At 54.2% G+C, this 57,225-nt stretch carries 55 protein-coding genes and 1 pseudogene (2 of these 56 running past the window's edge); 24 read left to right on the top strand and 32 right to left on the bottom strand.

The features are described 5' to 3' along the window. Nucleotides 1–187 carry the end of a transketolase gene (locus OGW13_RS20530; RefSeq protein WP_043001471.1) on the top strand. It extends 644 nt beyond the left edge of the window, so the window shows 187 of its 831 coding nt (coding positions 645–831); its start codon lies off the left edge, out of view; its stop codon occupies nt 185–187. Then, complete coding sequence (locus OGW13_RS20525; RefSeq protein WP_044256645.1) at nt 180–1,115, top strand: transketolase family protein; 936 nt, start codon at nt 180–182, stop codon at nt 1,113–1,115. The genes OGW13_RS20530 and OGW13_RS20525 overlap by 8 nt, the downstream gene beginning before the upstream one ends. Before the next feature lie 3 nt (nt 1,116–1,118). Here the strand turns inward: OGW13_RS20525 and entD are convergent, their stop codons facing one another. Then, entirely contained in the window at nt 1,119–1,742 is a 624-nt protein-coding gene (gene entD / locus OGW13_RS20520) for an enterobactin synthase subunit EntD (protein WP_044256643.1), read from the bottom strand. A gap of 51 nt (nt 1,743–1,793) precedes the next feature. Further along, nucleotides 1,794–4,067 carry a TonB-dependent siderophore receptor gene (locus OGW13_RS20515; RefSeq protein ID WP_287116421.1) on the bottom strand — a complete coding sequence of 758 codons (2,274 nt, stop codon included), beginning with the start codon at nt 4,065–4,067 and terminating at the stop codon, nt 1,794–1,796. A gap of 234 nt (nt 4,068–4,301) precedes the next feature. Between OGW13_RS20515 and fes the strand changes: the two are divergent. From fes to wzz(fepE), 4 genes and pseudogenes are all read left to right on the top strand, one after another. Beyond that, nucleotides 4,302–5,513: pseudogene (fes, locus tag OGW13_RS20510) on the top strand (enterochelin esterase); the annotation flags it as partial. 30 nt (nt 5,514–5,543) lie between these two features. Then, nucleotides 5,544–5,762: an MbtH family protein gene (locus tag OGW13_RS20505; RefSeq protein ID WP_043001467.1), complete on the top strand. Its 219-nt coding sequence runs from the start codon at nt 5,544–5,546 to the stop codon at nt 5,760–5,762. After that, nucleotides 5,759–9,655, top strand: a complete 3,897-nt coding sequence (entF, locus tag OGW13_RS20500) for an enterobactin non-ribosomal peptide synthetase EntF (protein ID WP_287116420.1) — start codon at nt 5,759–5,761, stop codon at nt 9,653–9,655. The genes OGW13_RS20505 and entF overlap by 4 nt, the downstream gene beginning before the upstream one ends. 212 nt (nt 9,656–9,867) lie before the next feature. Then, nucleotides 9,868–11,001 carry an LPS O-antigen length regulator Wzz(fepE) gene (gene wzz(fepE) / locus OGW13_RS20495; RefSeq protein WP_043001465.1) on the top strand — a complete coding sequence of 378 codons (1,134 nt, stop codon included), beginning with the start codon at nt 9,868–9,870 and terminating at the stop codon, nt 10,999–11,001. Between the two features lie 37 nt (nt 11,002–11,038). Here the strand turns inward: wzz(fepE) and fepC are convergent, their stop codons facing one another. From fepC to fepD, 3 genes are read right to left on the bottom strand one after another with little or no spacing between them, the layout of a single operon-like run. Further along, nucleotides 11,039–11,833, bottom strand: a complete 795-nt coding sequence (fepC, locus tag OGW13_RS20490) for an iron-enterobactin ABC transporter ATP-binding protein (RefSeq protein ID WP_043001464.1) — start codon at nt 11,831–11,833, stop codon at nt 11,039–11,041. Then, nucleotides 11,830–12,822, bottom strand: coding sequence for an iron-enterobactin ABC transporter permease (fepG, locus tag OGW13_RS20485; RefSeq protein WP_187250826.1), 993 nt, complete (start codon nt 12,820–12,822; stop codon nt 11,830–11,832). Before fepG ends, fepC begins: the two co-directional genes overlap by 4 nt. After that, nucleotides 12,819–13,823 carry a Fe(3+)-siderophore ABC transporter permease gene (gene fepD / locus OGW13_RS20480; RefSeq protein WP_044256630.1) on the bottom strand — a complete coding sequence of 335 codons (1,005 nt, stop codon included), beginning with the start codon at nt 13,821–13,823 and terminating at the stop codon, nt 12,819–12,821. Before fepD ends, fepG begins: the two co-directional genes overlap by 4 nt. 111 nt (nt 13,824–13,934) lie before the next feature. Between fepD and entS the strand changes: the two genes are divergently transcribed. Continuing rightward, on the top strand, nt 13,935–15,173 hold the full coding sequence (gene entS, locus OGW13_RS20475; RefSeq protein WP_287116419.1) for an enterobactin transporter EntS: 1,239 nt from the start codon (nt 13,935–13,937) through the stop codon (nt 15,171–15,173). Nucleotides 15,174–15,222: 49 nt separating this feature from the next. Here the strand turns inward: entS and fepB are convergent, their stop codons facing one another. Continuing rightward, nucleotides 15,223–16,161, bottom strand: coding sequence for a Fe2+-enterobactin ABC transporter substrate-binding protein (fepB, locus tag OGW13_RS20470; protein ID WP_043001460.1), 939 nt, complete (start codon nt 16,159–16,161; stop codon nt 15,223–15,225). A gap of 184 nt (nt 16,162–16,345) precedes the next feature. Between fepB and entC the strand changes: the two genes are divergently transcribed. The 7 genes from entC (at nt 16,346) to OGW13_RS20435 (ending at nt 23,726) form a co-directional block, all read left to right on the top strand. Next, a complete protein-coding gene (gene entC / locus OGW13_RS20465) occupies nt 16,346–17,521 on the top strand; it encodes an isochorismate synthase EntC (protein WP_130097965.1) in 1,176 nt (391 codons plus the stop codon). A gap of 9 nt (nt 17,522–17,530) precedes the next feature. Beyond that, the gene (gene entE, locus OGW13_RS20460; RefSeq protein WP_109739991.1) at nt 17,531–19,138 is read left to right on the top strand and encodes a (2,3-dihydroxybenzoyl)adenylate synthase EntE; all 1,608 of its coding nucleotides are present in this window, start codon (nt 17,531–17,533) and stop codon (nt 19,136–19,138) included. Nucleotides 19,139–19,151: 13 nt separating this feature from the next. Next, the gene (locus OGW13_RS20455) at nt 19,152–20,009 is read left to right on the top strand and encodes an isochorismatase (RefSeq protein WP_287116418.1); all 858 of its coding nucleotides are present in this window, start codon (nt 19,152–19,154) and stop codon (nt 20,007–20,009) included. After that, the gene (entA, locus tag OGW13_RS20450; RefSeq protein ID WP_287116417.1) at nt 20,009–20,764 is read left to right on the top strand and encodes a 2,3-dihydro-2,3-dihydroxybenzoate dehydrogenase EntA; all 756 of its coding nucleotides are present in this window, start codon (nt 20,009–20,011) and stop codon (nt 20,762–20,764) included. The genes OGW13_RS20455 and entA overlap by 1 nt, the downstream gene beginning before the upstream one ends. A gap of 2 nt (nt 20,765–20,766) precedes the next feature. Next, nucleotides 20,767–21,180, top strand: a complete 414-nt coding sequence (entH, locus tag OGW13_RS20445) for a proofreading thioesterase EntH (RefSeq protein ID WP_043001455.1) — start codon at nt 20,767–20,769, stop codon at nt 21,178–21,180. Between the two features lie 185 nt (nt 21,181–21,365). After that, the gene (gene cstA, locus OGW13_RS20440) at nt 21,366–23,471 is read left to right on the top strand and encodes a pyruvate/proton symporter CstA (protein ID WP_043001454.1); all 2,106 of its coding nucleotides are present in this window, start codon (nt 21,366–21,368) and stop codon (nt 23,469–23,471) included. A 57-nt stretch (nt 23,472–23,528) separates the two neighbouring features. Then, nucleotides 23,529–23,726, top strand: a complete 198-nt coding sequence (locus tag OGW13_RS20435; protein ID WP_043001453.1) for a YbdD/YjiX family protein — start codon at nt 23,529–23,531, stop codon at nt 23,724–23,726. Nucleotides 23,727–23,774: 48 nt separating this feature from the next. Here the strand turns inward: OGW13_RS20435 and OGW13_RS20430 are convergent, their stop codons facing one another. From OGW13_RS20430 to dsbG, 3 genes are all read right to left on the bottom strand, one after another. Then, nucleotides 23,775–24,392 (bottom strand): IbrB-like domain-containing protein, encoded by a 618-nt coding sequence (locus tag OGW13_RS20430; RefSeq protein ID WP_043001452.1) that lies wholly within the window; start codon nt 24,390–24,392, stop codon nt 23,775–23,777. Next, complete coding sequence (locus tag OGW13_RS20425) at nt 24,377–25,600, bottom strand: phosphoadenosine phosphosulfate reductase (protein ID WP_043001451.1); 1,224 nt, start codon at nt 25,598–25,600, stop codon at nt 24,377–24,379. Before OGW13_RS20425 ends, OGW13_RS20430 begins: the two co-directional genes overlap by 16 nt. A 331-nt stretch (nt 25,601–25,931) precedes the next feature. Then, nucleotides 25,932–26,678 carry a thiol:disulfide interchange protein DsbG gene (dsbG, locus tag OGW13_RS20420; RefSeq protein ID WP_043001450.1) on the bottom strand — a complete coding sequence of 249 codons (747 nt, stop codon included), beginning with the start codon at nt 26,676–26,678 and terminating at the stop codon, nt 25,932–25,934. Nucleotides 26,679–27,054: 376 nt separating this feature from the next. Here dsbG and ahpC point away from each other — a divergent pair, with 376 nt between their 5' ends. Together ahpC and ahpF are read left to right on the top strand one after the other, a co-directional pair. Then, the gene (ahpC, locus tag OGW13_RS20415; protein ID WP_004859485.1) at nt 27,055–27,618 is read left to right on the top strand and encodes an alkyl hydroperoxide reductase subunit C; all 564 of its coding nucleotides are present in this window, start codon (nt 27,055–27,057) and stop codon (nt 27,616–27,618) included. Nucleotides 27,619–27,861: 243 nt separating this feature from the next. Further along, nucleotides 27,862–29,427 carry an alkyl hydroperoxide reductase subunit F gene (gene ahpF / locus OGW13_RS20410; RefSeq protein ID WP_044256621.1) on the top strand — a complete coding sequence of 522 codons (1,566 nt, stop codon included), beginning with the start codon at nt 27,862–27,864 and terminating at the stop codon, nt 29,425–29,427. A gap of 77 nt (nt 29,428–29,504) precedes the next feature. On the opposite strand, the gene uspG is transcribed toward ahpF, so the two are convergent. The 3 genes from uspG to rnk all read right to left on the bottom strand — a co-directional run bounded on the left by uspG (nt 29,505) and on the right by rnk (nt 30,691). Beyond that, nucleotides 29,505–29,933, bottom strand: coding sequence for a universal stress protein UspG (gene uspG, locus OGW13_RS20405; protein ID WP_043001448.1), 429 nt, complete (start codon nt 29,931–29,933; stop codon nt 29,505–29,507). Between the two features lie 110 nt (nt 29,934–30,043). After that, entirely contained in the window at nt 30,044–30,133 is a 90-nt protein-coding gene (yldA, locus tag OGW13_RS20400) for a small membrane protein YldA (RefSeq protein WP_272482625.1), read from the bottom strand. Between the two features lie 147 nt (nt 30,134–30,280). Continuing rightward, nucleotides 30,281–30,691, bottom strand: coding sequence for a nucleoside diphosphate kinase regulator (rnk, locus tag OGW13_RS20395; protein ID WP_043001447.1), 411 nt, complete (start codon nt 30,689–30,691; stop codon nt 30,281–30,283). Nucleotides 30,692–30,965: 274 nt separating this feature from the next. Between rnk and OGW13_RS20390 the strand changes: the two genes are divergently transcribed. Both OGW13_RS20390 and OGW13_RS20385 read left to right on the top strand, forming a co-directional pair. Continuing rightward, on the top strand, nt 30,966–31,802 hold the full coding sequence (locus OGW13_RS20390) for an alpha/beta fold hydrolase (protein WP_054176121.1): 837 nt from the start codon (nt 30,966–30,968) through the stop codon (nt 31,800–31,802). A 96-nt stretch (nt 31,803–31,898) separates the two neighbouring features. Beyond that, nucleotides 31,899–32,522, top strand: coding sequence for a flavin reductase family protein (locus OGW13_RS20385; protein WP_054176122.1), 624 nt, complete (start codon nt 31,899–31,901; stop codon nt 32,520–32,522). 38 nt (nt 32,523–32,560) lie between these two features. Here the strand turns inward: OGW13_RS20385 and rna are convergent, their stop codons facing one another. The 8 genes from rna to citC form a co-directional block, all read right to left on the bottom strand. Further along, nucleotides 32,561–33,367, bottom strand: coding sequence for a ribonuclease I (rna, locus tag OGW13_RS20380; RefSeq protein WP_044266403.1), 807 nt, complete (start codon nt 33,365–33,367; stop codon nt 32,561–32,563). A 111-nt stretch (nt 33,368–33,478) separates the two neighbouring features. Further along, nucleotides 33,479–34,942, bottom strand: a complete 1,464-nt coding sequence (gene citT, locus OGW13_RS20375) for a citrate/succinate antiporter CitT (RefSeq protein ID WP_043001443.1) — start codon at nt 34,940–34,942, stop codon at nt 33,479–33,481. A 25-nt stretch (nt 34,943–34,967) separates the two neighbouring features. Beyond that, nucleotides 34,968–35,876 carry a triphosphoribosyl-dephospho-CoA synthase CitG gene (gene citG, locus OGW13_RS20370; protein WP_090048753.1) on the bottom strand — a complete coding sequence of 303 codons (909 nt, stop codon included), beginning with the start codon at nt 35,874–35,876 and terminating at the stop codon, nt 34,968–34,970. After that, nucleotides 35,848–36,399 carry a citrate lyase holo-[acyl-carrier protein] synthase gene (gene citX, locus OGW13_RS20365; RefSeq protein ID WP_130097967.1) on the bottom strand — a complete coding sequence of 184 codons (552 nt, stop codon included), beginning with the start codon at nt 36,397–36,399 and terminating at the stop codon, nt 35,848–35,850. The genes citG and citX overlap by 29 nt, the downstream gene beginning before the upstream one ends. 3 nt (nt 36,400–36,402) lie before the next feature. Further along, nucleotides 36,403–37,935: a citrate lyase subunit alpha gene (citF, locus tag OGW13_RS20360; protein WP_287116416.1), complete on the bottom strand. Its 1,533-nt coding sequence runs from the start codon at nt 37,933–37,935 to the stop codon at nt 36,403–36,405. Between the two features lie 10 nt (nt 37,936–37,945). After that, nucleotides 37,946–38,854, bottom strand: a complete 909-nt coding sequence (citE, locus tag OGW13_RS20355; RefSeq protein ID WP_187250820.1) for a citrate (pro-3S)-lyase subunit beta — start codon at nt 38,852–38,854, stop codon at nt 37,946–37,948. Next, the gene (citD, locus tag OGW13_RS20350; protein ID WP_043001438.1) at nt 38,851–39,147 is read right to left on the bottom strand and encodes a citrate lyase acyl carrier protein; all 297 of its coding nucleotides are present in this window, start codon (nt 39,145–39,147) and stop codon (nt 38,851–38,853) included. Before citD ends, citE begins: the two co-directional genes overlap by 4 nt. Next, a complete protein-coding gene (citC, locus tag OGW13_RS20345) occupies nt 39,144–40,220 on the bottom strand; it encodes a [citrate (pro-3S)-lyase] ligase (RefSeq protein ID WP_058587783.1) in 1,077 nt (358 codons plus the stop codon). Before citC ends, citD begins: the two co-directional genes overlap by 4 nt. 389 nt (nt 40,221–40,609) lie before the next feature. On the opposite strand from citC, the gene dpiB reads away from it, so the two are divergent. Together dpiB and dpiA are read left to right on the top strand one after the other, a co-directional pair. After that, nucleotides 40,610–42,271: a sensor histidine kinase DpiB gene (gene dpiB / locus OGW13_RS20340; RefSeq protein WP_043001436.1), complete on the top strand. Its 1,662-nt coding sequence runs from the start codon at nt 40,610–40,612 to the stop codon at nt 42,269–42,271. After that, the gene (gene dpiA, locus OGW13_RS20335) at nt 42,240–42,917 is read left to right on the top strand and encodes a two-component response regulator DpiA (protein ID WP_043001435.1); all 678 of its coding nucleotides are present in this window, start codon (nt 42,240–42,242) and stop codon (nt 42,915–42,917) included. The genes dpiB and dpiA overlap by 32 nt, the downstream gene beginning before the upstream one ends. Nucleotides 42,918–42,973: 56 nt before the next feature. On the opposite strand, the gene dcuC is transcribed toward dpiA, so the two are convergent. After that, complete coding sequence (dcuC, locus tag OGW13_RS20330) at nt 42,974–44,359, bottom strand: anaerobic C4-dicarboxylate transporter DcuC (RefSeq protein WP_222167823.1); 1,386 nt, start codon at nt 44,357–44,359, stop codon at nt 42,974–42,976. 447 nt (nt 44,360–44,806) lie between these two features. Between dcuC and pagP the strand changes: the two genes are divergently transcribed. Then, nucleotides 44,807–45,385 carry a lipid IV(A) palmitoyltransferase PagP gene (gene pagP / locus OGW13_RS20325; protein ID WP_043001433.1) on the top strand — a complete coding sequence of 193 codons (579 nt, stop codon included), beginning with the start codon at nt 44,807–44,809 and terminating at the stop codon, nt 45,383–45,385. Nucleotides 45,386–45,558: 173 nt separating this feature from the next. Continuing rightward, entirely contained in the window at nt 45,559–45,768 is a 210-nt protein-coding gene (gene cspE, locus OGW13_RS20320) for a transcription antiterminator/RNA stability regulator CspE (RefSeq protein WP_000034826.1), read from the top strand. 53 nt (nt 45,769–45,821) lie between these two features. Here the strand turns inward: cspE and crcB are convergent, their stop codons facing one another. Continuing rightward, nucleotides 45,822–46,205, bottom strand: a complete 384-nt coding sequence (gene crcB / locus OGW13_RS20315; protein WP_043001432.1) for a fluoride efflux transporter CrcB — start codon at nt 46,203–46,205, stop codon at nt 45,822–45,824. A 90-nt stretch (nt 46,206–46,295) separates the two neighbouring features. Here crcB and OGW13_RS20310 point away from each other — a divergent pair, with 90 nt between their 5' ends. Then, complete coding sequence (locus OGW13_RS20310; protein WP_287116415.1) at nt 46,296–47,084, top strand: deaminated glutathione amidase; 789 nt, start codon at nt 46,296–46,298, stop codon at nt 47,082–47,084. A 129-nt stretch (nt 47,085–47,213) separates the two neighbouring features. Next, nucleotides 47,214–47,417 carry a twin-arginine translocase subunit TatE gene (gene tatE, locus OGW13_RS20305; protein WP_043001430.1) on the top strand — a complete coding sequence of 68 codons (204 nt, stop codon included), beginning with the start codon at nt 47,214–47,216 and terminating at the stop codon, nt 47,415–47,417. Nucleotides 47,418–47,514: 97 nt separating this feature from the next. On the opposite strand, the gene lipA is transcribed toward tatE, so the two are convergent. The 10 genes from lipA to rsfS form a co-directional block, all read right to left on the bottom strand. Then, entirely contained in the window at nt 47,515–48,480 is a 966-nt protein-coding gene (gene lipA / locus OGW13_RS20300) for a lipoyl synthase (protein ID WP_042320707.1), read from the bottom strand. A gap of 208 nt (nt 48,481–48,688) precedes the next feature. Further along, entirely contained in the window at nt 48,689–49,642 is a 954-nt protein-coding gene (locus OGW13_RS20295) for a YbeF family transcriptional regulator (protein ID WP_200050202.1), read from the bottom strand. A 299-nt stretch (nt 49,643–49,941) separates the two neighbouring features. Beyond that, nucleotides 49,942–50,583: a lipoyl(octanoyl) transferase LipB gene (gene lipB, locus OGW13_RS20290; RefSeq protein ID WP_090048726.1), complete on the bottom strand. Its 642-nt coding sequence runs from the start codon at nt 50,581–50,583 to the stop codon at nt 49,942–49,944. 102 nt (nt 50,584–50,685) lie between these two features. Next, complete coding sequence (gene ybeD, locus OGW13_RS20285; RefSeq protein ID WP_042320704.1) at nt 50,686–50,949, bottom strand: DUF493 family protein YbeD; 264 nt, start codon at nt 50,947–50,949, stop codon at nt 50,686–50,688. Between the two features lie 107 nt (nt 50,950–51,056). Then, complete coding sequence (gene dacA, locus OGW13_RS20280; RefSeq protein ID WP_043001427.1) at nt 51,057–52,268, bottom strand: D-alanyl-D-alanine carboxypeptidase DacA; 1,212 nt, start codon at nt 52,266–52,268, stop codon at nt 51,057–51,059. 148 nt (nt 52,269–52,416) lie between these two features. After that, entirely contained in the window at nt 52,417–53,532 is a 1,116-nt protein-coding gene (gene rlpA, locus OGW13_RS20275; protein WP_287116414.1) for an endolytic peptidoglycan transglycosylase RlpA, read from the bottom strand. A 10-nt stretch (nt 53,533–53,542) separates the two neighbouring features. Continuing rightward, the gene (gene mrdB, locus OGW13_RS20270) at nt 53,543–54,655 is read right to left on the bottom strand and encodes a peptidoglycan glycosyltransferase MrdB (protein ID WP_043001425.1); all 1,113 of its coding nucleotides are present in this window, start codon (nt 54,653–54,655) and stop codon (nt 53,543–53,545) included. Between the two features lie 2 nt (nt 54,656–54,657). Beyond that, a complete protein-coding gene (gene mrdA / locus OGW13_RS20265) occupies nt 54,658–56,559 on the bottom strand; it encodes a peptidoglycan DD-transpeptidase MrdA (RefSeq protein WP_043001424.1) in 1,902 nt (633 codons plus the stop codon). A 29-nt stretch (nt 56,560–56,588) separates the two neighbouring features. Then, complete coding sequence (gene rlmH / locus OGW13_RS20260; RefSeq protein ID WP_003022725.1) at nt 56,589–57,056, bottom strand: 23S rRNA (pseudouridine(1915)-N(3))-methyltransferase RlmH; 468 nt, start codon at nt 57,054–57,056, stop codon at nt 56,589–56,591. Nucleotides 57,057–57,059: 3 nt separating this feature from the next. Then, nucleotides 57,060–57,225, bottom strand: the 3' portion of a protein-coding gene (rsfS, locus tag OGW13_RS20255) for a ribosome silencing factor (RefSeq protein ID WP_012904988.1). 152 nt of this gene lie beyond the right edge of the window; only the last 166 of its 318 coding nucleotides appear in the window; its start codon lies beyond the right edge, outside the window; it ends in the stop codon at nt 57,060–57,062.

The raw sequence follows: 57,225 nt of genomic DNA, 5'->3' as shown, positions 1-57,225 counted from the left end.
AAATGATATGGCGTCGGTCGTCAGTACGCTGGAAGGACTGAAACAGGAAGGGAAACCTAATGTGGTGATTGCCAATACCATAAAAGGCGCGGGTATTTCGTTTATCCAGGGGCGTCCAGAGTGGCACCACCGGGTGCCGAAAGGCGAAGAGATTGAACTGGCGCTGGAGGAGTTGAAAGATGAGTAATGCAGAACATCTCGCGAACGTCATGGTTCAGGCGTTTATCGATGCGGTGGAAAAGGGTGTTGATCTGGTGCCGGTTGTGGCTGACTCAACCTCCACCGCGAAAATTGGCCCCTTCATTAAGCAGTTCCCGGACAGACTGGTCAACGTGGGGATTGCCGAACAAAGTATGGTCGGGACAGCGGCAGGGCTTGCGCTCGGCGGCAAGGTTGCGGTCACCTGTAACGCGGCACCTTTCCTGATTTCTCGCGCTAATGAGCAAATCAAAGTTGACGTTTGCTACAACAATACCAACGTGAAGCTGTTTGGTCTGAACGCGGGGGCCAGCTATGGTCCGCTGGCGAGTACGCACCACGCGATCGACGACATCGCTATTATGCGTGGATTTGGCAATATTCAGATTTTCGCCCCCTCTTCACCACGAGAATGTCGGCAGATTATCGACTATGCCATTGGCTATCAGGGGCCGGTGTATATTCGCATGGACGGAAAGGCGCTCCCGGAACTGCATGACGAGAGCTATCAGTTTGTGCCGGGTGCCGTGGTGACGTTACGTGAAGGCGATGTGTTGGCGTTGGTGGCGACGGGCTCTACGGTCCACGAAATTGTCGATGCCGCCGCGCTGTTAGCCGACTCCGGTATTCAGGCGACGGTGGTGAGTGTACCGTCCATTCGTCCGTGCGATACCAAAGCTTTGTTAGCAGCAGTGAAAGACTGTAAAGCGGTGATTACCGTTGAAGAACATAATATCAACGGTGGACTGGGAAGCCTGGTGGCGGAAGTCCTGGCGGAAGGCGGCACAGGGGCGGTTCTGAAGCGCTTAGGGATCCCGGATGGTGAATACGCTGCGGCAGCAGATCGCAACTGGATGCGCCAGCACCACGGTTTCGATGCCCAGTCGATTGCGGCCCAGGCCCGGGAAATGCTGTGAGGGTTAACCCGTTGCCACGGTAATGACATGGCTATTTTTTACGAGCCACTGCACATGCCAGATCTGGTCGAAGGCCTGTAACCTCATCTGGTCATGCTGAACGTCGAGAATGTGATAATGCATGAATCCGCAGCCTGCCTGCGAGCGTTTTGGGGTTGCCTTAAAGGCGCTCTCTTTGGCGGAAAATGCCAGCGTGAGCGCCTGTTCAAAGGGTAATCCGCTCCCTGCCAGCCGAACTTTTTCTGCTTCTGTGACGATACTGCCTGCCAGCTCAGCCGCCGTTTGCGCTGTGAATATCGCTTCTATATCAACTCCCACTGGCTGGTGGGAAACCACCGCCAGCGCGGTAGTGGCGCAGTGGCTGATGCTGCCAGACAGACCTTCCGGCCATAACGGTTGTCGTTGTTCACCCATTCCCGGCACGTTTTTATGACCCCACTCACGTAGCGCCTGAACGGCGGCAATACGACCGGCCAGGTGTTCGGCTTTACGTTTACGTCCGGCACGTGCCAGTTGCGCATGATGAGGCAGCCACAGCAGATCGTGTTCGTGGAAGGTGTCTGGTTCAAACGTCACACCATGCAAGGTGTGGTGAGCCAGAATGAGAGAGGAGTGCGTTGTCTGCATCGTGTCATTAAAACCGAAACCCCTCCTCCGCACGGAGGAGGGGAGTGGGCATCAGAAGTGGGTGTTAACGCTCATGTACCACGTACGACCCGGTTCGTTATAGGTGTGCGCGCCAGCGCCACGCATATAAGAGACATCGGTCGTGCTACCGGTCGTTTGCGCATTACCTTCACGCCACAAACGTTTGTCGAAGACGTTATCCACGCCGCCGGTCAGGCTGACATTTTTGGTCACGTCCCAGGTCGCGCTCAGACCCACAATGCTGTAGGGGCTGACAGACTGTTTATCTGAACCGGTCACCGGTTTGCCCTGATAATCGTATTTCTTCGGCTCCTGTTTGCCGTACCAGGTAAAGGTGGATTGCAGAGAAACATCCTGATGTACCTGCCAGCTCAGCGTTGAGTTCAGCGTGTACTCCGGAATTATCGACAGGCGTTCACCGGTCTCTTTGTTTTTACTCTGCAGCATGTAAGTGATGTTGTTGGTCCAGTTAACGGTGTTGCTAACCGGTACGTTCAGCGTCCCTTCCAGCCCTTCCACGACCGCTTTAGGTACGTTCTCCCACTGATAGATATCGGTGTAGGTGGTTTTGCCTTTGTTGGTGATAGACGTACGGCTCATCGGTACCGTACCGGCTTCGATCTTGTTGCGATAATCGTTGCGGAACCAGGTCACCCCTGCCAGCCAGCCATCATGTTTGAACTCAAGGCCAATCTCTTTGTTGATGCTGGTTTCTGCTTTCAGATCGTCGTTACCCATCATGTAACAGCCGATACCGGTCGCGGCACCCGTGGCATAGCAGCCCTGGCCTTTACTGTACAAAATGTAGTTCGGGTTGGTCTGATACAGGCTTGGCGCTTTATACGCCCGCGCAATGCCCATCTTCAGGGTGAAGTCATCGCCCAGACCCTGTGACAGGTTCAGCGATGGGCTCCAGTTGTCGCCCACGATGCTGTGGTGATCGAAACGCAGGCCCGGCGTTAGCATGGTGCTGTCAGTCAGCTCCATGTTGTTCTCAGCGAACAGCGAGAAAATTTCCGCTTTTGAATAAGGGCTGCGGTCGGTGCTGCTGGAGCCTGGAATATCCCCGCCCATAAAGGTTTGCGAGTTGGAGAGCATATCCTTCATGCGCTGCTGGGTCCATTCAGTGCCCAGCGTCAGGTTCTGGTTAACCAGCAAATCGAACGGCATGCTGATTTCACTGTGCAACGTGACGTCGTTCAGGTCGGCATCAACATATTTCTGTGACGCTTTCGGATCGAAGATCCCTTCCGTACCACCCGCCAGACCTTCCGGCGTACGGGAGTTGCGGGTATGTTCGTACTGCACCCAGTTGGTGGTGGTGACACCGTTATCCCAACCGCCGTTCCAGGTCAGCGAGTAGTTCTGACGGTAGAGACGGTTAGTCTCTTTGCCGTAGTTATCTTTCACCAACTGGTTGGTATTGGTGTTCTGCGTGTCCCCGGCATACAGGTTACCCTGACGGCTATAGCCGGCTTCCAGTTCAATAGACTGCATCGGCGCGAAGTCCCAACGCACCACACCGTTAACGTCCTTGTTGATAACGCCTTCACGACCGGCTGGCAGCGTGTCGGCGTAAGTACCGGTACGTTCAGACTGATGGCCCTGGTTGATGTTGCGCGCATCGGCCTGCGTTTTATCCAGGTTACCGAACAGACGGAAGCTGAAATCCCCGCCCAGCGGACCGTTGAGGGTAAAGTTAGTGCGTTTGGTTGCGCCTTCCTCTTTGTGTTCCGGTGCGTTGAAATAGGTATTCCAGGAGCCGTGCCACTCGTTGCTGCCTTTTTTGGTGATGATATTTACTACGCCGCCCGCGGCACCATTACCGTATCGTGCAGCCGCAGGCCCGCGCAGGACTTCAATGCGTTCGATCATCTCCGGCGGCACCCAGGACGTATCGCCACGGGTATCGCGTTCACCGCGCCAGCCGAGGCGCACGGAGTTACGGCTGGTCACCGGTTTACCGTCGATCAGGATTAGGGTGTTTTCTGGACCCATCCCACGAATATCAATCTGACGGTTATTGCCGCGCTGGCCGCTGGTCGAGTTACCGGTCAGGTTAACGCCTGGCATGGTACGAATGATTTCAGAGACGTCGCGAGCGGGAGGGTTTTTGCGAATTTCATCTGCGGTGATAGTCGACACGCCAGGCGCCTGCAAGTTCTGCTGTGCGGCGGTAACCACAATAGTATCTTCATGAGAGACGGCGGTGCTATCAGCGGTTTCTTCTGCCATTGTGGGCAGCGCTACCCCGTAAATCCCTAAGTTGACCAATAAGGCCAGGGAATGAATCTTCTTGTTCATTGTCTTTCCTGCTTTTCTTTAGCCACGTGTACCAGACACCTGAGATCGGTATCCGGCCCGATGTCGCCCGCCTCTGCGAAAACCCTCCGTTCCAGAAAAGCCCGCAGCGCGGTTGGTTAAAAACTGTTCGCGCTTCCCACGGCGCGTCAATACGCTATTGCAAATGCAAATAGTTATCAATAATATTATCAATATATTTCATAAAACAATGAAAAAAATCACAATAAACATGAGGTTATGACGGTGACGGCGTTAACGGTAGGCAGCGAGGCCTGGTGGCAGTCAAAAAACGGTCCGCAATGGACGCGTGAAGCAGACGGAAATTACCGGGTGACCTTCTGGTGGCGCGATCCGCAGGGGAGTGAATTTCACTCAGCCATTCAGCGAGTCTGGGTATACATCACGGGCGTTACCGATCATCACCAGAATGTCTTTCCTCAGACGATGCAACGTATTGCCGGAACGGATGTCTGGCAGTGGCAGACCGTGTTAAGCGCTAACTGGCGCGGCAGCTACTGCTTTATTCCCTCAACGCAGGAGGAGTCATTTGCCTCGTTGAAGACTGATGGCGTGTTGGATCGCGCGGCGTTGCGCGAAGGCTGGCGGCAGCTGCTGCCACAGGCGATTGCCGATCCACTTAATCCGTTGAGCTGGAAAGGGGGACGAGGGCACGCAGTATCTGCGCTTGAGATGCCGCACGCCCCTGCGCAACCGGGCTGGGACTCCCCACAAACGCCAGTGTCGTCGCCGGTGGTTCTGCAATGGAATAGCGCGCGTCTGGGTAATACGCGTCGGGTATGGGTCTTTACGACCGGTGATGCGCAGCCGGATGAACGCCCCCTGGCGGTTCTCCTCGACGGGCAATTCTGGGCGCAGAGCATGCCCGTCTGGCCTGCGCTCACTTCACTCACTCAGCGGGGGCAACTTCCACCGGCGGTGTATCTGCTTATTGATGCCATCGATACCACACATCGCAGCCGTGAACTTCCCTGCAACGCGGATTTCTGGCTGGCGGTTCAACACGAGTTATTACCGCAGGTCCGGCGCGCCGCACCCTTCAGCGATCGTCCTGAGCGCACGATCGTTGCAGGGCAAAGTTTTGGCGGGTTGTCATCGCTGTTTGCCGGGTTGCACTGGCCGGAACGCTTTGGCTGCGTACTCAGCCAGTCCGGTTCTTACTGGTGGCCCCATCGTGGCGGTCAACAGAACGGGCTGATTATTGAGCAACTCCGCGCCGGCACGCTGTCCGCGAAGGGACTACGGATTGTTCTCGAGGCGGGAGTCCGCGAGCCGGTTATCTTGCGCGCGAATCAGGCGCTCTACACACAACTACAGACGACACAGCAGTCGGTTTTCTGGCGTCAGGTTGACGGCGGACATGATGCGCTTTGCTGGCGTGGCGGACTGACGCAGGGGTTGATCGACCTCTGGACGCTGCTGCTCTGAGCGAGCGATTTTCCACGACAGGAGTTGAGTATGGAATTCAGTAATCCCTTCGATAATCCGCAGGGACAGTTCTACATTCTGCAAAATTCGCAGCAGCAGTTTAGCCTCTGGCCGCAGCATTGCGCATTACCTGCTGGCTGGCAGGTGGTATGCGAACCGCAGTCTCAGGAAGCCTGCCAGCAGTGGCTGGCGCGTCACTGGACCACGTTAATTCCCGGTTATTATGCCGTTTCGCAGGAGGCGCAATGAGCCGTCGTTTACCGCTTGTCGCCGCACAGCCCGGCATCTGGATGGCCGAAAAACTCTCCACATTACCTTCCGCCTGGAGCGTCGCACATTATGTGGCGTTAACCGGTGAACTGGATGCGCAACGACTGGCGCGTGCAGTCGTCACCGGTCTACAGCAGGCCGATACCTTACGGATGCGTTTTACTGAGGATAACGGCGACGTCTGGCAATGGGTTGATGACGCCTTTACGTTTGCTGAACCGCAGATTTGCGATCTCCGCACCGCGGCGAACCCGCATGACGCCGCGCTGGCGCTGATGCAGGCCGATCTGCAGCAAAATCTGCGCGTCGATGGCGGCAAGCCGCTGGTGCATCATCAGTTGATCCAGGTTGGTGACGACCAGTGGTACTGGTATCAGCGCTATCATCATTTACTGGTCGATGGTTTCAGTTTCCCGGCAATTACCCGCCAGATAGCTGCGATTTACAGCGCATGGCTTCGGGGTGACGCGACACCTGACTCACCCTTCACGCCGTTTGCCGGGGTGGTGGAAGAGTATCAGCAGTATCGTCAGAGTGAGGCCTGGCAACGGGACGGTGCGTTCTGGGCCGAGCAACGTAAACAGCTTCCGCCGCCAGCGTCGCTTTCACCCGCACCGTTGCCGGGACGGGCGGCGACGTCTGACATTTACCGCATGAAGTTTAACGCTCCGGAAGGCGCGTTTCGCCACCTGGCGGCGCAACTGCCAGACGTGCAGCGAACCGATCTGGCGCTGGCGCTGGTGGCCCTCTGGCTGGGACGGCTGTGCAGCCGGATGGAATACGCGGCAGGCTTTATCTTTATGCGTCGCATGGGATCGGCGGCGCTGACCGCCACCGGCCCCGTGCTCAACGTGTTACCGCTGGGCGTGCGTATTGATGCCGCAGAAAAACTGCCAGAACTGGCAAAACGACTGTCCGCTCAGCTTAAGAAAATGCGCCGTCATCAGCGCTATGATGCGGAGCAAATCGTCCGTGACAGCGGCCGGGCGGCCGGAGAAGAGCCGCTGTTTGCCCCGGTGCTTAACGTCAAAGTCTTCGATTATCAACTGGAGATCCCGGGCGTCACGGCGCAAACTCATACGCTGGCGACGGGACCGGTTAACGATCTTGAACTGGCACTGTTCCCGGATGAAGGCGGCGGGCTGAGCATTGAGCTTCTCGCCAACCAACAACGTTATGATGAAGCAACGCTCAAACAGCATGCACTGCGTCTGATGGCGCTGATCGAACAATTTGCCGCTAACCCAGCCCTGTGCTGTGGTGATGCCGATCTGCTGCTTCCAGCTGAATATCAGCAGATGGCGCAGATCAACGCCACGGCGGTTGAGGTCCCGTCCACGACGCTCAGTGCGCTGGTGGCGGAACAGGCGAGCAGAACGCCGGACGCGCCCGCGCTGGCGGATGCCCGCTATGATTTCAGCTACCGGGAAATGCGCGAGCAGGTGGTGGCGCTCGCCGGTGTGCTGCGTGAACACGGCGTGCAGCCGGGCGACAGCGTCGCGGTGGCCTTACCGCGCTCTGTATTTCTGACGCTGGCGCTGCACGGAATTGTTGAAGCTGGTGCGGCATGGCTGCCATTAGACACCGGTTATCCGGACGATCGTCTGCGAATGATGCTGGAAGACGCGCAGCCGAAACTGCTGATCACCACAGTGGAACAGTTACCACGCTTTAGCGATATTCCGGGGCTGGAAAGCCTCTGCTATAGCGAACCGCTGTCGGCAGGCGATAGCGCGCCGCTGGGGTTATCGCAACCGCAGCATACGGCGTACATCATTTTTACTTCTGGTTCAACGGGCAGACCGAAAGGGGTGATGGTCGGGCAAACCGCCATTGTTAACCGTCTGCTGTGGATGCAAAACCAGTATGGGCTGACGGCGAAGGATGTGGTGGCGCAAAAAACGCCGTGCAGCTTTGACGTCTCGGTGTGGGAATTCTTCTGGCCGTTTATCGCCGGGGCGAAGCTGGTGATGGCGGAACCGGAAGCGCATCGCGATCCGCTGGCCATGCAGCGTTTCTTTGCCCATTACGGGGTGACGACGACCCATTTTGTGCCGTCGATGCTGGCGGCATTCGTCGCGTCGCTGACGCCTGAGAGCGCCGGTGAAAGTTGCGCAACGTTACAGCATGTCTTTTGCAGCGGAGAAGCCTTACCTGCTGATTTATGCCGCGAATGGGCACGGCTGACGCATGCGCCGTTACATAATTTGTATGGTCCAACGGAGGCAGCAGTTGATGTCAGCTGGTATCCGGCCTGGGGGGATGAACTGGCAAATGTTACTGGTAGCAGCGTACCGATTGGTTTCCCGGTATGGAATACCGGGTTGCGTATCCTCGACGCGATGATGCATCCGGTTCCTGTTGGCGTGGCGGGCGATCTCTATCTGACCGGCATCCAGCTCGCGCAGGGCTATCTTGGCCGACCGGACCTCACGGCAAGTCGCTTTATCGCCGATCCATTTGCGCCGGGAGAGCGGATGTACCGTACCGGAGACGTTGCGCGCTGGCTGGATAATGGTGCTGTTGAGTATCTGGGACGCAGTGACGATCAGCTCAAGATCCGCGGTCAGCGTATCGAACTGGGCGAGATCGATCGTGTGATGCAGGCATTGCCTGATGTTGAACAGGCGGTGGTTCACGCCTGCGTCTTTAATCAGGCGGCGGCAACAGGGGGCGATGCCCGCCAGTTGGTGGGGTATCTGGTCTCGCAGTCAGGGCTTCCGCTTGATATCCCCTCGCTCCAGGCACAGCTGCGGGAAAAACTCCCGCCGCATATGGTGCCAGTGGTGCTGTTGCAGCTGGCGCAACTGCCGCTCAGCGCCAACGGTAAGCTGGATCGTAAAGCGCTACCGATGCCGGAATTAACGTCACGAACCAAAGGAAGAGCCCCGCAGCCAGGCAGTGAAACAACGGTGGCGAAGGCATTCAGTGAGCTGCTGGACTGTGACGTCAATGACGTTGAGGCCGATTTCTTTGCGCTGGGCGGCCATTCGCTACTGGCCATGAAGCTGGCGGCGCAATTGAGTCGGACTTTCTCCCGTCAGGTGACGCCGGGGCAGGTCATGGTGGCCTCGACGGTCGCGCAACTGGCGGCGCTGCTGGATACAGACGATGACGCAGAGGCACAGCGTCTGGGGTTTGAAACGCTGCTACCGTTACGCAAAAGCGACGGCCCAACGCTATTTTGTTTCCATCCGGCATCAGGGTTTGCCTGGCAGTTTAGCGTACTGTCGCGCTATCTCAGTCCGCAATGGGCCATTACCGGTATTCAGTCGCCGCGTCCGCAAGGGCCGATGCAGACGGCAGCCGATCTGGACGCGGTCTGCGAACACCATCTGGCGACGCTCCTTGAACAACAACCGCATGGCCCGTATTACCTGTTGGGCTATTCTCTCGGTGGCACGCTGGCACACGGCATTGCCGCACGTCTGCGGATGCGGGGGGAAACCGTCGCCTTCCTCGGCCTGCTGGATACCTGGCCGCCGGAAACGCAAAACTGGTCAGAGAAAGAGGCCAATGGACTCGATCCAGAAGTGCTGGCGGAGATTGATCGCGAGCGAGAAGCCTTTCTGGCCGCGCAGCAGGGGAACGCCTCTGGCGAATTGTTTAGCACTATTGAAGGGAACTACGCTGATGCGGTTCGCTTACTGACCAGCGCGCACAGCGTTCCCTTTGATGGGCGCGCGACGCTGTTTGTTGCTGAGCGCACCCTGCCGGAAGGCGTAAGTCCGGAGCGTAGTTGGGCGCCGTGGATCGCGGAACTGGATGTGTATCGCCAGGACTGCGCGCATGTGGAGATTATCTCTCCGTCAGCCTTTGAAAATATTGGTCCGATCATTGCCGGGTGTTGTAATAAATATAACCGTGATTGATTAATACTGAGCCAGTTATTTGTCCCCCGTAACAACGCGTCATTGTTACGGGGGATTTTTTATTGTGATAATTCTGTTATTAGGAATATTACCGCCAGGGGTCAAATTCTGAATTTGGCTTTATCCGTGCATTAGTATTTCGGAATGTTTTAGGGGTTTGCTACGCTATTGGCATAAATAACTTTCATGGAACAAGCATCAGGACGTACGGTATGCCGTCACTAAATGTGAAGCAGGATAAAAATACGGAATTTACGAGTTTTCCGTTGCCGCAGACCCAGAGTAATGAAATCGATTTATTAAACCTGATTGATATTTTATGGCAGGCGAAAAAACGCATTATTGCGTGCACGTTTGCGTTTGCGTGTGTGGGGCTATTCATCACCTTCTTTTTGCCACAGCGCTGGACCAGTGAAGCAGTGGTGACGCCTGCTGAGCCAATTCAGTGGCAGGATCTGCAAAGAACGCTGACGGGATTGCGTGTTCTGGACCTGGATGTCAGTGTGGATCGTAACAATACCTTCAATCTCTTCATCAAGAAATTTCAGTCGTCTTCCCTGCTGGAGCAATATTTACGCGCATCACCGTATGTGATGGAGCAGTTAAAAGGGGCGAAAATCGATGAACTGGATCTGCATCGGGCCATTGTCGCGCTGAGCGAAAAGATGAGCGCGGTAGACAGCAATGTCGGAAAGAAAAATGAAACAGCACTGTACACGTCATGGGTGCTGAGTTTTACGGCTCCAGCCAAAGAAGAGGCGCAACAGGTACTGGCGGGCTATATCCAGTTTATTTCTGAGATAGTCGTGCAGGACTCGCTGGAAAATATTCGCAATCAGCTGGAGGTTAAAACCCGCTTTGAGAAAGAGCGTCTGGCTCTGGAGCGCGTCAAACTTAAAAATCAGCTGGATACCAATATTCAACGACTCAATTATTCTCTGGAGATTGCAAATGCCGCCGGAATTAAAAAGCCGGTTTACAGTAATGGCCAGGCGGTGAAAGACGATCCTGATTTTTCTATTTCTCTGGGCGCTGATGGGATCCAGCGAAAGCTGGAGATTGAAAAATCAGTCACGGATGTGGCTGAACTGAATGCGGAGCTAAAAAACCGGCAGTATTATGTTGAACAACTGGAGTCCGTCAATGTTCAGGACGTGAAATTTTCGCCGTTCAAATATCAGCTTAAGCCTTCATTACCGGTGAAAAAACAGGGGCCGGGTAGAATGATCGTGGTCGTGCTGGCGGCACTGTTGGGAGGGATTGTGGCCTGCGGTGGCGTACTTCTCCAGCATGCAATGGTATCGCGTAAACGGGATGACGCCACGATCAACGAACGTCTGGTCTGATTGCCGACCGGAAGGTTCTGCGCCTTCCGGCCAGCGGTTAACGGCGGCCCAGTGGCACCACCAACGGTGTGCCCGCAACCGGGTCGTCGATAATCATGCAACGCAGCCCATAGATTTTCTCAATTAATTCTGCGGTGACAATTTCCTTCGGCGCGCCCTCTGCGACAATTTTTCCTTCACGCAGCGCGATCAAATGAGTGGCATAGCGACAGGCCTGGTTGAGGTCATGCAGCACGGCGGCGAGGGTGTAGCCTTTCTCGCGATTCAGTTCGCTCAGTAATTCCAGCAAATCAATCTGATGACTGATATCCAGCCAGGTAGTCGGTTCATCGAGCAGCATGATTGACGTTTCCTGCGCCAGAACCATCGCTATCCACGCGCGCTGACGCTGACCACCGGATAGCGTATCCACACTTTGCCCGGCCAGATGCGTAATACCAGTGGCGCGCATGGCCTGCGTCACGGCATCTTCATCTTCTTTGCGCCAACGGGTAAACAGCGGCTGATGCGGATAGCGCCCACGCGCCACCAGTTCCTGCACGGTGATATCGCCCGGCGTCGTGGCATTTTGCGCCAGCAATCCGATGCGGCGAGCGACCTCTTTGCTGGGATAGCGCTGAATCGGCTCGCCGTCCAGCCAGACGTGACCGTTTGCCGGGGTCATCAGCCGACTGAGAGTCCGCAACAGCGTCGATTTCCCGCAGCCATTGGGTCCGATTATGGCCGTGAAATGACCATCGGGAATAGTGACGTTGAGGTCTTCGGCAACGGTGAACTTTCCATAACCCAGCGTTAACTGGTCGCCACGCAAACGGGCTACTGATTCGGTCATTTTTTGCGGGACTCCTGAATTAACAAGGCGATAAGGTAAATACCGCCGATACTCACGGTGACGACACCCACCGGAAGCTGATAAGGCATAAACAGTTGCTGTGCGCACAAATCGGCTGCCAGCAGTAACAGTGCGCCGCAGAGCGCGGCCTGGGTTAATCCCCAACGTGCGGTGCCGCTCAGGCGACGGGCAATATGTGGGGCAACCAGCGCAATAAAGGAAATCGGTCCGGCCAGCGCAGTGGCGGCTGCGGTTAACACCACGGCGACCAGCATCATGGCGAGCCGCGAGCGCTCTACGCTGACTCCCAACGCGCATGCGCTGTCATCCCCCATTTCCAGCAGACGCATGCGCCGTACCAGCAGTGCAGCGCCTGCCAGCATGAGAATAATGATCGGCGCGGAGGGCCAGGTTTTCGCCCAGGTCAAACCGTTAAGCGATCCGGCATTCCACAATCCGGCAGCCAGTGCCGTGTCCAGCGAAGCCTTCAACAACAGCCAGGTGTTAAACGCAAACAGCATGGCACGAATGCCGATGCCGATAATGATCAGGCGGAAGGTTTCAATACCGTTGCGCCAGGCCAGCAGCCAGACCACCAGTGACGTCAGAATCCCGCCAGCCATTGCCGCCAGTGCGATAGCCGTCAGATGCTGGCCAAACAGCACCATCGCGATCAGTACGCCGCTCCAGGCGCCGGTGTTAAAGCCCATCACGTCAGGGCTGCCGAGCGGGTTACGCATCAGGGACTGAAAAATTGCTCCACTGACGCCGAGTGCCGCGCCAATCAACAGTGCCATCAACACGCGTGGCAAGCGCCACTCGGTCACTATCATCTTCAGGCTGCGCGGCGCATCGCCGGTAAAAGCAGCAATAATTTGCGAGGTTTCCAGTGTCACTGCGCCACTGCGCAGACCCCAGAGTGCGAAGCTCAGGCAGCCAACCGTCAGCAGCAGGCACGCGATCAGCAGACGACGCGATACGTACATCATGCGGCACCTCGCGGACGACGACGAACCAGAAAGATCAGCACCGGAGCGCCAATAAAGGCGCTCACGACTGACACGCGCAGCTCGCCAGGAACAATCAGGCGGCCAATGATATCGGCAAAAAGCAACAGAACAGGCGTGGCGATAAGCGTCACCGGGAGCGACCAACGGTGGTCGGCACCAACCAGCCAGCGCGACATATGCGGCATCATCAGGCCGATAAATGCAATCGGCCCAACAATCGCCGTGGCACTCCCGCACAGGACGGTGATGGCTAACAGACCAATCAGTTGCGTACGCGCGACTTTGCTACCAAGCGCGGTGGCGGTATCACTTCCCAGACTCAGGCTGTTCAATGCCCGACTGAGCATCAGCGCAGTGGTACCGGCTATCAGCACCGGCAGAATAACCACCTTGAGGGTTTGCAGATTGCGGATATCCAGTGAACCGGCCTGCCAGTAACGAAGCTGATCGTAGACGTCAGGATTCAGCAGGGAAATACCGCTGGTGAGACCTTCCAGAACCGCGGCGAGCGCGACGCCCGCCAGCGTCAGACGTACCGGGCTCAACTGACCGCCACCCTGACTGCCCGTAAACGCCACAATCAGTGACGCCACCAGCGCGCCGATAAAGGCCATCACCAGTTGTTCCTGCGGTGTGGAAAAGCCGAACAGCGCTGCCCCCAGCACGATGGCAAAACTGGCTCCGGCATTGACGCCAAGCAGCCCAGGATCGGCCAGCGGATTGCGGGTGAGCGTTTGCATTAACGCCCCGGCGAGTCCCAGCGCGCCTCCGGCCAGCAATCCTGCGAGCGTTCGCGGCAGGCGGGCGTCCAGCACGATAGTGCAATCGGCACTTTGACAGGTGCCGGTGAGCGCTTCCATCACCACGGAGACGGGTAAGGATTTTGCACCGATGGTCAGACTTAATGCCGTGGCAATAACCAGTAATAACAACAATCCGGGCACGGCAAGGGCACGCGTCACGGAAACAGAACATGACATATCAACTTCCCTGATAATGATAGTAATTATCGTTATCGATCTTATTTGATTATGTTAGCATGTGCAGCCATTGAATGGATAATGAAAAAAAGATCGCATTAAGGCGTTGTAATGAATCGACAATCCTGGCTGCTGAACCTCAGTTTGCTGAAGACACACCCGGCATTTCGCGCGGTCTTCCTGGCCCGTTTTATCTCTATTGTTTCGCTCGGACTGCTCGGCGTCGCGGTACCCGTACAGATCCAGATGATGACGCATTCCACCTGGCAGGTGGGGCTTTCGGTAACGCTGACCGGCAGTGCGATGTTTGTCGGGCTGATGGTCGGTGGCGTCCTCGCCGATCGCTATGAACGTAAAAAAGTGATCCTGCTTGCGCGCGGTACCTGCGGTATTGGCTTCATCGGTTTATGCCTGAACGCCATGCTGCCGGAGCCTTCGTTGATTGCCATTTATCTGCTGGGTCTGTGGGACGGCTTTTTTGCCTCGCTGGGCGTGACGGCATTGCTGGCGGCGACGCCTGCGCTGGTGGGGCGTGAAAACCTGATGCAGGCAGGGGCGATTACCATGCTGACCGTGCGTCTGGGCTCGGTGATTTCGCCCATGCTGGGTGGGCTGTTGCTCGCCACCGGCGGTGTGGCCTGGAACTTCGGTCTGGCGGCGGCAGGTACCTTTATCACCTTACTGCCGCTATTGAGTCTTCCGGCACTGCCGCCACCGCCACAACCGCGTGAACATCCGCTGAAATCGCTACTCGCGGCGTTTCGCTTCCTGCTTGCCAGTCCGCTTGTCGGCGGTATTGCGCTGCTCGGCGGCTTGATGACGATGGCAAGCGCTGTGCGCGTGCTCTATCCGGCACTGGCGATTAGCTGGCAGATGTCAGCGGCGCAGATTGGCATGTTGTACGCCGCCATCCCACTTGGGGCGGCGGTTGGTGCGCTCACCAGCGGGAAACTGGCGCACAGCCTGCGTCCGGGGTTAATTATGCTGGCCTCGACCATCGGGTCGTTTCTGGCCATTGGCCTGTTTGCCCTGATGCCTGTCTGGGCGTTAGGCGTGGTGTGTCTCGCACTGTTTGGTTGGCTGAGTGCCATCAGTTCGCTGTTACAGTACACGATGCTGCAAACGCAGACGCCGGAAAATATGTTAGGGCGCATCAACGGGTTGTGGACGGCGCAAAACGTCACCGGGGACGCCATTGGTGCGGCGTTATTAGGCGGTCTGGGAGCGATCATGACACCGGTGGCTTCGGCGAGCGTTAGCGGCTTTGGTCTGGTGATTGTGGGACTACTACTGCTGCTGTTACTCAATGAATTACGTCGATTCCGGCAGACGCCGCCGGAACCCGCTTAGTGTGAGACTGGCCGGATAACGCGTTATCGCCGCCATCCGGCAATGACAATTAAAACAGTGTGGCGAGACGGTTTAACACCTGCATCGCGCTGTAATAATCCAGACGGAAAGACTCGGTGCCCAGGGCGTAGACGCGCTTGTTCTGTACTGCAGGCAGGTGCGCCAGCAGTGGGTTGGCGTAGATCGCCTGCTCATCTTTCTCGTCACCGGCAAACAGGAACAGCGCCTCGCCGTTCAGTCCGGCCGCCAGATTTTCACCGCCAAGCTGAATGATATCGTGACGTTTCCCCTGGCTTTGGCTGGGCTGCAGTCCGCCAGGCAACGTTGCCAGCGTAAAGCCGAGTTGCTCCAGCATTTTTCCCTGCGCAGACTCTGGCGTCCACAGATTGGCTCTGTGGGCGGCGGCGGTGTAGACCAGCGCGCTCACCGGTTGTGGCGGCAACGTCAACTGCTGCTTAACGATGGTTAGCTGCTTATCAAATTCGGCAATACGTGCGGAGGCCTGTTTCTCCTGGCCGGTAATCTCGCCCAACTGCGTCAGCAGCGACTGCCAGCTTTTATCGTCGTAATTGATGATAAGCGTCGGGGCAATAGGCGAGAGCTGATCGTACAGCGCCAGGGCGGAGTCGCCGCCGGTCGCGCTAATCAGAATGAGATCGGGCATTTGTGCTGCCACCGCTTCGGCGTTCGGTTCACCAATATACAGACGCGTCAGCTTGCGTGCTTTTGCCACGTCACCCCACTGACGTAAGAATCCCTGATCGTCAGCCACGCGGTTATTGGGGGTTGTCGCCCCGCTGGCGACCACCGGCGCATCAATCGCCAGTAATGAACCGGTCAGCGTGACGCTGGTAGAGACGATGCGTTCAGGTTTGTGTTCCAGCGTATGGTTGCCGCGAATGTCGGTCACCTGACGCGGCCAGTCCGCCGCATGAGCTGAGGAGAATCCGAAAACGAAGAGCGTAACGAGCAGGGAAGGCAGTCTCACAAATCAGTTCCTGTGCTGAGTTATTAATGCTTCTCATTTTTATTATTAAGCGTAAGGGATGCAAGCATTAGTCGCACTTTGTGCTACCTCAAGAGTTGACATGTCGCCTGTTTGCTTTTAGGTTAGCGCCCGAAAATATAAATGATAATCATTATTAAAACCTTTATCATTTTTGGAGGATGATATGGATACGTCTTTGGCCGAGGAAGTTCAGCAGACCATGGCAACACTTGCACCCCAGCGTTTTTTCTTTATGTCGCCGTATCGGAGTTTCACGACGTCAGGATGCTTCGCCCGCTTCGATGAACCCGCCATTAACGGTGATTCGCCAGACAGCCCCTTCCAACAAAAATTACACGCACTGTTCACCGATGCCAAAGCGCAGGGTATCGCAAACCCGGTTATGGTGGGGGCGATTCCGTTCGATACTCGCCAGCCATCGTCGCTGTTTATTCCTCAGCGCTGGCAGACCTTTTCTCGTCAGGAAAAGCAGCGATCATCACGTTACTTTACCGATCATCAAACACTCAACGTCACGGCGCGTAACGCGATTCCCGAGCAGGAGACGTTCGAAGCGATGGTCGCGCGCGCCGCTGCGCTGACAGCGACGCCTGAAGTCGACAAAGTGGTGCTGTCACGACTGATTGACATCACCACCGACGCTGAGATCAACAGCGGTGCGCTGCTGGAACGTCTGGTGGCGCAAAACCCGGTTAGTTACAACTTCCATGTCCCACTGCGCGATGGCGGCATTTTGCTCGGCGCGAGCCCAGAATTGTTGCTGCGCAAAGAAGGCGATCGCTTCAGCTCGCTGCCGCTGGCGGGCTCCGCGCGCCGTCAGCCTGATGACGTACTGGATCGGGAAGCCGGAAACCGCCTGCTGGCCTCTGAAAAAGATCGCCATGAACATGAGCTGGTTACGCAGGCGATGAAAACCGTACTGCGCGATCGCTGTCAGGATCTACAACTACCGTCTTCACCGCAGCTCATCACCACGCCCACGCTCTGGCACCTCGGCACGCCGTTTGAAGGCACAGCCAATGCCGGAGAAAACGCCCTGACGCTGGCTTGTCTGCTGCACCCGACGCCTGCGTTGAGCGGTTTCCCGCATCAGGTGGCAAAACAACTGATTGCCGAACTGGAGCCGTTTGATCGCGAACTGTTTGGTGGCATCGTCGGCTGGTGTGACGCCGAAGGCAACGGAGAGTGGGTAGTGACCATCCGCTGCGCGACATTACGGAAAAACCAGGTGCGTCTGTTTGCAGGCGCAGGGATCGTCCCGGCCTCTTCACCGGTGGGGGAATGGCGTGAAACCGGCGTCAAACTTTCCACAATGTTGAACGTTTTTGGATTGCATTAAGGAGCGATGATGAGCATTCCTTTCACCCGGTGGCCTGACGAATTTGCCCGTCGGTACCGCGAAAAAGGCTACTGGCAGGATCTGCCGCTGACGGATATTTTGACCCGCCATGCAGAAAGCGACCATACGGCGGTCATCGAGGGTGAGCGCCAGTTGAGCTATCGTGAACTGAACCAGGCGGTGGATAACCTCGCCTGTACGCTGCGCCGTCAGGGGATCAAATCCGGCGAAACCGCGCTGGTACAACTGGGCAACGTGGCGGAGTTGTATATCACGTTCTTTGCGCTGCTGAAGCTTGGCGTCGCGCCCGTGCTTGCGCTGTTCAGTCATCAACGCACCGAACTTACCGCGTATACGACGCAGATCGAGCCCGCGCTGCTGATTGCCGATCGTCAGCACGCGCTGTTTGCCGACAATGATTTTCTGAATACGTTTATTGCTCAGCATAATTCTATTCGCGTGGTGCATCTGCTCAATGACAGTGGCGAGCACTGCCTGCAAGCGGCGATAAACCAGCCGGCAGACGCGTTTACTGCTACGCCATCGCCTGCGGATGAGGTGGCGTACTTCCAGCTCTCTGGCGGCACGACCGGGACGCCGAAGCTGATCCCGCGAACCCACAACGACTATTACTACAGCGTGCGTCGTAGTAATGAAATCTGTCACTTCACCGCCGATACGCGTTTTTTATGCGCCATCCCTGCTGCGCATAACTACGCCATGAGTTCACCCGGATCGCTGGGCGTATTTCTGGCGGGGGGAACGGTCGTACTGGCCGCGGACCCGAGCGCCACGCTGTGCTTCCCGCTGATTGAAAAACATCAGATCAACGCGACGGCGCTGGTGCCGCCAGCGGTCAGCCTGTGGTTACAGGCGATTAATGAATGGGGCAGCAATGCGCAGCTGGCTTCGCTGAAGCTGTTGCAGGTTGGTGGTGCGCGCCTCTCTGCATCCCTGGCGGCGCGGATCCCAGCCGAAATCGGCTGCCAGTTGCAGCAGGTTTTCGGCATGGCGGAAGGTTTAGTGAACTATACCCGTCTCGACGACAGCCCGGAGCGGGTAATCAATACCCAGGGGCGTCCGATGTGTCCGGATGATGAAGTGTGGGTGGCAGATGCCGACGGCAACCCGCTGCCACAAGGGGAAACGGGACGGCTAATGACACGTGGTCCCTATACCTTCCGCGGTTATTACAAAAGCCCGCAGCATAACGCCAGCGCATTTGACGCCAACGGTTTTTACTGCTCAGGCGATCTGATCGCCATTGACGAGGATGGCTACATCACCGTTCAGGGACGAGAGAAAGATCAGATCAACCGTGGCGGCGAGAAGATCGCCGCGGAAGAGATCGAAAACCTGTTACTGCGTCATCAGGCGGTGATTCATGCGGCGCTGGTCAGTATGGAAGACGAGCTGCTGGGGGAGAAAAGCTGCGCGTATCTGGTGGTGAAAGAACCGCTGCGCGCGGTACAGGTGCGCCGCTTTCTGCGTGAGCAGGGCGTCGCTGAATTCAAGTTACCGGACCGGGTGGAAACCGTTGAGGCGCTGCCTTTGACCCCGGTGGGTAAAGTCGATAAAAAACAATTACGTCAGTGGCTGGCAACACGTTCGGCCTGAAGGAGAACACGCAATGGCAATTCCTAAACTGCAGGCTTACGCGCTGCCAACCGCGCTCGATATTCCGGTCAATAAGGTCAACTGGACGTTCGAGCCGGACCGTGCAGCGCTGCTGATCCACGATATGCAGGACTACTTCGTCAGCTTCTGGGGTGAAAACTGTCCGATGATGGAACAGGTGATCGCCAATATCGCCGCGCTGCGCAATTACTGTAAAGCCCATAATATTCCGGTTTATTACACCGCACAGCCGAAAGATCAGAGCGATGAAGATCGTGCCCTGCTTAACGACATGTGGGGTCCCGGACTGACACGCTCACCAGAGCAGCAAAAAGTGGTTGCCGCGCTGGCACCGGATGAAGCCGATAATGTACTGGTGAAATGGCGTTACAGCGCGTTTCACCGTTCCCCGCTGGAACTGATGCTGAAAGAAACCGGTCGCGATCAGCTTATTATCACCGGGGTATATGCACACATTGGTTGCATGACCACCGCGACGGACGCTTTTATGCGCGATATCAAGCCGTTCATGGTAGCGGACGCGCTGGCCGACTTTAGCCGTGAAGAACACCTGATGTCGCTGAAGTATGTTGCGGGACGTTCAGGTCGGGTCGTAATGACTCAGGAGTTGTTGCCCGCGCCGGTACCAACCAGCAAAGAGGAACTGCGCGCGCTGATTTTACCGCTGCTCGATGAGTCCGATGAACCGATGGATGACGAGAACCTGATCGATTACGGTCTCGACTCGGTACGGATGATGGCGCTGGCAGCACGCTGGCGGAAAGTGCGTGGTGATATCGACTTCGTGATGCTGGCGAAAAACCCGACCATTGATGCCTGGTGGGCGCTACTCTCTCGCGAGGTGCGCTGATGGCTGGATTCGATTATTACGGCAAAACGGTGTGGGTCACCGGCGCAGGTAAAGGCATTGGTTATGCCACGGCGCTGGCGTTTGTTGAGGCCGGAGCACAGGTCACGGGCTTCGATCGTGAGTTCGCTTTGCAGGATTACCCGTTTGTTACCGAAGTGATGGATGTGGCGGATGCCGGACAGGTAGCTGAGGTTTGTCAGCGCCTGCTGGTGCAAACCGACCGGCTGGACGTGCTGGTGAATGCTGCCGGGATTTTACGCATGGGCGCGACCGACGCGCTGAGTCCGCACGACTGGCAGCAGACGTTTGCAGTTAACGTTGGTGGTGCTTTTAACCTGTTCCAGCAGACGATGGCGCAGTTTCGCCATCAGCGGGGTGGGGCGATAGTGACCGTGGCTTCAGACGCCGCGCATACGCCACGTATAGGCATGAGCGCCTATGGGGCGTCGAAGGCGGCGCTGAAAAGTCTGGCGCTGACCGTTGGGCTGGAACTGGCGGGCAGCGGAGTGCGCTGTAATCTGGTGTCGCCAGGATCAACGGATACTGACATGCAGCGCACGCTGTGGGTCAGTGATGATGCGGAACAGCAGCGCATTCGCGGCTTTGGTGAGCAGTTTAAGCTCGGTATTCCTTTAGGCAAAATTGCCCGACCGCAGGAGATCGCTAACACCATTCTGTTCCTTGCCTCCGATCTGGCCAGCCACATTACGCTGCAGGACATCGTGGTGGACGGCGGCTCCACGCTGGGAGCGTAACGATGATCTGGAAACGTCATTTCACGCTTGATGAACTGAACGCCACCAGTCAGAACACGATGGTGGCGCATCTGGGCATTATCTATACCCGACTTGGTGACGACGTGCTGGAAGCCGAAATGCCGGTGGATACCCGCACACACCAGCCCTTTGGTTTACTGCACGGCGGAGCCTCAGCGGCGCTGGCCGAAACGTTAGGTTCAATGGCGGGTTATCTGATGACCCGCGACGGGCAATGCGTGGTTGGGACAGAACTGAATGCCACTCATCACCGGGCGGTTTCGCAGGGTAAGGTGCGCGGTGTCTGCCAGCCGCTGCATCTGGGGCGTCAAAGCCAGAGCTGGGAAATCGTGGTGTTTGATGAGCAAGGGCGGCGTTGCTGTACTTGCCGACTGGGAACCGCAGTGTTGGGCTGAGCACGCTTAATGTTATGTGATTGCAGCGTTAACGGGTGAATGGAGTGATCCAGTTAACAATGCAATGTAAATAGTCGGTGATACTTCAGGTTTATTGGGTTGTCAGGTTGTTAAAACCAGAAAAGATGTTATAGAAACAAAATGTAACATCTCTCTTCTCTGGAACACGCAAACGGATAACAACCATGAATAAATCAGGGAAATACCTCATCTGGACAGTGCTCTCGGTAATGGGTGCATTTGCTCTGGGTTATATTGCGCTAAACCGTGGGGAACAGATCAACGCACTGTGGATAGTCGTGGCGTCGGTCTGTGTCTATCTCATTGCCTATCGTTTTTACGGTCTGTACATCGCCAAAAATGTGCTGGCGGTTGACCCGACGCGGATGACGCCTGCAGTACGTCATAACGACGGGCTCGACTACGTCCCCACCGATAAAAAAGTCTTGTTTGGTCACCATTTTGCGGCGATTGCCGGCGCGGGTCCGTTAGTCGGGCCGGTACTGGCGGCGCAAATGGGCTATTTGCCGGGCATGATTTGGCTGCTGGCTGGCGTGGTTTTAGCCGGGGCGGTACAGGATTTCATGGTGCTCTTCGTGTCGACGCGTCGCGATGGCCGCTCGCTGGGTGAACTGGTCAAAGAAGAGATGGGCCCAACCGCAGGGGTGATTGCGCTGGTGGCCTGTTTCATGATCATGGTGATTATCCTTGCGGTGCTGGCGATGATCGTGGTGAAAGCGCTGACCCACAGTCCGTGGGGAACCTACACCGTCGCGTTTACGATTCCGCTGGCGATCTTTATGGGGATCTATCTGCGCTATCTGCGTCCGGGTCGTATCGGCGAAGTGTCGGTTATCGGTCTGGTGTTCCTCGTGTTTGCGATTATTTCCGGCGGCTGGGTCGCGGAAAGTCCTACCTGGGCGCCGTACTTTGACTTCACTGGGGTTCAGTTAACCTGGATGCTGGTGGGTTACGGCTTCGTGGCGGCGGTATTGCCGGTGTGGCTGCTGCTGGCGCCGCGTGACTACCTCTCGACCTTCCTGAAAATCGGGACCATTGTTGGTCTGGCGGTTGGCATTTTGATCATGCGTCCAACGCTGACGATGCCTGCGCTGACTAAATTCGTCGATGGTACCGGGCCGGTGTGGACAGGTAACCTGTTCCCGTTCCTGTTTATCACTATCGCCTGTGGCGCCGTTTCGGGTTTCCACGCGCTGATCTCCTCCGGCACGACGCCGAAGATGCTGGCAAACGAAGGTCAGGCTTGCTTCATTGGCTACGGCGGTATGCTGATGGAATCGTTTGTCGCCATCATGGCGCTGGTTTCTGCCTGCATCATCGATCCGGGCGTCTACTTCGCTATGAACAGCCCAATGGCCGTGCTGGCGCCTGCCGGCACAGCGGATGTGGTGGCGTCTGCCGCTCAGGTGGTCAGCAGTTGGGGCTTTGCGATTACGCCGGACACGCTGCATCAGATTGCTAACGAGGTGGGTGAGCAGTCGATTATCTCCCGTGCGGGTGGTGCGCCTACGCTGGCGGTGGGGATGGCCTATATCCTGCACGGCGCGCTGGGTGGGATGATGGATGTGGCCTTCTGGTATCACTTCGCCATTCTGTTCGAAGCGCTGTTTATTCTGACGGCGGTCGATGCGGGGACGCGTGCCGCGCGCTTCATGTTGCAGGATCTGCTGGGTGTCGTTTCTCCAGGCCTTAAACGTACGGACTCATTGCCTGCCAACCTGCTGGCGACCGCACTGTGCGTGCTGGCGTGGGGCTACTTCCTGCATCAGGGCGTGGTGGATCCGTTAGGCGGCATTAACACCCTGTGGCCGCTGTTTGGTATCGCTAACCAGATGCTGGCAGGTATGGCACTGATGCTCTGCGCGGTTGTCCTGTTCAAGATGAAACGTCAGCGTTATGCGTGGGTGGCGTTGGTGCCGACTGCATGGTTGCTGATTTGTACCCTGACGGCGGGCTGGCAGAAATCCTTCAGCCCGGATACAAAAGTGGGCTTCCTGGCGATTGCCAATAAGTTCCAGGCGATGATCGACAGCGGCAATATCCCGCCGCAGTACACGGAATCGCAACTGGCGCAACTGGTGTTTAACAACCGTCTGGATGCGGGCCTGACTATCTTCTTCATGGTGGTGGTCGTGGTACTGGCACTGTTCTCCATTAAGACGGCGCTCGCCGCTCTCAAAGAGGACAAGCCGACGGCAAAAGAGACGCCGTATGAGCCGATGCCGGAAAATGTGGAAGAGATCGTTGCGCAGGCCAAAGGCGCGCACTAACGTGTAATTATGCCCCTCTCCCGATCGGGAGAGGGGATTTTCTGACAGGTGGTAATGATGTTTGATACGCTTTCGAAAGCCGGGAAATATCTGGGCCAGGCCGCGAAACTCATGATTGGCGTGCCGGACTATGACAACTATGTCGAGCATATGCGGATCACCCATCCGGATCAGACGCCTATGACCTATGAGGAGTTTTTCCGTGAGCGTCAGGATGCGCGCTATGGCGGAAAGGGCGGGGCGCGCTGCTGTTAAACTCAAGGATCTTCGGGCCGGATAAGCACGTCATCCGGCATAATCAGGTTATTTCACCGTCCACGCTTTTGAAAACCGACGACTGGCAAACAGCTCCTGAAGACCGTTGATCTGTTTCAGGCGCAGGACTTCGTCCTCGTCCATCCCCAGTTCCTTACCGATTTTTTCGTCTTCCCATCCCAGTAATGCCAGTTCACGTACGATCTCTGACATCGCGTGGATCTGATGACGGCCACGAGCACGGTTATGGCGAATAGTTGCTGCCATGCGGTCATGCCGCTCCCCTTCCAGACAAGTAATGGGTAAATAGCCTTTGAGACGGGATTTAAGCGAGGCTTTGCTTTTCCCCAGTTCATGGCGGTGAAAACCGTCGACGATCTCATACTCTTCCGGACTGGATTGGGTGGCAACAATGGGTTGGGTAAAGCCATCCGCCTCAATGGATTTCAGCAGCAGCTTTTTCTCCGGTGGTGCGACGTTATTAGGATTGTAATCGTTAGGCGAAATGCGATCGTTTTTTATCCATAGCACACAGTCAACCGGCTCGTTGCGAAATGGACTGACGCTGTGAATCGCCTTTCTGAACTCATTGATGGCTTTAATTCTTTCGTCATCAGATAAGCCAGAAAGATAGCTAAGGAGGTCCTGAGTTAATCGTTGTTGCATAAAATTCCCCATTCCTTGCGTTTCGCTTTCATGCGTTCGCTATAACGCTGGTAACTTTTCGGTTTAGTTGGACTGAAAGAGAGCGCCCGACACCAGTAATCATTGTTCAATAACACTTTGCAGATGCGTCGCCAGGAGGGGATATCTTTCGAACCGATATCACCCGTCTGCGTTTGCGGGATCTCTCCGAGGCCGTTTTTCTTGTACCACTGTAAATAGACGGCGATTTTGTTGCGGTAATGCTCTGCCGTGGAGATGGGCATGCTGAGCAGTAACAGCATGGCGTAGTCCTGCCAGCTCAAGTGATCGGGCTTGAGAATTTTTCGATGACCATAGAAGTGATTATCCTGCCCGGCGTAGATCCCGCCGCTCCTGACGCCACTCACGCGCTCGCACATCGCGGCCCATCTTTCCGGTTCAACAACATGATAGAGCCATAATCCCTGGCGCTGTTCAGGGCCAAATGGTTCACAAATACGCATGTAACGGGCCGGAACACCGGCCTGATACATCAGGTTGTAGAGCGGATTACAGGGCAAATTGGTGCGACCAAACCAGGTCCAGATATCGGCTGTTTTCCAGTCATACAATGGATAGATATACCAGGTATGTCCGCCTGGTGCGGCGGTCGTCCAGGGTTTGTCATCGGCAAAACGCTGTTTACGTAAACTGGCGATTGCTACAAAACGGTTATAGGATTCATCGGCCCGAATCCCGATCATCATCGCTGCCGGGCGTTTATTCGAAAACCAGTCGGCAAATTCACGTACAAACTGTTCGAAGGTCATGCCGGATTGATAGAAGGGAAAATAACCCGGATCGGTGATGGCGTCTGGCGGCGGTTGACGAACCCACTGGGCATTGGGTTCCCAACACTGCCATTCAGGCTGAAACTGTGACAGTGAGTTTTGGGTGGTGAGCGGAAGGGCAACCCAATAGAAATGGTCGATGACATCGGCATACATTTCGCGCAGCGCGGTAATATAGCTAATGGTACAGGAAAATTGCGCTTCCCAGTCAATGAACAACACATTGATTTTTTTGTGTAGCTTACGGGCAATATTGGCCGTCAGATGTAACATCAAGCCAGAATCTTTACCACCGGAAAAGGAGACGCATACGCGGGGAAGATTTTCGAGAGTCCAGGTGATGCGTTCTTCAGCGGCTTCAAGAACATTTTGGTTTAATGATATTTTATAAACGGACATGTATCGCTTATCCTTAAACGTTAAAGTCATTCGCCTGAAATAGATATCCCTCTATAATATAAGACTTTTTTGGGATCGTGCAATACTTAAATAAATTCAATGAATTAATTAAATTATCTTACATATATCCGTTTTGAATATATTTTAATTGATATTACATGCTTGCTATACAAGCTGGTGTGGTTAAAAACAAAGGGTTTTTGCAAAGAAATGTTTCTTTCTGGTTTGAGTGTTACTTAAGTAAAGCTTAAATGACGAAGTGATTTTTACAACGTGTTATGAGAAATATTCAGGGTAATTATATCTAATGGCATATAATTACCCGTAGTACTTATGGATGTGTCATCATGGCATCCAGTTGCGCTTTTTCAGGCAAGCCAACGACCTGCTGAAGAACGTTATCTTTATTCATATAATAAATTGCGGGCGTGACGTTTGCGCCTAAATCATCCATGATTTTCTGGTTCATATTGAGGATTTTCATGTGTGCCGGAGAAATCGCTTTGGGTACCGTGAGCGCCATTTTTCCGCCAGAGGCTTCATAATCATGCCAGGTTTTTGCCGGATCGTTCGATGCCAGAATGGCAGCAGCGGTAGCTGGGCTCTCTGGTTTGATGACGCCGACGAGTAGCGTTCGCAATTGGACTTTGCCGGACTCCACCCATGGCCGAGCCTGTTGCCAGAACTGTTTGCAGTACGGACAGAAAGGATCAGCAAAAACATACAGCACCACCGGAGCCTCTTTTTTGCCATCGAGAAGCCAGTCGGCTTTTTCCATGCGCTGCCACATTTCCCGTCCGGCAGGCGCATAGATTTCTTTCTCTATCAACTGATTGCTCAGGTTTTCGCCTTTTTCATTGTACATGTAGCCTGAAATGGCCTGCTTGCCATCAGGCGTCAGGTAGATAGTGACCCCCATATCCTGATATTTCCCAAGATAGCCTTTCATCCCGCCGGGCGCATCGAACGACTTTATAATGGTAATCCCTTGTTTTTCTATCGCTTTAACGGGCGCAGGCAGGTCTTCGGCCCAGGCAAAAAGAGGGAGCAGGGAGAGCAAAAGCGTACGTTTTAACATCATTTATCCTTATAAATCAGAGCGATTGCGAGAACGGTGGGGAAACCTATCACAGCCATAGATAAGACCTCAGGCTGGAACGTTGCCCTTTGAGGAGTGGGGTGGTGTAATCATTCTCGCTGTTACAGCCTTTGTTAAGGTAATGTAGAGCGCAACACATAGCCAGTTTCACTGGCGCTGAAGTTACCCACGGGTAGTTCAGGTAACGGGGCTGCCTGCAAAGGTGGCCCTTTTTACTTTGCGTCGTAGCACGTTCACAACGTTGAATTGAGAGGTTTGTTAGCTAACGCTTATTGATTTGATAAAGGAAACGCATTAGCCCTGTCAGTCAATCTTCGGTAACTTATCTCTCAACGAAAACATGGAGGAAGTACAGATGTCTTTGATTAATACCAAAATTAAACCTTTTAAAAACCAGGCGTTCAAAAACGGTGAATTCATCGAAGTGACCGAGAAAGATACCGAAGGCCGCTGGAGCGTCTTCTTCTTCTATCCGGCTGACTTTACCTTCGTATGCCCGACCGAACTGGGTGACGTTGCAGACCATTACGAAGAACTGCAGAAGCTGGGCGTAGACGTTTACTCCGTCTCTACCGACACCCACTTTACCCACAAAGCATGGCACAGCAGCTCCGACACCATCGCCAAAATCAAATATGCGATGATCGGCGACCCGACTGGCGCCCTGACCCGTAACTTCGACAACATGCGTGAAGACGAAGGTCTGGCAGACCGCGCGACGTTCGTTGTTGACCCGCAGGGTATCATCCAGGCGATCGAAGTTACCGCTGAAGGTATCGGCCGTGATGCTTCTGACCTGCTGCGTAAAATCAAAGCCGCTCAGTATGTTGCTTCTCACCCAGGCGAAGTGTGCCCGGCTAAGTGGAAAGAAGGCGAAGCGACGCTGGCTCCATCCCTTGATCTGGTCGGTAAAATCTAAAAATTCCGGCGTTTTTCATGCCACAGGTGTGTTGGCTGCGCTTATTCATCCCGGTCACTTACTTATGTAAGCTCCCGGGGATTCATAAGTTTGCTGCCTTCCTGTGACAAGAAATACTGGGAATTTACCTCACATACGGGTGCTTATGGGTGCCCGTTTTATTCAGCACCATGACGCAAGTTGTATTAATGCAGACTCAGCCAAATCAGCTTGCATGATGATGTTTTCAGAGAGGGAAGAACAATGCTCGACACAAATATGAAAACCCAGCTCAAGGCTTATCTTGAGAAACTGACGAAACCTGTTGAGCTGATTGCGACGCTGGATGACAGCGCTAAATCGGCGGAAATCAAGGAACTGCTGGCTGAAATCGCTGGACTGTCAGAGAAAGTCACCTTTAAAGAAGACAACAGCCTGTCGGTGCGCAAACCCTCTTTCCTGATCACCAATCCGGGTTCAACGCAGGGGCCGCGTTTTGCAGGTTCTCCGCTGGGACACGAATTTACGTCGCTGGTTCTGGCGCTGTTGTGGACCGGTGGACACCCGTCAAAAGAAGCGCAGTCTCTGCTCGAGCAGATCCGCGATATTGACGGCGATTTTGAATTTGAAACGTATTACTCACTCTCCTGCCATAACTGCCCTGACGTGGTACAGGCACTGAACCTGATGGCGGTGCTGAACCCGCGTATCAAACATACGGCGATTGATGGCGGCACGTTCCAGAACGAGATCACTGAGCGTAACGTGATGGGCGTACCGGCTGTCTACGTTAACGGGAAAGAGTTTGGTCAGGGTCGGATGACGCTGACGGAAATCGTGGCGAAAGTGGATACTGGCGCTGAAAAACGCGCCGCAGAAGAGCTGAGCCAGCGTGATGCTTATGATGTTCTGATTGTCGGTTCCGGTCCTGCGGGTGCAGCCGCAGCGGTTTACTCCGCACGTAAAGGGATTCGTACCGGCCTGATGGGTGAGCGTTTTGGCGGCCAGGTACTCGATACTGTGGATATCGAAAACTACATCTCTGTCCCGAAAACGGAAGGGCAGAAGTTGGCTGGTGCACTGAAGGCGCACGTCGATGATTATGACGTGGATGTCATCGACAGCCAGAGCGCCAGCAAACTGGTGCCAGCGGCCAGCGAAGGCGGTCTGCATCAGATTGAAACCGCTTCCGGTGCGGTACTGAAAGCGCGCAGCATTATCATTGCTACCGGTGCGAAATGGCGCAACATGAACGTTCCGGGCGAAGATCAGTATCGTACCAAAGGCGTCACCTATTGCCCGCACTGCGATGGTCCGCTGTTTAAAGGCAAGCGTGTGGCGGTGATCGGCGGCGGTAACTCCGGCGTAGAAGCGGCGATTGATCTCGCAGGGATTGTGGAACACGTGACCCTGCTGGAATTTGCCCCGGAAATGAAGGCGGACCAGGTACTGCAGGACAAAGTTCGCAGCCTGAAAAACGTCGATATTATTCTGAACGCGCAGACGACAGAAGTGAAAGGCGATGGCACGAAAGTGGTTGGTCTGGAATACCGCGACCGTGTGAGCGGCGACGTTCACAACGTTGAACTGGCGGGGATCTTCGTCCAGATTGGCCTGTTGCCAAACACCACCTGGCTGGAAGGGGCGATTGAACGCAACCGGATGGGTGAAATCATCATCGACGCGAAATGCGAAACCAGTGTGAAGGGCGTATTTGCGGCGGGCGACTGCACCACCGTACCGTACAAGCAGATTATCATCGCGACCGGCGAAGGGGCGAAAGCTTCCCTGAGCGCCTTTGATTACCTGATTCGTACGAAGACGGCATAAAAAAAGAAAGTAAGACTACACCTGCAAAATGAAAGAGGTGCCGACTGGCACCTCTTTTTTTGTCAGTCATCAGATGATTAACGCACAACCAGTACCGGCAGCGTGGCATGACGTACCACACTTGAGGCATTAGAACCCAGCAGGTGTGTGGTAATTGACGGATTACGTGAACCAATGACCACTACGTCAGCATTCAGTTCTTCACCCAGCTCATTGACCACGTCACGGACGCTGCCAAAGCGGACATGCTGCTTAATACGGGAAGGATCGATACTGAAGTGACCGACCATCGTTTGCAGTCGGGTTTCGGCTTCATGCTGTAAGTGTTCTTCAAAACGACGAACGTCGGCGGCGAAGCGATGCAGGCTCAGGCTGGCAGAACCAGGCAGCACATGCAAAAGATGAATGACGCCATCCTGCTGCGCCAGAAATTCAGCGTGGCGAATCGCCTTATCGCTGAGTTCCATTTCAAAAACATCAACCGGCATAATGATTGTCTTATACATACCCGTTTCTCCCTGTTAATTAATACTTAAATCATTCAAGCATATAATAATAATTCTGTCTGCTTTCTGCAGGGTATTTTTCGCATGTGCGGCGATTCCTTGTTCATTCGCTACCAGTGATTCTCCAGGTAAAGCACGGCGCCGACGATGATCGCCGCCATAATGAAGAATCCCAGTAATATGCTGAATGTATCGTTCATGACCGCACCTGCCAATGAAACCGATTCAGTGTGGACGAGTCAGGAAAAAGGCGAACCAGGAAGAAAGGGTGATTTTACGGAAGATGCCGGAAAGAGGATGCGAGTGCATCCTCTGGGTAAAGCGGAAAGTCGCTTATGCAGATGGGATTAACGCAGGAAGTCGCCAGCAGCTTCTGGCTGGTATTCCAGCTCCAGCACTTCGAGGTGGGTGGATACGCCGCCCGGAAGTTCCCAGTGAATGGTGTCGCCCACACGCACGCCCAACAGCGCTGCCCCCACTGGCGCCATCACTGAAAGTTGCGTACTGCTGTCGGTCATCGCCGCAGGATAAACCAACGTGCGCACGCGAATTTCGCCATCGCTCAGATTGCGGAATTTAACACGACTGTTCATGGTCACGACGTCATGCGGCATGGTCTCTGGCGAACACATTTGGGCACGATCCAGCTCGGCATTTAACGCGTCGGCAATGGGTAAATCTGCATACGCGGGTTGCTCCAGTAAGCGATCGATGCGTTCTGCATCAAGGTCGTTAATGATGATAGTTGGTCTGGACATTTTTACTCCATGTCGTCAGTACTGCGTTTTGCCGCAGGTAATATTCCCAAAAGAAAACCCTCACCGTCTGGCGGCAAGGGTTTAACTCTCCCGATGATACTGAGACTTACCCTGGGTTTGAAGTGATTTAGTTCACATTCGGGTAAATAGCTAAAAAAGCATCGCTGGTATGAATTTTATTGGATAAACGTGATCGTTCTCAAATTTGCATTATGCTTTTTAAGCGCGCGCCGCGAGCGCGTCACTTTCTCAGCGTTCCGTTACAGGAGATCTCATGAGCCAGTACGACAAAATTACTCTCAAAGATGGCAGCTATCTGTATTTTAAGGACTGGGGTGATCGCAGTGGACAGCCCATTGTCTTCAGCCACGGCTGGCCGTTAACGGCAGATGCCTTTGAAGATCAAATGCTTTTTCTGGGGTCGAAAGGATATCGGGTGATCGCCCACGACAGGCGCGGGCATGGACGTTCCGCGCAACCGTGGGAGGGGCACACGATGGATCAGTATGCCGACGATCTGGCTGAACTGACCGCACACCTGAACCTGCAAAATGCGGTGCACGTCGGTCACTCGACGGGCGGTGGCGAAGTGGCGCGTTATATTGGGCGACACGGGACGCAGCGCGTGGCGAAAGCGGTATTGATTGGCGCGGTGACGCCTATCATGGTGAAAACGGATTTCAACCCAAACGGCGTGCCAAAAGAGGTGTTCGACGGTATCCGTGAAGGCGTTGTCAATGACCGTGCCGCCTTTTTCTATGAACTCACTGCCGCCTTCTACGGCTATAACCGTCCGGGAGCGAAAGAGTCGAAAGCCGTGCGCGAGAGTTTTGTTGAGCAGGGATTACAGGGCTCAATAAAAGCGCTGTACGACTGCATCAAGGCGTTCTCGGAAACAGATCTGCGCGAAGACTTGCGCAAAATGACCATTCCGACGCTGGTCATTCATGGCGATGACGATCAGATTGTCCCGCTTGAAACCTGCGGCAAAGTGGCGGCAGAAATCTTGCCCGACGCGCAACTGAAGGTCTACGCGGGCGGTTCCCACGGCATCTGCACCACCCATAAGCAGCAGATAAATCAGGATCTGCTCAACTTTATTCAGTCGTAATCTTTAACGGATTGCTCTACGCTGATCCTCTTCCATCAGGGGGATGAGCGGAGCGCATTTCGTGCTTCGCCGACGTTAAATTCATCAGAGAATACTATGTATTTCTATCAACCCTCGCAGGGACACGGCCTGCCGCACGACCCGCTGAATGCCATTGTTGGCCCCAGGCCAATTGGCTGGATCGCTTCTCAGGACACCGCTGGCCGGGATAATCTGGCGCCTTATAGCTTCTTTAACTGTTTCAATTATCATCCGCCCATTATCGGTTTTGCCAGCACTGGCTGGAAAGACAGCGTGCGTAACATCATGGAAACCGGAGAGTTTGTCTGGAACCTGACCACCCGAGAATTAGCCAGCGCGATGAATGAAACCTCTGCCAGCCTACCGCATGGCGAAGATGAATTTTTCGCTGCCGGGCTGACGAAGGCGGAAAGTCGGCTGGTAAAAGTGCCACGCGTTGCGCAAAGCCCGGTGAATTTTGAATGTCGCCTGTCGCAGAGTATTCAACTGACGACCGCACAGGGTGAAGCCATCGAAACCTGGCTGATCCTCGGTGAGGTTGTCGGGATTCATATTGCCGAAACGCTGCTGGAAGAGGGGATTTACCAGACCGCAAAAGCACAGCCCGTGCTGCGTGCTGGCGGCCCTACGGCCTACTATGCGATCAGCGAGTCGCACCGTTTTGATCTGGTGCGCCCGGATGCGCGTGCGAAACGTTGATTTTTGACCCGGCGCGGATTTCACGTCGGGTCAAAAGATCAGTAACCTACTTTGTCGATGACGAACTGCTTACCACAGTTTCCCGGATGGGGTTGCGGAGCAAACGAGTCGGCGGAGAGCGGCGCGTTAATGGCACTGGCCTTCAGCGAGAACTGGATCTCCGTCAGATAAGCCGGATTGCCGTGACAACTCAGTTTTACTGCTTTGACGGCCTCTTTTCCCCAGCGTTGGGCCACCGCTGCATCGAAGGCGCGGCGACTGACGCTCTTACCGTAATTCTCGCCCAGAAATGCCCCTAATTCGCTGGCCTTGATCTCTTTGTTCAACCGCACCATGGTGCCGAAGTACGCATCCGGGTCGAAGCCAAAACAGGCGCCGTGTTTCGCGTATTCATAGCGTTCGAGGCAAGAACGTCCGCCTGCTCCTGGCATAACGTCACTGAGTTTCGCGGCGGTTTCCAGCGAAAGTCCTGTTTCAGGCGCAGAACATTTGCGACTGGCACGAGCTTCCGGCAGGTTAGGGATCGGACGCGTGGCGCAGCCAAAGCGCATCCAGCGGCGTTCATCGACTCCGCGTGAAGCGACCGATTTCGGTAATCCTGGCCACAATCCGTGAACGGTCAGAAAATCGACTTTGTTGGCGGTCTCTTTTTGCAGGCGACACTCGTCAGGTTCACGGCGGTCCCGATCGTGCTGGCTCTGACAGAAGCCTGTCTGCCAGGAGAGCGCCAGCACATAACGGTCAAAGTCACCGTACTGCGTTGCCTGTAATTCGTTGGCGGTTGCGGTAGAAAGGGGGAGGAGTGGGGCGGCGAGCCACACCCATTTTTGCCAGGTCGGTTTCATGATGATTCTGAACTTATATAAAATCTGAATAGTATCTATTTAACCATAAAAAAAGCCCGCGAGGTGTCTTTACCCTGCGGGCCTTGATCCATTCAGTGTTTTACGTCAGAACTAGTTCCACATCGCCAGAATCGGCCAGCCAACCAGCAACAGCATCGCAATGTAAATCACCCCGAAGATGGCGCCAAGACGCCAGTAGTCTTTGGATTTAACATAGCCGCAGCCGTAGATAATGACCCCTGGACCTGTTGCGTACGGCGTCAGACAGCCCATGATCCCGATGGACAGCACCAGCAGGATACACAGATGTTCCATCGGCACGCCTGGGATTCCTTTACCGACCGCCAGAATCACCGGCAGCATGGTAGCCGTGTGCGCCGACAGGCTGGCAAACAGGTAGTGGGCAAAGTAGAACACCAGCACCAGCACAATTACCGTCGCGTTAGGCGAGAACCCTTCCAGATGGGTGCTCATAGTACTGGCGAACCAGTCAATAAAACCGGAGCGGGTTAAACCGTTTGCCATGACCACGAGGGTGGCAAGGTTCACCAGCGTGTTCCAGGCGCTGTTGTATTTGGTAATGTCTTTCCACGGCACCACATGCAGCGCCAGCATCAGTGAAACGGCTAACAAACCGACGGCGGTGGCGTCGATCATTTCACCGCCAAAGACCCATAACCCTAAGCTCAACAGAACCAGACCGATCAGCGTCCACTCTTTACGCGTCAAGGTACCCATAGTTTTGAGTTCGTCACCCGCCCACGCTGCGACTTCCGCACTGTGTGTGATTTCAGGCTTGTAGAGAACATAAGAGAGCCACGGCGCAACGATCAGCAAAATGATACCGACCGGCAGGAAGCCCAGGAACCACTGCAGCCAGCTAATCTGCACACCGGCGATTTTGCTGACAAATTCCAGACCCAGCACGTTTGGCGCAGCACCCGTAACGAACATCGAAGAACTCAGACTGGTACTGATGACCATCATCCACATCAGGTAACCGCCGATACGACGTGCGGACGGATCGTTCGGGAACGATTTAAACAGCGGCGGCAGGTTTTTGATTACCGGGAATACGGTGCCCCCGGTACGGGCGGTGTTAGATGGCGTAAACGGCGCCAGCAGAATATCGATGATGACAATCGCATAGCCCAGCGTCAGGGTGCGTTTGCCCATGAATTTCACCAGGAACAGCGCGATACGACGGCCAAGCCCCGTAACTTCGTAGCCCAACGCGAAGATAAACGCACCGAACACCAGCCAGACGGTGGTACTGGAGAACCCCGCCAGACCCCATTTCAGCGCCTGTTTACCGGCATCGAATGCCGGGTCCGCCAGCTCTTTGGCATCAAAGAGCAGGTAGTTGCTACCAATGACGCAGATGGTCACGGCGATAAAGCTGATCGCGGTAGCCGGAATCGGCTCCAGGATCATACCGACGATCATCGCCACGAAAACGGCGAAGTAATGCCATGCCTGCGGGGGCATGCCGTCCGGGACAGGGATAAGAAACATGACACCCATGACGACCAGGGGAGCCAACAACTTCCATATACTATCTTTCGATAAAGACATAAGTGATTCTCCGGAAAGGATCTTTTCAATAATTGTGTAAATGTTTAACTTGAGAAATCTGGGCTAAAAACCACGTGACGATCAGCAGGTCGGCACTGCCGCCAGGGCTGAGATTGCGTTCAATGCAGTGGCTGTCGAACTGATGCAGATGATCGAGATCGGCGGGGGTTCGGATGCCCCCTTGTTGTAACAATGCGTTTGCCTGCTGCTGTATCCAGCGCAGTCCTGCCGCACCGCCGCGCGAGGCCACGTTGGTATCGCCGTTGCGCGCAATCAGCAGGAGTAAGGTGTCCAGCAGCGCCAGCTCGGGATCGCGTCCCTCGGCTAACAGGGCGCGATAGTGCGGAAGCGCATGGCGGATGACTAACGGATATCCCGCTTCGGCTTCGCCACGTGCGCCGGTTAACCCCAGTTGCTGATAGAGTCGCTGGCCTGCCGTGAGTTGTTGGTTGTTGTTGCGCAGTTCGCGCTCGGTCAGGCCGCGGCAAAAGTGGGCGGCGGTGGTACAGATCGTTTCCGGGGTGATGGGCTGCTGCTGCTGATGTAGTCGGCCAATGGCGGCACACAGCAGACCGAGAGAAAAAATGCTGCCTTTATGGGTGTTCACACCCGCGGTGGCGCGAAACATGTCCGCTTCACAGGCCATACCTAACGGGCGTAAGCCGGTTAATACGGCATCGGCCGGCATCTTCGCACTGCATGCACCGTATTCAATAAAACGCGGAAGCCAGGCCTGAATCGCCAGCGCGCTGCGATGAAAATCCGTCAGCGACATGTCTTTATGCGCGCCGCAGTTCAGACGATCGACCAGCCCGGGTTTTGGCGACAGATTGACTTCCGTCAGCATTGCACGCCACGCCAGATGGCCGTATGCGTCAAACAGCGTACGAGGAAGAGCGGTCGTTTCAACGGGCATATTGGGAATCGGCAGCATGCAGCAGCGCCTCCATGTGGGCGATCAGATCGGAGAGCGTATGAGTTTTCCCACGCGCGCATTCGGCAGCGCTCTGCTCGCACAGCAGGCAGCGGCGGGCGGGAAGGGCGAAATGACGGCGGGAGAGAATGTCGCCTCCGGGTGTGAGCACATCGATATCCCACAAACGTCCCAGAGGATGGGTATGTTCGAGCTCAATGGTTGCGAGCTTGATGTCACGGGCCGGTGCCTCAATCGAGAGCATGCCTTCCGGCCCGCATGCTGAGGCCAGTGCAGCCTGCTCCCTGATATGCCAGTCCGCCTGTGCCGCCAGCGTACGCAGCGCAGTCACGCCATGATTAAAGAGGCGACGGGTGAGCTCGCTGTCTTTAATCGGGCCAGGCGCTACCACGGTAAAGGAGACCAGTGGAATGGGATGGCGCGCTAGCCAGACGTGTTGCCGTGCTTGTCGCGCATCCCGGCTGACGAGCAGCTCGGGAATTGAAACGGCGTGGCGGGTGGCCTGTTCAGGGAGCAGGTGCATGGCTTATTCCTTCACCTGATGAACAACATCGATCACTGAACCGTCGCGATAGCGCACCACGGCAATCACACGGTCGGTGAATTCGATGGGACGGGGTTCACCAGTGAGCTGTTGCGCACGTTCACGCAGCCACTCGATGGAGACCACCTTCATCCCGGCTTCTTTCAGGCGTTCCGCCAGTTCCGGACGTGCCGGGTTAACCGCAATGCCATGATCGGTAACCAGAATATCGACGCTGGAACTCGGCGTGACGCAGGTCAACACGTTATCCACCAGCGTCGGAATGCGACCCCGCACCAGCGGTGCGACGATGATTGACAACGCAGCGGCGACGGCGGTATCGCAGTGTCCGCCGGACGCGCCGCGAATGACGCCGTCAGAACCGGTCAGCACGTTGACGTTAAACTGGGTGTCGACTTCCAGCGCACTCAGCACGACCACGTCCAGACGGTCTACGGAGGCGCCTTTTGAACCCCAGTTGGCATACTGGTTCGCGCTGATTTCAATGTGATTCGGGTTGCGCGCCAGTGACTCTGCGGCATTGCGGTCGAAGCTCTGTACGTCCAGCAGTTTGCGAATCAACCCTTTTTCATGCAGATCGACGATGGTGGCCGTGATACCGCCCAGCGCGAAGTCTGCGCGGATATCGCGGCGACGCATTTTGTCTTCCAAAAAGCGCGTGACTGCCAGTGAGGCGCCGCCAGTACCGGTTTGCAGTGAAAAACCTTCTTTGAAATAGCCGGAGTGGGCGATGACCTCTGCCGCGCTGCGGGCAATCAGCAGTTCGCGCGGGTTGGTGGTCATTCGGGTGGCGTCAGCTCCGATTTTATCGGCATCGCCGACCTGGTCTATCTGGACGATCAGATCAACCTGATCCTGGGTAATGCTGGCCGGGTTGTGCGGATAAGGCAGCAGTTGTTCCGTCAGTAGCACCACCTGTTTAGCACTTTCAGCGTCAACGCGGGCATAGCCGAGTGAACCGCAGCAGGCTTTACCGGTGTAGCCGTTAGCGTTACCGAACGGATCGCAGGACGGGACGCCGAGGAAGGCCACATCAATGTTAAGTTCGCCGCTCTGAACCAGATGCACGCGGCCGCCGTGGGAGTGAACCTGAACGGGTTCGGCGAGCAGGCCGCGAGAGATCTCTTCTGCCAGCGGTCCGCGGAGACCGGAAGTATAAATACGGTTAACGACGCCGTTACGGATATGGTCGACCAGCGGCGCGTGGCAATCGCTCAGGGAGCTGGAAGCCAGCGTCAGGTTTTTAAATCCCATGCTGGCGAGGGTTGCCATCACCAGGTTAATGGTCAGGTCGCCGCCGCGAAACGCATGGTGGAAGGAGATGGTCATGCCATCCTGCAAACCGGAACGGCGGATTGCCTCTTCCAGGCTGGCGCACAGTTTCTGGTCGCGCGGTTTCTGTTCCTGCAGGGCCTGCTTTGCGGCGCTGGTATAGGTGGAAAGGTCGCTTTCAGCCTGGCGGCTCCAGGCTGCTACCCGTTCCTGTCGTTGAGACTGTTCGTTTTTCTGGGTCATTGTTTTTGCCTTATTCTTCGCGGATGCCGGAAAGTTCTGCACGGGAGAGCACCAGACGTGCGCGCTCGATCACCGGGCTGTCGACCATCTTGCCGTTCAGGGAGACCACCCCGAGGCCTTCACGGGCGGCGGCTTCTGCGGCTTCCACGACCAGACGCGCGTGCGTCACTTCTTTTTGCGTCGGGGCATACAGGTTGTGCAGCAGGTCAATCTGGCGCGGGTTGATCAGCGATTTGCCGTCAAAACCCAGCTGTTTGATGTGGGCGGCTTCGTGCAGGAAGCCCGCTTCGTTGTTGGCATCGGAATAGACGGTATCGAAGGCCTGAATCCCGGCAGCGCGCGCGGCCTGCAAAATAGAACAACGGGCAAACAGTAATTCAGTCCCCTCCGGCGAACGTTCCGTGCGCAGGTTGCGTACATAGTCTTCCGCGCCTAGCGCGATCCCGATCAGACGTTCAGAGGCGTGGGCGATTTCCACGGCGCGAGTGATGCCTAACGGTGACTCGATGGCGGCCAGCAGACCCGTGCTGCCCGGCTCGCGACCGCAGGCTTTTTCAATGCGCAGAATTTCGCTTTCGATATCGATAACATCCTGAGCGGTATCGGTTTTCGGCAGACGAACCACGTCAGCGCCGCCGCGAACGACGGCTTCCAGATCGTTGATCCCCCATTCGGAATCCAGTGCGTTAACGCGCACGATGGTTTCGACGTCGCGATACAGCGGATGCTGCAGTGCGTGGTAGACCAGACGACGAGCGGTGTCTTTTTCACGCAGCGCGACGGAGTCTTCCAGGTCAAACATCAGGGCATCTGCCGGATAGATAAACGAGTTGCTGACCATCGCGGCATTGGCGCCGGGAACAAACAGCATGCTGCGGCGAGTGCGCGTTTTGCGCTGTTGCAGAGAAGCGGAAATCATTGGCGATCCTCCCAGGGCAGGGCCGGGATACCGCTGGCGCGCGCCAGTAATGCTTCCAGTCGTGCACGTAAAATACAGTCCAGTGCGCCTTTATCATCGACATTCAATTGCACGCCGCGCACGTCATACTGCGTCAGAACATCCAGAATGGTGGCGCGAATGGCCTCGCCAAACTGTTTCTCAACGCTGCTGTTGATCTGCAGGTCAATCTCCTGCGTATCGAGAGGGGCGATGCGTATCATCACATCACCGGACTCAAGTGTGCCTGCGACGGCAGCCTGGTTTATTTTCATTTTTCACCTGTTACTAATGCGGGGGTCTTTTGGCGGACTGTCGCGTGAGCGGGTGTGCGCTCAGGCATGCTTTGCAGGTAGTGCAAAGTGGCTGAAGGCACCAGCGACGCGATAGCCGTGAGATCTTTTTTCACGAGCAGTTTGCGCACCAGAGACGCAGAGATCGGCGTCCCCTGGAAACACAGTCGCTCGATTTCCACCAGTTCAATGGGCGGGGCGGGAAGAGTCGGCGTTTCCAGCCAGAAACGCATGTCGTGGTTATACTGGGCGGTTACGCTGCAAAACGGTTCCGTACCGACAAAGCGATGGGTGATCCCCAGCGCAGGTGCCAGATACTGACGAAAAATTTTTAAATCGATTTCGGTGTAGCAATGGTTGATGACGCTTTGTTCTTTAATGAAGTAACACGGGAACGTGGCGCGCGAAATGATGTATTCCGACCCGCGATGAACGGTGAGGTGCGGGATGTCTGCGGTGCCTTTGAGCACCAGGTCGAGTCGGTCCTCATACGGGAAACGGGAGGTATCTTCTTTCACCAGGAACAGATGCAGCCAGTCGCACTGCGCTGCCGCCTGTTGGATTAAATAGCGGTGTCCATTGGTGAACGGATTGGCATTCATCACGATGCAGCCGATTTTCTTGCCGTCATGACGCAGTTTGCTTAATGACTCTGCATAGCGTTTCAGACGTGTGGTGCTGTTTTCCATTAGCACCATGATGCCGGGAACGCGGGTCAGCGTTGAAAATCCGCACTGGCGGAACAACGATTCATACTCAGTTTTGGTATAAATGAAGAGATGCGTGCAGTGCCTTTCGTAGGCGAGATTGATAAGTTCTGTCGCCAGCGTGAGCGCTAACCCCTCGCCGCGTACCGATTCACTAATGGCCACACACTTGATGATATTTCCGGCGATACCGCCGCAGGCGATGAGTTTTTCATCACGAGTCACGGTAATAAAAACCTCAACGGTGGTATCGACGCTCAGATCATTTTCTTTCAGGAATTGCGTGATCGCCGCCATCTTTATATTTTCTGAGCGTTTGACGCGCGTGAACACATTATTACCAAACATAGTGGATAAGTCCTGAAGATATATTGTTGTTGCCGGTTTTGTATGTATGTTGTACGGAAATACGATTTTATAACGTTTTGTTTTCATTCCGGGGAAAAGACGATTTTGCAACGGCCTATTTCTTTTTTTCCGGAATGCATACATCGTAAGGAGTATTTTCGAGGTAAATTTTGATTTATTTCACAAACACTTAGATGGTTTTTATGAGTTTAATGGTTTTAAGTTTTTTAATTATTCTTATTACAGATTGTGACGTGGTGTTAAATGACTTAATTGATTTAATGTGGTGAATCTGTAACGATTGTCTTTATTTGCTGCCTGTCTGTATAAAACAATTTCATTACATATGCTGGCGGCTTTTACCGAATTATGCCCATTAAGGAACCGTCATGTTGGTTCAAAAAAATAAAAAGCCGTTTTCTTTTTTTCGCCGACTGGCATTTCCGTTGCGCATTTTTCTGCTTATTCTCGTTTTTTCGGTGTTCATTATTGCCGCGCTGGCACAGTATTTTTCCGCGAGCTTTGAAGATTACTTGAGTACGCACGTTCGCGATATGGCGATGAACCAGGCGAAGATTATTGCCGCCAACGACAGCATCATTGCGGCGGTGAAGGATCGCGATTACAAACGGCTGGCAACCATTGCCGGAAAACTGCAGAGCGATACTGATTTTGACTATGTGGTGATCGGCGATAGTCACTCTATCCGGCTTTATCATCCTAACCCGGAGAAAATTGGCTACCCGATGCAGTTTACCAAGCCTGGCGCGCTGGAGAGGGGAGAAAGCTATTTCATTACCGGGACGGGCTCCATCGGCCTGGCAATGCGGGCGAAAACGCCAATCTTTGATGATGACGGCAACGTTATTGGCGTGGTCTCCATCGGTTATCTGGTCAGCAAAATTGACAGCTGGCGGCTGGACTTCATTCTACCGATGGCCGGCGTGTTTGTTTTGCTGCTGGTGGTACTGATGTTGCTTTCCTGGTTTTTTGCCGCTCATATTCGCCGTCAGATGATGGGGATGGAACCGAAGCAAATTGCCCGGGTAGTTCGTCAGCAGGAAGCGCTGTTCAGTTCTGTTTATGAAGGGCTGATTGCCGTGGATCCCGACGGCTATATTACGGCCATTAACCGTAGTGCGAGAAAGATGCTCGGCCTGCGTTCGCCAGGTCGACAATGGTTGGGCAAACCGATTCATGAGGTGGTTAACCCATCCGATTTCTTTACCGAACAGATTGCCGAAAGGCGTGTGGACGCGATGGTCAACTTCAATGGTCTGAGCGTTATTGCCAACCGTGAGGCGATCCGTTCAGGGGATGAGTTACTGGGCGCGATTATCAGCTTTCGCAGCAAAGATGAGATCGCCACCCTGAACGCGCAACTGACACAGATTAAGCAATATGTGGAGAGTCTGCGAACGTTGCGCCATGAACATCTAAACTGGATGTCAACGCTCAATGGCCTGCTGCAAATGAAAGAGTACGATCGGGTCAGGGAGATGGTGCAGGGGGAATCGCAGGCGCAGCAACAGTTGATTGACAGCCTGCGCGAGGCGTTTGCCGATCGCCAGGTGGCGGGCCTGCTGTTTGGTAAGGTTCAGCGCGCGCGCGAACTGGGGCTCAAAATGACGATCGTTCCTGGCAGTCAGCTTCAGCAGTTGCCGGAAGGGCTGGACAGTACCGAATTTGCGGCGATTGTCGGAAATCTTCTCGACAACGCGTTTGACGCCAGTTTGCGTACCGAGCAGGGGAATAAGGTCGTGGAACTGTATCTGAGCGATGAAGGCGATGATGTGGTGATAGAAGTGGCCGACCAGGGATGCGGCGTCCCTGAGGCACTGCGTGAAAAAATATTCGAACAGGGTGTAAGCACCCGTTCCGATGAGCCGGGTGAGCACGGCATCGGACTGTATCTGATTGCAAGTTATGTGGGGCGCTGTGGTGGAACGATTACTCTGGAAGATAACGATCCCTGCGGCACCTTATTCTCTCTTTTTATTCCGAAAGTGAAAAAGAACAATGACGGAACCATTAACCCTATTAATCGTTGAAGATGAAATGCTGCTTGCCGAGATGCATGCAGAGTACATCCGCCATATTCCCGGTTTTAATCAGATCTGGTTAGCCGGTAATCTGGCGCAGGCGAGAATGATGATTGAACGGTTTAAACCGGGCCTCATTTTACTGGATAACTACCTTCCGGACGGGAAGGGGATCACGCTGCTGCATGAGCTGACGGCGTCGCATTATCCCGGCGGGGTGGTTTTTACCACTGCGGCCAGCGATATGGAAACGGTGGCCGACGCGGTACGCAGCGGGGCGTTTGATTATTTGATCAAACCTATCGCCTATGAGCGTCTGGGGCAGACGCTCACCCGTTACCAACAGCGCAGACGGATGCTGGCAGAAAACGACAGCGCCAGTCAGCGACAAATTGATGAGATGTTTAATGCCTATGCGCGAGGCGAGCCGAAAGATGAGCTGCCCACCGGGATTGATGCGTTAACGTTGAATGCGGTTAAAAAGCTGTTTGCTGATCCTCAGGTACAGCACACCGCCGAAACCGTCGCGCAGGCGCTGACCATCAGCCGTACGACCGCCAGACGGTACCTCGAATATTGTGCCAGTCGGCATTTGGTTATTGCGGAAATTGTGCACGGCAAGGTGGGGAGACCGCAGCGAATTTACCACGGTTAATGGCGGCGTATGGCCGGATGAGACATAGCGCGCCCTCATCCGGCAAGGGTTCTGAATCAGCCTCCCGTTACTGCGGAAGAGGTACCCGGCACCATCACTTCGGTCGCAATGATAACGATCAACAGCCCGACCATGACCGGTACGGAGGTGCGTTTTACCACTTCAAAAGGCGAGATTTTTGCCATCCCGGCTACCGCCACGACCACGCCGGAGACCGGGGAGATCGTACGGCCCAGGTTGGATGCCTGTAGCATCGGAATCGACAGATACGCCGGGTTGATACCCGATGATTGTGCCAGCTTAGGAATCATTTCCACGAAAGCGTAGAACGGCGCGTTACCGGAACCGGTGGTCATCGCTGCCAGCATGGTCAGAATCACCAGTACCAGCATCAAAATGATGCTCGCTGAGCCAAACGAAGTGGCGATGGAGATCAGGCTCTGGATGAAGCCAATCGTGCTCAGACCCTGTGCGAAAACACCCGCCGCAACTAACAGCATCACCACGTTCGCAAACGCATCGGCCATACCGCGATACGCCACTTCCAGACCTGAATACACTTTCTGGGTGTTGAAACCCCGGACGAACTCCAGCACTGCCGCAATAAGCATACAGAGCACCAGAATCGTAATGATGTGCAATTGCGGTCCCCACTTACCATCAAAAATCAGCACTCCGATAATCGGCGTAAATGGCAGAATGGCGTAGAACGCCGGCGCCGAAGTGGTGATTTCATTCACGTCCAGCATTTCGTGGGCCGCGTTTTCTTTTTTATCCAGATAACGTTGCCAGAAATAGTGGGCTATCGCCATCCCGATGATTGCCGCAATGGAGATCGGCAGTGTGGTTTTAAAGGCAAAATCGATCAGTGGCATTTCGGCTGCTTTAGCAGCCAGCACGACGTCACCGGAGGTAGGGGAAAGGATAATTGCGGCAGGCGAGGCGCAAATGGCCGCCGCGGCACCGCGGCTGATTCCTACGTTGACCATGATCGGGAAAAGCGTCGCCATCAACAATACGCCGAGTCCGGTAGCGGATGACACTGCCAGGGACATCAGACAGGCAACAAAATAGGCGGCAATCATCAACAAATAAGGTGAATTGATGTACTGCAAAGGCTTCGACGCCAGTTTCACGACCATATCGTTCGCGCCGATGTGGGTCATATAAGCGGCAAATCCGCAGAGCATCATGATCATCATGCCAAGGTCGCCACCACGGCTCATCAGCAGGATCTTGATGTATTCAACGATATCCGTCGCGGAATAACCCGTCGTGGTCTCGCTGGAAGGCAGCACTTTATGGCCCATCAGGGCGCTGATAATCAGCAGCACCAGACCGCCAACAAAGAGCACGCCGGTTGCCGAATACCCTTTAATGATGTAGCGCGCTACACCCACAATAACCACAACTCCAATAAGGAGTTCGATAAATGTCAACATTGTTTCCCCTGTCGCGTAGACACCCAGAAGTGAAATTAAGATAATACCAATAAGTTGGTGTAAAAATGTGCCGAATAAGTGTTTGCTACTTGCTGATTAAAATCAATAAACAGAACGATTAACCGTCGGTCGGCGGCTATTTTTTTTCGTTGCCGTGATGAAGGTGAAATATTTAATTTTCCAGTCTCCAGGAAAATTCCTTATTGTTTCATTTTTGTTTTGTTTATGCAGCGCTGCTGTTAATGAGTGGCGGCGAAAGAGTGCTTTCAACGTAAGAGAGTGAAAAGCATACAATATCTGACTGATAATTCAGCGATAAATAATACTGCAAAAGATAGGGTTTAATTGCAGCATTCAAAATCTTAGAACAATCTGATTCAGGTCAGCATTGCCGCTGTTAAGGTTTCATTCAAGTTATTTTTGGTATAATCAAGACTGAACTTAAGAATGGTAATAAACGTTGTGAGTACAGCTAAAAAATATTTTCTTCTTTTTTCATTTCTTTTTATTCAGTTAGCGATGCTGCCGCGTGCAGTGGCAGAAGAAAAAGGGTGGTTTAATACCTTTACAGACAATGTTGCCGAAACCTGGCAGCAACCTGAGCACTATGATTTATATATTCCCGCGATAACCTGGCATGCGCGTTTTGCCTATGACAAAGAAAAAACCGATCGTTATAACGAGCGTCCGTGGGGCGGTGGTTTTGGCCAGTCGCGCTGGGATGAAAAGGGAAACTGGCACGGCCTTTATATCATGGCTTTCAAAGATTCATGGAATAAATGGGAGCCGATCGGTGGTTATGGCTGGGAGAGCACCTGGCGACCTCTGCCGGATGACAATTTCCACCTGGGGTTAGGTTTTACCGCCGGTGTGACGGCGCGTGATAACTGGAACTACATTCCTCTTCCTGTCCTGCTGCCGCTGGCTTCCATCGGTTACGGTCCGGCAACGTTTCAGATGACCTATATCCCCGGTACTTATAACAACGGTAACGTATACTTTGCGTGGATGCGTTTTCAGTTCTGAACCAATTAATGGCAATAAATTTCATATAAAACAAAGTGATATAAGCTTATATCAAAAAATAACGCGACATTTATCACTTTTTGCCAAAGTTCGACTGGACAAAGTGAACCACAATTGGTGTACTGGTACCCGACACAGCATTTGTGTCTATTTTTCATGTAAAGGTAATTTTGATGTCTAAGATTAAAGGTAACGTTAAGTGGTTTAATGAGTCCAAAGGATTCGGTTTCATTACTCCGGAAGATGGCAGCAAAGACGTGTTCGTACACTTCTCTGCAATCCAGACCAATGGTTTTAAAACTCTGGCTGAAGGTCAGCGTGTAGAGTTCGAAATCACTAACGGTGCCAAAGGCCCTTCTGCTGCAAACGTAACTGCTCTGTAAGCTTACGTCAGCAAGATTTCAAAACCCGCTTATTAGCGGGTTTTTTTTGGTCTTTAGTGCGCGCTGGAGGCGGAAAATAGCCAGAATGCTAACGCCGTCATCGCAAATGATCCCAACAGGTTGACTAACACATTTAGCATTGCCCAGCCCACCCGACCTTCCTGCAGCAAAAAGACCACTTCCGCCGAAAAGGTAGAGAAGGTTGTCAGGCCGCCACAAAAGCCGGTTGTGATCAAGACTTTCCATACTGGATCGATATTAGTCATTCGACTAAACCATGCCAGTCCCACACCAATGATGAATGCACCCAGTAAATTTGCGGTCAGGGTTCCTATCGGAATCGCCTGATGCATGGGGTTAAACCGCATACTGAGCATCCATCTCGCTACACTTCCTGTGCCACCGCCAATAAAAACCGCTAAAAGAAGTTGTAACACTGCATAATCCTGCTTTTGGTTGGTATATAAGATAAGTGTAACGCTGAATAATCATCGTTGGCGAGCCTGATAAACCTGACCGGAGGAATTATGCTAGTTGCTGCAGGGCAATTTGCCGTCAGTCCTGTGTGGGAAAAAAACGCAGAAACCTGCGTCATGCTCATGTCGCAGGCGGCGGGAAACGGCGCGTCATTGCTGGTTCTGCCTGAGGCATTACTGGCGCGAGACGATACGGATCCCGACCTGTCGGTGAAATCCGCCCAGTCTCTCGAGGGGGATTTCCTGAAACAACTGTTGCGGGAAAGCGCGTCGAATACGATGACCACTATTCTCACTGTTCACGTTCCTTCGCGTCCCGGTCGTGCGGTAAACACGCTGGTGGCGCTGCGTGGGGGGAAAATTGTGGCAAGCTACGCCAAGCTACACCTCTATGATGCTTTCTCCATTCAGGAGTCCCGCAATGTTGATGCGGGTAACGTAATCGCACCGCTGCTTGACGTGGATGGACTCAGAGTGGGGCTGATGACCTGCTACGATCTGCGTTTTCCTGAACTGTCGATGGCGCTTGCGTTGCAGGGCGCTGAAGTGCTGGTGCTACCGGCGGCATGGGTCAGAGGGGCGCTGAAGGAACATCACTGGTCGACACTACTGGCTGCCCGCGCGCTCGATACCACCTGCTATATGATTGCCGCAGGGGAGTGTGGTAACAAAAATATCGGGCAGAGTCGTATTATCGATCCCCTTGGTGTGACGATTGCGGCTGCAGCAGACGTCCCGACGCTTATCATGGCGGAGATCACCGCTGAGCGAATTCGCCAGGTACGGACGCAATTACCGGTATTACGCAACCGCAGATTTGTGCCACCGCAATTATCATGACGTTTTTTTAAACACTGCTTGATTCACCTTGTTACAGATTGCTATTGTGTGCGCGCGTCAAATGACCGTTAATATTCTCAGGTTACTAAGGGCGCGCTACGCTGCCTGTTTTAAGTTAAGAAGGTATCTATGGGTGAGATTAGTATTACCAAACTGCTGGTGGTGGCCGCACTGGTCGTTCTGCTGTTTGGTACCAAGAAGTTACGTACACTGGGTGGAGACCTGGGCACGGCGATTAAGGGGTTCAAAAAAGCGATGAATGATGAAGATGCGGGCGCGAAAAAAGACGCAGACGGCAGCATTCAGGCTGAGAAACTCTCTCATAAAGAGTAATACCCGGAGCTAAATGCCTGTCCGTTTTACCCTGATGAGAAAAAACCCGCGATTAAGCGGGTTTTTTATAGGCGAAATGTAAGTATTTATTTCGAAATTACTTCACTTCCATCCCTTTCGCCTGCAGGTCAGCATGGTAAGACGAACGGACGAACGGTCCGCAGGCCGCATGGGTAAAGCCCATCGCCATGGCTTCCGCTTTCATCTCTTCAAATTCGTCCGGGCTGACATAGCGCTGAACGGGCAGGTGGTGACGGCTCGGCTGCAGATACTGTCCCAGCGTCAGCATAGTCACGCCGTGACGACGCAGATCGCGCATCACTTCAATGATTTCCGCATTCGTCTCACCGAGACCCACCATCAGACCGGATTTGGTCGGGATCTCCGGATGCGCTTCTTTAAAGCGTTCCAGTAATTTGAGCGACCAGTTGTAGTCAGCGCCCGGGCGAACCTGACGATAAATGCGCGGCACGTTCTCAAGGTTATGGTTGAAAACGTCCGGCGGAGTGGCGGTCAGAATCTCCAGGGCACGATCCATACGACCGCGGAAGTCGGGGACCAGCGTTTCAATCTTAATCGTAGGACTTTTCTCACGAATAGCGGTAATGCAATCGGCAAAGTGCTGAGCGCCACCGTCACGCAGGTCATCACGGTCAACTGAGGTGATAACGACATAGCGCAGGGCCATGTCGGCAATCGTTTGTGCCAGCTTAACCGGTTCGTTGGCGTCCGGCGCCACAGGGCGGCCGTGGGCCACATCACAGAACGGGCAGCGACGGGTACAAATAGCGCCGAGGATCATAAACGTGGCGGTACCGTGGTTGAAACACTCCGCCAGGTTTGGGCAAGAGGCTTCTTCACAAACAGAATGCAGGCCATTCTTACGCATTGCTGCTTTGATGCCCTGGATACGAGTGGAGTCCGCTGGAAGCTTAATTTTCATCCATTCCGGCTTGCGCAGCAGGGCTTCGCGCTCTGTTGCCACATTTTTGACCGGGATAAGGGCCATCTTATCGGCATCGCGGTATTTAACACCGCGTTCCATCACAATGGGTTTACTCATAGCGTGCGTGTTCCAGTTGCGAATAACGAGGGAAAGCGTTTTGATTCAAGGGAATGTTGTATTTATCAACTATTTTTGAATTCACTACACGCAGTATATCATTTAAACGGGCCTGAAAGCAGCCTGAGTGACCGGCAAAATGTAAAATAGTTGTTGTTTTGTGCCATTTGCCTGGCATCAGTTTTGACCGGGTCGCAACATTTCTTTTTCAGAAGGCGTCGCGGATCACTGCGATGACGTTCTCCAGTACCGGATCGCGTAAGCTCAGCTTGTTGTAGTGCAGTGAGAAGTCGATTTTCTCATGGTTCAGGGGTGGATGGGGGATCCGCTGAAGCGGCCAGCAGTGGCTGAACAGCGTGAAGAAGCGCGCGGGCATAATACCCACCAGATCGCTGTGAGCAATGAGTGATGCCAGCGTGAAAATATTGTAGCTGCTAAAGCTGATTTGCCGATCGGGGAACAATTCCTGGATACGTTGGCGCAGGAGCGTGAAGCTTTGTCCTTCGATCATCAGCAGACTATGTTCAGCGTCATCGAGGGCTTCAGGGGTCAGGGTACGCGTCAGGGAAGGGTGATTCTGGCGGCAGACCAGTTCGATTTTGTCAGAAAACAGAACATGGTTCTCTACTGCGCGGTTGCTGTAGATGTGGTTATCAATAATCAAATCACTCTGAAACTGACTGAGTTGCGTTTCGGCATCATGGACGGGAATGTTACGCAGATGCAGTTGTGGATGGCTCGTTTTGATGGCGTGATAAATTGTCGGCATGACCAGCGCGCCGATAGACGGAGTGGTCCCGATAGTTATCGTCCGTTGTTTATCGTAGCTGCCGGTGAGATCCAGCGCGCCGAGAATGGATTCCAGCCCCTGGCTGATATACTCATGCAGATGGGTGGCATAAGTCGTGGGCGTCACGCCCTGGCCTTTTCGAATAAACAGGGGATCGGGAAATATTGTGCGCAGTTTCTGAATGGACTGGCTGATCGCTGAAGGAGTCAGATTGAGAACTTTCGCGGCGTTGACGATTCCTTTATGAACATAAACGGCTTCAAAAATAGTCAGCAGGTTCAGGTCTATATTTCTCAGCGTTCTGAAAATTTGCGGCTTATCTTCGGGTCGGTGTTCGTAGAAATGTCCTTTCGGCTTACTATTTTCACTCACGTTCTAACTCCAATTTAATTCACTTTATAAATAATAGTGATGCTTGTATTTGTTGTAGGCATGCGTTTTGCACCACTATTGTTCATCTCGCGGTATCGATAACCTTTTTTATAGCAATGGATTGAAGGTTTAACGTTCGTATAAAGAAAAATCCTACGTCGTTTTTTATGACGGAGAAAACTCGTTAAAAATTCAAACTAAGACAAACAGAAAATATAGAAACCAGGAGACATTGTAAAGCATTTGAGCCGGAAGGGTGACAATGGCCCCCGATTTTTTGGGCCATTGCATTCAATAAGTTAAGCGGAAATATATTCGTAAGGGGGATTATTTAGCAGTGCTAAAATATTGGCTAATAATCGTGGTTGGATATTATCTGTCGTGACCTGGCTATCCCATTGAGATATTTTTGCCATTTCCATGCCGGCATAACCGCAGGGATTAATTCGTAAGAAAGGCGAGAGATCCATATTAACGTTTAATGCCAGTCCATGGAATGAGCAACCGCGACGAATACGCAAACCGAGGGAACATATTTTCTTTTCACCAACATAAACGCCAGGGGCATCTGCACGCGGGTGAGCGTCAATATCCAGTTCAGCCAGAGTATTCACGACAGTCTGTTCCAGCAACGTGACCAATTCCCGCACGCCCAGTTTACGTCGCTTCAGGTTCAACAAAACGTACATAACCTGTTGACCTGGCCCATGGTAAGTGACCTGCCCACCGCGATCGCTTTGAATGACCGGAATATCGCCGGGCATTAAAACATGTTCCGCTTTCCCTGCCTGACCCTGGGTGAAAACCGGATAGTGCTCAACCAGCCAGATTTCATCGGGAGTCTGTTCATCGCGGGTGTTGGTAAAGTCGTGCATGGCCTGGGAGACGGGTTCGTAGGGTTGAAGACCGAGCTGGCGGACCAGTATTTTATCCTGAGACAAAACAGCATCTCCGTAGAGAAGTAATCAATGGGGGAGGGAAGTATATCACAGTGAAGAGGAGGCGAGGTGGGCGCCCGAACATGGTCGGGGCCCGAACCTGTATTACAGAACCATACGGACGATTTCGATGTTACCGAGTTCTTCGTACAGCGTTTCAACCTGCTCAATATGGGTCGCGTTGATGGTAATCGAGACCGAGTGGTAATTGCCTTTGCTGCTGGGTTTTACCGTCGGAGAGTAATCACCTGGCGCATGGCGCTGTACCACTTCAACCACCTGTTCAACCAGCTCAGGTAACGCCTGCCCCATAACTTTGTAAGTAAAAGGAGTAGGGAATTCAAGCAGTTCGTTAAGTTTGGTTTTCATGTCAGCTCCGGCGTAACGTAAATAAATAACAACTCCCGCCAGAGGGCGGGAGTTTTACTGATGCTTAGTATATGGGGATGGAAATCACACTTTCAAGTGTTCAATTTTTAACCAAACCAGTGATGGAACATTAACTTAATGTAATCAATGATTTTGCTGAAGAAGTTACCTTCCGGGATTTCCTGCAGCACGACCAGAGGGCGCTGCTCAATGGTTTTACCGTCAAGCTGGAAGTTGATGGTACCGACCACCTGATTTTTCTGCAGCGGCGCATGCAGCTCCGTGCTGTTCAGTACATAGCTGGCTTTCAGGTCTTTCATACGGCCACGCGGAATGGTCAGATACACATCTTTATCAACCCCTAAGGAGGCGCGATCGGTATCACCAAACCAGGACGGTTCAGAGGCGAATTCTTTGCCTGCTTTCAGCGGGTTAACCGTTTCGAAGAAACGGAAACCCCAGGTCAGCAGTTTTTTGCTTTCCGTTTCACGTCCTTTATAGGTACGCCCGCCCATGACCGCGGAGATCAAACGCATCTGACCTTCGGTCGCCGAGGCCACCAGGTTGTAGCCTGCTTTATCGGTATGACCAGTCTTGATGCCATCTACTTTCAGGCTGTTGTCCCACAGCAAACCGTTACGGTTCAACTGACGGATGCCGTTAAAGGTGAACTCTTTCTCTTTATAGACGGAATATTCGTTAGGAACGTCGCGGATTAGCGCTTGTCCAATCAGCGCCATATCACGAGCGGAACTGTACTGACCGTCGGCATCCAGACCGTGAACCGTCTGGAAATGGGTATTTTTCAGACCCAGCGCATTCACATAGCTGTTCATCAGACCGACAAACGCATCCTGACTGCCCGCCGCAAAGTCAGCCATCGCGACGCAGGCGTCGTTACCAGACTGCAGGTTAATCCCGCGAATCAGTTGCGATACCGGAACCTGCATGCCTGGCTTCAGGAACATCAGCGATGAGCCTTTAAAGACCGGATTACCCGTGGCCCAGGCATCATTACCGATAGTGACCAGATCCGTTTCTTTAAATTTGCCCGCTTTCATTGCCTGACCGATAACGTAACTGGTCATCATTTTGGTCAGACTGGCCGGGTCGCGACGCGTATCGGCGTTTTGTTCCGCCAGCACTTTACCGGAGTTATAGTCAATGAGGATGTAAGACTCCGCGTCGATCTGCGGAACACCCGGGATCATGGTTTTGATATTCAGGTCATCGGCATGCGCGCCTGAAATAGCGGCTGTACAAAGAGCCGTGGTGAGCGCCATGCGCTGCAGGAAACGAGCGGAAAAAGTGGTCTTCATGGTCTGAACTACGACGTCCGTGATGGAATTAAAAAAAGTGCCCTACTATAGCAAATGCAATACCGGCAGGCATCTGACTTTCCGCATGACTTTGTTAACGTAGTTAACGTCATTTACAGAAACTGACACTTCAGATGCCCTTGTTACGTTACTGTGCGCCGGTAATGAAGGACTGTAATTGGGCTTCAGATTGTAAGCGCTGCTGCAGCGCACTGGCTTGTGCTTTACTGGCGAACGGCCCGAGCTGAATACGCCACACGGCGCCGTTCTGCGTGACGCGTCCAGGTACGCCAAACTGCTGGCCTAAGCGCTGTTGATATTGTTGGGCACGCCCCTGATCGCTCACCGCGCCGACCTGGACTACGTAACTGCCGCTGGCGGAAGCGGCGGCAGACGCAGCCGTCGCAGCAGGTGTTGCTGCCGGTGCACTGACTGGTGCGCTAACGGGAGCTGCAGCCGCGGGCTGTGGCGCTGGCGTCGGTTCACTGCCTTCCAGTACACCTGATGCCAGAGTCGTCGGGGCACCCAGGAACCCACTACTCTGAACCGGTGCGCCGGCATTATCTTCACTTTGCAAGGTGGAATTGCTGATGGCGCGAACGTCACCCTGAGGCTGCATCGCTTCCGGTGCGGAGGAGGCGCTGCCCATGCCGCCGCTCAGATCCGGACGTGAGGGCAGGGCATAAGTCTGTTTGGCCACGGTGGTACAGGCCATACCCGGACCAGACAATGAACCATCCTGTGCGACAATAATTGGGTCGATACGCACTTTGGTGTTATTGGAGGTGTTCAGACGGTCGGCAGCGGCACGCGACAGCGAAATCACGCGATCGTTGCCATAGGGACCTCGATCGTTAATGCGCACCACGATCATCCGTCCATTGGCGAGGTTAGTGATCCGCGCATAGCTCGGGATCGGTAACGTCGGATGCGCAGCGGTGAGCTGCATAGGATCGAACGCTTCGCCTGAGGCGGTCAGATTGCTACCGGGCTCGGCATCGTAGATCGCCGCGAACCCTGCCTGACTAAAGCGCGAGACATCCTGCACTATCTTGTAGCTCTTCCCGTCTCGCTGATAATCCTGATTAGCGCTCGGGTTGAGAGGTTCAAAACGCGGATCGGCTCCGCTGATTTCAACGACGGGCCCATTACATACCGCCGGCTGCGGCGCGACGGTGTTCTGTTGCTGACCATCATCACTCGTACATGCCGCGAGCAGCATAATTCCTGCTACGACGCAGACTCCAGGCAACTGCTTACGCATTGCGCACCCCTTACACGCTTTTCGATAACATTTTTCTGTGGGTGTGGATCGACATGACAATCCCGAACCCGGCCATCAACACGATCAGTGCTGAGCCTCCGTAACTGACCAACGGAAGCGGAACGCCTACAACAGGCAGAATCCCACTCACCATACCAATATTAACGAAGACATAAACGAATAAAATCAACATTAAGCCACCGGCCATCACGCGACCAAAGGTGGTTTGTGCGTGGGCGGCGATCCACAGGCCACGCATAATCAGCAGTATATACAGCGCCAGCAGGATCAGTATCCCAATCAGACCCAGCTCTTCCGCCAGGACAGCGAAGATAAAGTCGGTGTGGCGTTCGGGTAAAAATTCCAGTTGCGACTGGGTACCGTGTAACCATCCCTTACCGCTCAGACCGCCGGAACCAATCGCAATTTTAGACTGAATGATGTGGTAACCGGCACCCAACGGGTCGGTTTCCGGGTCGAGTAACATCATTACACGCTGACGCTGATAATCGTGCATCAGGAAGAACCACAGGATCGGAATGAACGCCGCGAGCAGCAGCACAGCGACGCCAATTAAACGCCAGCTCAGACCCGAGAGGAACAGCACGAACAGGCCGGAAAGCGCGACCAGAATCGAGGTCCCGAGGTCAGGCTGTGCCGCCACCAACAGCGTCGGCATAAAAATCAGCACCAGCGCAATGGCCGTGTTCTTCAGGGACGGCGGACAGACGTCGCGGTTGATAAAGCGTGCGACCATCAGAGGAACCGCGATTTTGGCGATTTCAGAAGGCTGAAAACGTACAATGCCGAGATCCAGCCAACGCTGCGCGCCTTTGGATATTGCCCCGAATGCATCGACCGCCACCAGCAGAATAATACAGAAAATATAGAGATACGGCGCCCAACCTTCATAGACGCGCGGCGGGATCTGGGCCATGACCACCATGATCACCAGCCCCATCGTAATCTGACCGACTTTACGCTCCATCATGCCAATGTCCTGGCCGCTGGCGCTCCAGATAACCAGTGAGCTGTAAACCAACAGCGCCAGCAAAATCAGTAACATGGTGGGATCAATATGGATTTTATCCCAGAATGTTTTTTTGTTCGGATTATCCGTCATGGTTATTGATCCTCCGCCGCTGCAACCGCCGGGTTTTCCGCTGGCAGATCGGTGTTGTTATCGCCCAACATGATGTGGTCAAGAATCTGACGCATAATGGTCCCCACCGCCGGACCCGCCCCCCCGTTTTCCAGGATGATGGCGACGGCCACCTGCGGGTTGTTATACGGTGCAAATGCGGTCATCAGTTTATGGTCACGCAGACGCTCGGCAATTTTATGCGCGTTATAGGTTTCATTGGCTTTCAGGCCAAAGACCTGTGCGGTACCGGATTTAGCGGCAATTTTATATGGCGCGCTGGCAAAATATTTATGCGCGGTCCCGTTGCCACGGTTGGCGACGCCATACATGCCGTCTTTCGCCAGTTCCCAATAACCAGAATGAATATCGCCGACCGGTGGCTCCTGCGGTTGTACCCAGGGAACCTTCTTGCCGTTTTCTGCGGTACTCATCAGCAGATGAGGCACCTTCACGACGCCGTCATTAATCAGGATCATCAGCGCCTTACTCATCTGAATCGGCGTTGCCGTCCAGTAGCCCTGACCGATGCCGACCGGAATGGTATCGCCCTGATACCAGGGTTTTTTAAAGCGTTTGAGCTTCCATTCGCGGGTAGGCATGTTGCCGGAACGCTCTTCCGCCAGGTCGATACCGGTATAGTGACCGTAACCGAATTTGCCCATCCACTCGGAGAGGCGATCGATCCCCATGTCATAGGCGACCTGATAGAAGAAGGTATCCGCCGATTCTTCCAGTGATTTAGTAATGTTCAGGTGTCCGTGACCCCATTTCTTCCAGTCACGGTAGCGTTTTTCCGAGCCGGGCAACTGCCACCAGCCAGGGTCAAACAGGCTGGTATTACGGGTGATAACGCCGGCGCTTAATGCAGACACAGCGACATACGGTTTCACCGTCGACGCAGGTGGATAAACCCCCTGCGTTGCGCGGTTGACCAGCGGCGTGTTCGGATCGTTAAGCAAACCGGAATAGTCTTTACTGGAGATACCGTCGACGAACAGGTTCGGGTCGTAACTGGGCATTGAAACCAGGGCCAGTACGCCGCCGGTGCGCGGGTCGGTGACCACCACGGCCGCGCGGCTACCGGCAAGCAGCGTCTCGATATACTGCTGCAGTTTGAGATCCAGCGTCAGGTAGATGTCGTGTCCGGCCTGTGGGGGGACTTCTTTGAGCTGACGGATGACGCGACCACGGTTGTTGACCTCGACTTCCTCGTAGCCGGTTTGACCGTGCAGCACATCTTCGTAGTAGCGCTCAATCCCCAGTTTCCCGATGTCATGCGTCGCGGCATAGTTGGCCAGTTTGCCGTCTTTATCCAGTCGCTCAACGTCTTTATCGTTAATCTTCGACACGTAGCCAATGACGTGGGTAAGTGCGGAACCGTATGGGTAGAACCGGCGCTTATACCCTTTCACTTCCACACCCGGGAAGCGGTACTGGTTCACGGCAAAACGCGCAACCTGTACTTCGGTGAGGTTGGTTTTGACGGGAATAGAGGTAAAGCGGTGGGAACGTGCGCGCTCTTTCTTGAAGGCGGCAATATCGTCATCGGTCAGGTCGACAACGCTGCGCAGGGCATCCAGCGTTTGCTGCACGTTATCAACCTTCTCGGGCATCATTTCGACCTGATAAATGGTGCGGTTCAGGGCGAGAGGAATGCCATTACGGTCATAAATAATGCCGCGGCTGGGGGCGATAGGCACCAGCTTAATCCGGTTCTCATTCGAGCGAGTCTGGTAATCGGTAAAACGGACGATCTGCAGATTATACAGATTGGCGATAAGCACGCCGGTGAGCAGTAAGATACCCAAAAAAGCGACCAGCGCCCGGCGCACAAATAGCGCGGACTCAGCCGTATAGTCGCGAAAAGAATTCTGTAATTTCATCCGCTGCTTAGTCTACTCAAGCTCAATGATCACTCACGGTGATAAGGGTGATTAGTGGTAATGCTCCACGCCCGATACAGGCTCTCTGCCACCAGCACCCGGACAAGCGGATGGGGAAGCGTGAGTGCAGAGAGCGACCAACTTTGTTCTGCCGCGGCTTTGCAGGCAGGGGATAATCCCTCCGGCCCGCCAATTAACAGGCTGACATCACGACCGTCCAGTTTCCAGCGTTCCAGTTCGGTCGCCAGTTGCGGCGTGTCCCAGGGCTTACCGGGAATATCCAGGGTGACGATGCGATTTTTGCCAGCGGCAGCCAGCATCTGCTCACCCTCTTTGTCGAGAATACGCTTGATATCCGCGTTCTTGCCGCGTTTGCCGGCCGGAATTTCGATCAGCTCAAAAGGCATGTCTTTGGGAAAACGCCGCAGGTACTCGGTAAAACCGGTTTGTACCCAGTCGGGCATTTTCGTGCCTACCGCGACAAGTTGAAGCTTCACGCATTAACTCCAGAGTTTTTCCAGCTCATACAGGCGACGGCTCTCTTCCTGCATAACGTGGACAATCACTTCACCCAGGTCAACGACGATCCAGTCGGCGACGCTCTCACCTTCCACGCCCAGCGGCAGCATTCCCGCAGCGCGAGATTCCTGCACGACGTGGTCAGCA

This window comes from Citrobacter sp. Ca225 (assembly GCF_030337175.1).
GTDB lineage: Bacteria > Pseudomonadota > Gammaproteobacteria > Enterobacterales > Enterobacteriaceae > Citrobacter_A > Citrobacter_A amalonaticus.
This window is presented reverse-complemented; position numbering and strand designations above follow the sequence as displayed.

Excerpts from the sequence above, each read along its gene's own strand:
- tatE (WP_043001430.1), top strand. The coding sequence starts at position 47,214 with ATGGGTGAGATTAGTATTACCAAACTGCTGGTGGTGGCCGCACTGGTC.
- OGW13_RS20455 (WP_287116418.1), top strand. The coding sequence starts at position 19,152 with ATGGCAATTCCTAAACTGCAGGCTTACGCGCTGCCAACCGCGCTCGAT.
- OGW13_RS20310 (WP_287116415.1), top strand. The coding sequence starts at position 46,296 with ATGCTAGTTGCTGCAGGGCAATTTGCCGTCAGTCCTGTGTGGGAAAAA.
- yldA (WP_272482625.1), bottom strand. The coding sequence starts at position 30,133 with ATGAACGATACATTCAGCATATTACTGGGATTCTTCATTATGGCGGCG.
- pagP (WP_043001433.1), top strand. The coding sequence starts at position 44,807 with ATGGTAATAAACGTTGTGAGTACAGCTAAAAAATATTTTCTTCTTTTT.
- OGW13_RS20425 (WP_043001451.1), bottom strand. The coding sequence starts at position 25,600 with ATGTCCGTTTATAAAATATCATTAAACCAAAATGTTCTTGAAGCCGCT.
- citX (WP_130097967.1), bottom strand. The coding sequence starts at position 36,399 with ATGCACCTGCTCCCTGAACAGGCCACCCGCCACGCCGTTTCAATTCCC.
- entC (WP_130097965.1), top strand. The coding sequence starts at position 16,346 with ATGGATACGTCTTTGGCCGAGGAAGTTCAGCAGACCATGGCAACACTT.
- dsbG (WP_043001450.1), bottom strand. The coding sequence starts at position 26,678 with ATGTTAAAACGTACGCTTTTGCTCTCCCTGCTCCCTCTTTTTGCCTGG.
- dpiA (WP_043001435.1), top strand. The coding sequence starts at position 42,240 with ATGACGGAACCATTAACCCTATTAATCGTTGAAGATGAAATGCTGCTT.
- entF (WP_287116420.1), top strand. The coding sequence starts at position 5,759 with ATGAGCCGTCGTTTACCGCTTGTCGCCGCACAGCCCGGCATCTGGATG.
- OGW13_RS20435 (WP_043001453.1), top strand. The coding sequence starts at position 23,529 with ATGTTTGATACGCTTTCGAAAGCCGGGAAATATCTGGGCCAGGCCGCG.
- citD (WP_043001438.1), bottom strand. The coding sequence starts at position 39,147 with ATGAAAATAAACCAGGCTGCCGTCGCAGGCACACTTGAGTCCGGTGAT.
- citC (WP_058587783.1), bottom strand. The coding sequence starts at position 40,220 with ATGTTTGGTAATAATGTGTTCACGCGCGTCAAACGCTCAGAAAATATA.
- dacA (WP_043001427.1), bottom strand. The coding sequence starts at position 52,268 with ATGAAGACCACTTTTTCCGCTCGTTTCCTGCAGCGCATGGCGCTCACC.
- fepC (WP_043001464.1), bottom strand. The coding sequence starts at position 11,833 with ATGACCGAATCAGTAGCCCGTTTGCGTGGCGACCAGTTAACGCTGGGT.
- rnk (WP_043001447.1), bottom strand. The coding sequence starts at position 30,691 with ATGTCCAGACCAACTATCATCATTAACGACCTTGATGCAGAACGCATC.
- cspE (WP_000034826.1), top strand. The coding sequence starts at position 45,559 with ATGTCTAAGATTAAAGGTAACGTTAAGTGGTTTAATGAGTCCAAAGGA.
- entE (WP_109739991.1), top strand. The coding sequence starts at position 17,531 with ATGAGCATTCCTTTCACCCGGTGGCCTGACGAATTTGCCCGTCGGTAC.
- OGW13_RS20515 (WP_287116421.1), bottom strand. The coding sequence starts at position 4,067 with ATGAACAAGAAGATTCATTCCCTGGCCTTATTGGTCAACTTAGGGATT.
- ybeD (WP_042320704.1), bottom strand. The coding sequence starts at position 50,949 with ATGAAAACCAAACTTAACGAACTGCTTGAATTCCCTACTCCTTTTACT.
- OGW13_RS20525 (WP_044256645.1), top strand. The coding sequence starts at position 180 with ATGAGTAATGCAGAACATCTCGCGAACGTCATGGTTCAGGCGTTTATC.
- entD (WP_044256643.1), bottom strand. The coding sequence starts at position 1,742 with ATGCAGACAACGCACTCCTCTCTCATTCTGGCTCACCACACCTTGCAT.
- fepD (WP_044256630.1), bottom strand. The coding sequence starts at position 13,823 with ATGTCATGTTCTGTTTCCGTGACGCGTGCCCTTGCCGTGCCCGGATTG.
- rna (WP_044266403.1), bottom strand. The coding sequence starts at position 33,367 with ATGAAACCGACCTGGCAAAAATGGGTGTGGCTCGCCGCCCCACTCCTC.
- ahpF (WP_044256621.1), top strand. The coding sequence starts at position 27,862 with ATGCTCGACACAAATATGAAAACCCAGCTCAAGGCTTATCTTGAGAAA.
- OGW13_RS20390 (WP_054176121.1), top strand. The coding sequence starts at position 30,966 with ATGAGCCAGTACGACAAAATTACTCTCAAAGATGGCAGCTATCTGTAT.
- ahpC (WP_004859485.1), top strand. The coding sequence starts at position 27,055 with ATGTCTTTGATTAATACCAAAATTAAACCTTTTAAAAACCAGGCGTTC.
- rlpA (WP_287116414.1), bottom strand. The coding sequence starts at position 53,532 with ATGCGTAAGCAGTTGCCTGGAGTCTGCGTCGTAGCAGGAATTATGCTG.
- citT (WP_043001443.1), bottom strand. The coding sequence starts at position 34,942 with ATGTCTTTATCGAAAGATAGTATATGGAAGTTGTTGGCTCCCCTGGTC.
- dcuC (WP_222167823.1), bottom strand. The coding sequence starts at position 44,359 with ATGTTGACATTTATCGAACTCCTTATTGGAGTTGTGGTTATTGTGGGT.
- mrdB (WP_043001425.1), bottom strand. The coding sequence starts at position 54,655 with ATGACGGATAATCCGAACAAAAAAACATTCTGGGATAAAATCCATATT.
- uspG (WP_043001448.1), bottom strand. The coding sequence starts at position 29,933 with ATGTATAAGACAATCATTATGCCGGTTGATGTTTTTGAAATGGAACTC.
- dpiB (WP_043001436.1), top strand. The coding sequence starts at position 40,610 with ATGTTGGTTCAAAAAAATAAAAAGCCGTTTTCTTTTTTTCGCCGACTG.
- OGW13_RS20505 (WP_043001467.1), top strand. The coding sequence starts at position 5,544 with ATGGAATTCAGTAATCCCTTCGATAATCCGCAGGGACAGTTCTACATT.
- entA (WP_287116417.1), top strand. The coding sequence starts at position 20,009 with ATGGCTGGATTCGATTATTACGGCAAAACGGTGTGGGTCACCGGCGCA.
- lipA (WP_042320707.1), bottom strand. The coding sequence starts at position 48,480 with ATGAGTAAACCCATTGTGATGGAACGCGGTGTTAAATACCGCGATGCC.
- OGW13_RS20385 (WP_054176122.1), top strand. The coding sequence starts at position 31,899 with ATGTATTTCTATCAACCCTCGCAGGGACACGGCCTGCCGCACGACCCG.
- mrdA (WP_043001424.1), bottom strand. The coding sequence starts at position 56,559 with ATGAAATTACAGAATTCTTTTCGCGACTATACGGCTGAGTCCGCGCTA.
- cstA (WP_043001454.1), top strand. The coding sequence starts at position 21,366 with ATGAATAAATCAGGGAAATACCTCATCTGGACAGTGCTCTCGGTAATG.
- entS (WP_287116419.1), top strand. The coding sequence starts at position 13,935 with ATGAATCGACAATCCTGGCTGCTGAACCTCAGTTTGCTGAAGACACAC.
- citF (WP_287116416.1), bottom strand. The coding sequence starts at position 37,935 with ATGACCCAGAAAAACGAACAGTCTCAACGACAGGAACGGGTAGCAGCC.
- citE (WP_187250820.1), bottom strand. The coding sequence starts at position 38,854 with ATGATTTCCGCTTCTCTGCAACAGCGCAAAACGCGCACTCGCCGCAGC.
- fepG (WP_187250826.1), bottom strand. The coding sequence starts at position 12,822 with ATGATGTACGTATCGCGTCGTCTGCTGATCGCGTGCCTGCTGCTGACG.
- entH (WP_043001455.1), top strand. The coding sequence starts at position 20,767 with ATGATCTGGAAACGTCATTTCACGCTTGATGAACTGAACGCCACCAGT.
- citG (WP_090048753.1), bottom strand. The coding sequence starts at position 35,876 with ATGCTGCCGATTCCCAATATGCCCGTTGAAACGACCGCTCTTCCTCGT.
- OGW13_RS20430 (WP_043001452.1), bottom strand. The coding sequence starts at position 24,392 with ATGCAACAACGATTAACTCAGGACCTCCTTAGCTATCTTTCTGGCTTA.